This window comes from Myroides injenensis M09-0166 (genome assembly GCF_000246945.1).
GTDB classification, from domain to species: domain Bacteria; phylum Bacteroidota; class Bacteroidia; order Flavobacteriales; family Flavobacteriaceae; genus Flavobacterium; species Flavobacterium injenense.
Genome location: NZ_BAEX01000001.1, coordinates 57672 through 115342, shown reverse-complemented (window position 1 = coordinate 115342; position 57671 = coordinate 57672). Strand labels below are relative to the sequence as shown.

Sequence of the window (57671 nt, the reverse complement as noted above, 5' to 3'; positions counted from 1 at the left end):
TGCCGTCTGTCAACATAGAAACAAAATGACAAACATTCATCAATCGTTCATATAAACTTTCACTCTCCAAGTGATATTTCTCTGGTAATAACTTTAACACCAACGAGTCATAATGTGTTTCTTCCCCGTAATATTTATTATTCACAGCAGTTATAAAACTTTCTAATAGTGTATGAATTACTTTATAACCAATAATCTCTTTCTCTATTACTTCCTTACTTTGATATACATTGTTTATACTAACAGCCAATATATCTTTCATTTGTGCGATATAAGAGCACTTCTCCGTTAAAGCATAAGGAAATTCACCATTGAGTATTTTCTCCTCATTATCAATGAATATACGCGTTACATCTTGAATTAGACTACCAATAGCTAATGCTCTTAAGTAACTAACTCTATCTTCTTTTGACTGTAATTGTGAATAGGTTTGAGGATTAATATTATTCTGTACAATCTTGATTAAAAACTCTAAAGCATGTTCTTCAGGAATCCATCCTAAATTAATTCCATCTTCAAAGTCAATAATTGTATAGCAGATATCATCAGCAGCCTCTACTAAATACGCTAAAGGATGACGGTGGAAAGCAGTCTGTAAACGGTCTTCTTTCATTAATAATCCCAGCTCTGACACTACATCGATAAAAGCTTCTTTATCTCCTTGAAAAAAACCAAACTTCTTATCAGATATATCTCTTGTTGGTTTCTTAGGCAAACTTTCTTTGGGATACTTCATAAAAGCACCTAAAGTTGCATACGAAATGCGCAACCCACCTATTACACCTGGTCGAGATTTTGTCAATACAGAAAACCCATTGGCATTCCCTTCAAAATCAATAAGATCCTGCCATTCTTTATCAGTTAATTCACTTTGATATTGACTTCCTTTTCCTTTGCTAAAGAAATCACCAATAGCTTTTTCTCCAGAATGTCCAAAAGGTGGATTACCAATATCGTGAGCTAAAGATGCTGCAGCTACTATTGCACCAAAATCATTAACAGTATAACCGTATTCTTCTGCTAGATAAGTATATTTATTTAACAATCGTTCTCCCACATTTCGACCAAGAGACCTTCCTACAACAGATACTTCTAAACTATGTGTTAACCGTGTATGTACAAAATCTGTTTTAGACAAAGGGATAACTTGCGTTTTATCTTGTAAACTTCTAAATGGAGAAGAGAATATAATTCTATCATAATCCACTTCAAAACCATTACGAGTTTGACTTTCATCTAATCTATGTCTTATAAATGTATCACCGTGTTTCTTTAACGATAATAGTTTTTCCCATTTCATCATAAGTGAAAAAATTAAATAACTATATGCTTATAGCCCTAAGGCAATTTGACTATTAATAATATTATCCTTTACTGCTCTTTGCACAAGATTCTTTGCTTCTGCATAAGAGATATCATATACACGTTCAAACGTTCTATATTCATCTGGATATGCACTTAAAAGTTTATCGTAAAAAATATCTAAAGCTTCTTTATTTGGTGCTGTGTATTCTAATTGTAATTCAAATCGACGACGTAAAGCTTCATCTATCATATGAATTTGATTAGTTGCAGCCATAAGAATTGACTTTTGTGGAAGATTGTCAATCAATTGAAGAATAGCATTAACAACCCTCTTCATTTCACTATTATCTTTGTTATCATAATCTCTAATTTGACCTAACGAATCAAATTCATCAAAAAATAACACAGCACTTTCATATTGAATTTCTTTAAACAGACTTTCAATATTCTTTGCAGTTTCACCTAGCTTAGAAGATACGATAGTCGCTAGGTTAACTATAATTAGTTTCTTATCTAGATATTTCGCTATTGCTTTAGCAGTCATTGTCTTACCGCATCCTGTCTTACCATATAACAATATCTTATTGCTGACAGGTAATTCATATTTCATTAAAATTTCGCGATACTTGTATTCTCTTAAAAATTGCTCTATTTCGCGCTTGACATTATCATTAAACATAACGTCATCTAACGAAATCTTTGTGCGGTCAATATAGTACAAAGAACTCATAATGGTAAATAAATATTTAGTGTGTTGATAGTTAATTCTTGGTTAGAACCATTTGTGCGAACAACAAATATACTGCTTAATTTAAACAGAAAATAACAGTACAAAAATAAGATATAAACAAACTAAGTATTTACGATAATTACTCATAAACTAAATACTCTAAAGCATCTAAAAACACTAGCTATCAGTATTAAATATTAAAAAAAATGAGAACGAATAGTGATTCTATATAATATCATCTTTCCTTCTTTATCTCTGTAAAAATTAAAATGATTAGATCTTGACTTTTTATCTTTCTTTTCCTTGATTATCAATTCAAATACAGGAAACAATTGCATTCGCCACACATTAGAGTCATTAAAATATATATTAAAATCCGATGGCTCGATCTGTCCATCATCTACATAGCCACCCCAAGTATCCTCATGTATTTGCAGCTCACATTTATCTGCATTATTTTCTCTAGCAATCTCAAATAAACTACTAATACTTTCTTGGTAATTATTTAAAAATTCTTCTTTAGTTATTCTGTTATACCTTCCAATTTCTTTACCTTTTATTTCTATTACTACTTCAAGATGATCTGAAAGGTATTTCTTCCATTTATTACCTTTAGTTGCCGGTAAGAACTGTTTATTTACAAAATATTCAAATGACTTCTCAAGATTAAGAAAACTATAATATTTCCCATTCTTCCCTTTAAAACAATCATAACGACCATCATCAAAAGGTTTATCAGTAATCTTAACACTATACATATCTAACACAACGTTTGGCTCGCTAATGCTGTCTATTAAAATTTCATTTTTAATATTCAATAGTGAAGTTTTACCTCCAGTCCATACCCAATGTTCTTTATTATTTCCTAAGAATTCTTTTTTTGCACCAAGAAGTCCATAAACCATCCCATTATAAACTCTAGACAAATCAGAATAAATAGCGGGTATAGTAATCTCTCCATATTCGTTTAACAATCCTACTAATTTAGTTTCTTTATTAATAAAACGAATGTATCCTTCATTCTCAAAATCAGGACTCCCCACATCATAAAAATAAACTTGATCTCTATCAATTCTTTTATCTCGATCCTTTCTATCTTTTATTAAGTAATAAATTTCATAACCATCTTCTACATCATCCATAATTGTACGAATACGATGTGATGAAAATAAAGATTGCGTAATATCTTTCTTAGTTCCATCTATAAAGGTAATTTCTTGAGCAACACAACTTGTAATATTTATTAATAAAATACCTACTAACACAATAAACTTTCTCATTCTATTTATTTAATATACCATAAAATTAATGGAATCTTCTTTAATATCCATAGATATTAAAGTAAAAATCCCAATACTAAATTTAGTATTGGGATTTTTAAAGATTTACCTTTATGATTTTAAGAACCACACATTTCACAATCATCATCATTCTCTGACGCTAAACGTGATTTTTCAATCATAGTTCTATATTCATCTTGATTAATTTCTTCAACAATTACATTTTGTATCTTTTTTTGATTATCTAGTGTAAACTTAATAGCATCTACAGCTGATTTTGTTCTTAAATAATACATACCAGTTTTTAATCCAGACTTCCAAGCATAAAAATGCATAGATGTTAACTTAGCATAATTAGCTCCTTCCATAAATAAGTTAAGAGATTGTGATTGATCTATAAAATACCCTCTCTCTTTAGCCATATCAATAATATCTTTCATACTCAATTCCCAAACTGTTTTATATAATTCGCGAATATCAGCTGGTATATAATCAATATGTTGAATAGAGCCATTAGCTCTCATTATTTCTTGCTTTAAATCTTCATTCCACAATCCTAATTCAACCAAATCTTTTAATAAATGCTTATTTACAATAATAAACTCTCCTGATAAAACCCTTCTAGTATATATATTAGAAGTATAAGGTTCAAAAGCTTCATTATTTCCTAAAATTTGTGAAGTAGAAGCAGTAGGCATAGGGGCTAATAACAAGGAATTACGAACTCCATGCTCTATCACTTTTCTACGCAATTCATTCCAGTCCCATCTTCCACTTAACTCATCATCATTTATTCCCCACAGATTAAATTGAAACTCTCCTTTTGATATTGGTGAGCCTTCAAAAGTAGAATAAGGCCCTTCTTCTATTGCCAACTCCATAGATGCAGTCACAGCAGCAAAATAAATCGTTTCAAAAATATCTTTATTCAATTTTTTAGCAGCATCATTTGTAAAAGGTAGTCGCAACATAATAAAAGCATCTGCAAGACCTTGAACCCCTAATCCGACAGGACGATGCTTCATATTTGAATTTCTAGCTTCTTCAACAGGGTAATAATTTCTGTCAATTACTCTATTTAAGTTACGCGTAATTCGCTTGGTTACATCATATAAAAACTGGTGATTAAACTCTCCATTTTCTATAAACATAGGTAAAGAAATAGAAGCTAAATTACATACAGCAACTTCATCTGGAGATGTATACTCCATAATCTCAGTACATAAATTAGAAGAGCGAATCACACCAAGATTCTTTTGATTTGACTTAGCATTAGCGGCATCCTTATAAAGCATATAGGGTGTTCCTGTCTCTATCTGTGCTTCTAATATTGCCTCCCAAAGTTCACGTGCTTTGATAGTTCGGCGACCTTTCCCAGCATTTTCATAAGATATATAAAGCTTTTCAAATTCGTCACCATAAACATCACATAATCCAGGACATTCATTAGGGCACATTAATGTCCATTTATCATCAGCTTCAACTCGCTTCATGAAGAGGTCATTTAACCACAAGGCCAAGAACAAATCTCTTGCTCTCATTTCTTCTTTACCATGGTTTTTTCTTAGCTCAATAAACTCAAAAATATCTGCATGCCAAGGCTCTAAATAAATTGCAAAACTTCCTTTTCGCTTTCCTCCTCCTTGATCTACATATCTTGCAGTATCATTAAACACACGTAACATAGGAACAATTCCATTAGACGTTCCATTAGTTCCACGGATATATGATCCAGTTGCTCTTACATTGTGAATAGATAAACCAATACCTCCAGCTGACTGAGATATATTAGCTGTTTGTTTTAATGTGTCATATATTCCTTCTATACTGTCATCTTTCATAGTTAATAAGAAACAAGATGACATCTGTGGTTTTGGAGTACCTGAATTAAATAATGTAGGAGTTGCATGCGTAAAGAATTTCTTAGACATTAGTTCATATGTTTCAATTACTGAGTCAATGTCATCTAAATGAATCCCAACAGCTACACGCATTAGCATATGTTGAGGACGTTCTACTATCTGCCCATTTAATTTTAATAAATAAGAGCGCTCCAGAGTTTTAAAACCAAAATAATCATAATTAAAATCGCGCTGATAAATTATAGTAGAGTCTAATCTCTCAGCATTATCTTTGATAACCTTATACACATCATCAGCTATTAAAGGAGCTTCTTGATTAGTTCTAGGATTAATATAATTATATAAATCATCGACAACTTCTGAAAATACCTTCTTCGTGTTTTTATGTAAATTTGAAACCGCTATTCTTGCCGCTAATAACGCATAGTCAGGGTGTGATACTGTCATAGAGGCTGCAGTTTCTGCCGCTAAATTATCCAATTCGGATGTAGAAACACCATCATATAAGCCTTCAATTACTCGCATCGCTACTTTAACGGGGTCAACTAGCTCATTTAATTCATAACAAAGAATCCTTATTCTATCTGTAATTTTATCAAACATTACAGGTTCTCTTCTACCGTCTCTTTTTACTACGTACATAATATAAAATCTCCTTTCTTATAAATTAAAAATCTGCATCAAAACTTATCTTGTTTCCACCTTCTTCTTTAGAAATTACGCCTGCTTTTTGGTATTCAGAGACTCTCTTTTCAAAAAAGTTAGTCTTCCCTTGTAGCGAAATCATATCCATAAAATCAAAAGGATTTGATACATTATATTCTTTTTCACATCCAAGTTCTACAAGTAGTCGATCAGTTACAAATTCAAGATATTGTGTCATTAAACCAGCATTCATACCTATTAAACTAACAGGCAATGATTCAGTAATAAATTCACGTTCAATATTTAATGCATTAACCAATATTTCTCTAATGCGTTCTTTAGGTACTTTATTAATCAAATGGTGGTTGTGTAGATGAACAGCAAAATCACAGTGCACTCCTTCATCTCTAGATATTAACTCATTTGAAAAAGTTAACCCTGGCATTAGTCCACGTTTTTTCAACCAAAAAATAGAACAAAATGCTCCTGAGAAGAAGATTCCTTCCACAGCTGCAAAGGCAATTAATCTCTCGGCGAATGATTCTGATTCTATCCATTTTAATGCCCAATCAGCCTTTTTCTTTATTGCTGGAAATACATCAATAGCTCTAAATAACTTATCTTTTTCCTCTTCATTTTTTACGTAGGTATCTATAAGAAGTGAATAGGTTTCACTATGAATATTTTCCATCATTATTTGAAACCCATAAAAAAACTTAGCTTCTGGATATTGCACTTCATTAACAAAATTCTCAGCTAAATTCTCATTTACAATGCCATCAGAAGCCGCAAAAAATGCAAGAATATGTTTTATAAAATAACGCTCATCCTCATTTAATTTATTATTCCAATCTGATAAATCCTGATGTAAATCGATTTCTTCAGCTGTCCAAAAACTAGCTTCCATTTTTTTATACCAATCCCAAATATCATGATGTTTAATTGGAAATATAACAAAGCGGTTTTTGTTTTCAGTTAAAATTGGTTCTTGAATAGCCATATTAATTGATTCTAAAAAGGTTAATGATTGAGATAAATTCTTTATCCCTCTTCTACAAATATTGGTCTTTTTTACTCATAAAAAAAGTATAGGCACCCTATACTTATTCACAAACCAAGTAAGTTATTAACACACATTAGGAATCAACAACTTACACAACACATTAAAATACAATCATTTAACAATGAATATAATTAGAGTTTTCATGTACTAACCCAGTGCTTTCAAGGGGTAGAGCAAATTGAAACCCAAAAATTATTAAAGTAAATTTGTCAGTTGTTTTTTACTTGTCGACTATAAGTATTCTTCTATATAAACTTTTAACTTTTCACTAATCCACTTATAACCTAAAGCATTAGGGTGAACTCCATCTCTAGATAACAGTTCCTCCTTTTGCATTTCAAATTCTGAATACAAATTAATAAGCATTACACAATTACTTTTAGCTACTTCCTTAATCTCTGCATTGTACAATCTTACTTTTTCATTTGTTCTTATTTTACCTGCAGGAGATAACTTTCCTTCAATAGCATTAGAAATAGGAAGAATACTTATTAAAAACACTTTATCGCTGGTCTTTTGAGCTATTTTAATAGCTGTATCCAAATTGCTATTAAATTGCTTTGGCGACACAGTAATCTCATCATTTTTTACAGCTAAATCATTTGCACCATAGAATAAAAAAATAAGGTTTTCTTCCTTAGATGTTCTAGCCTTTATTTCTACTTCTATCCTATCCAATAATCCCTTTGTTGTTTCACCTCCTATTCCCAAATTAAAAACGTTAACCTCATTGGCATTTCCGTCATAAAACTTATCATAACAATAGCGCTTTAAAATATCTACCCATCCGCCAAATGTACCATCATATTCCCCGAACGTAATGCTATCACCAAAAAACAAACAATTAGTTGATTTCATACTTTTCAATTTTTATATTTTAGTAAAAGAATAAAAAAAAACGACAACTTACATAAGTTGTCGTTTTATATTTTAGAGTTTTTAAACTATTAAAGTTCTAATGCTCTTTTTGGGTCATTATCCATTAACAATTCTACTGGATTCTCTAAAGCTTCTTTAATAGCTACTAAGAAACCAACTGACTCACGTCCATCAATGATTCTGTGGTCATAAGATAACGCTAAATACATCATTGGGTGAATCACCACTTGACCATCTACAGCGATAGGACGCTCTATAATATTGTGCATACCTAAAATTGCAGATTGTGGAGGGTTAATAATAGGAGTTGATAACATTGATCCAAATACACCACCATTAGTGATTGTAAAAGTACCACCTGTCATTTCATCTACAGTAATTTGCCCATCGCGAGCTCTAAGTGCTAAACGTTTAATCTCAGCTTCGATTCCACGGAAAGATAATAACTCTGCATTTCTAACTACTGGTACCATTAAACCTTTAGGTCCAGATACAGCAATAGAAACGTCACAGAAATCATATTTAATTTGCTCTTGTCCATCAATCATTGAGTTAACGTCTGGATACATTTGAAGCGCACGAGTAACAGCTTTAGTAAAGAAAGACATAAAACCAAGGCTCACACCATGTTTTGCTTTAAATGCCTCTTTATACTCATTTCTTAATTTATTGATATTAGTCAAGTCAACTTCATTAAATGTAGTTAACATAGCTGTAGTATTTTTAGCTTCTACTAAACGCTCAGCTACTTTACGACGTAACATTGACATTTTTTTACGCTCTTCTCTTCTAGGACCTCCTGTTGGTGTACCCATTGAATGTTTAGCGTTTAATGCATCTTCTTTAGTAATTCTACCATCTTTACCTGTACCAGAAACAGTAGCAGGATTAATGTTTTTCTCATCTAAAATTTTCTTAGCTGCAGGTGATGCACTACCTGTTGCATAAGTTGAAGCAGGAGCTGCTGCAACTGGTTCTGCTTTTGGAGCTTCAGCTTTAGGAGCCTCAGCAGCTGGTTTAGCCTCTGTAGAAGCGCCTCCTGCAGGTTTTGCTGCACTCATATCAATTAGACACACTACTTGACCTACTGCTACTGCGTCACCTTCTTCTGCTTTTAAAGTAATGATACCACTTTCTTCTGCAGGTAACTCTAGAGTTGCTTTATCTGAATCTACTTCAGCAATAGCTTGGTCTTTTTCAACGTAATCTCCATCTTTAACTAACCAAGTAGCGATTTCAACCTCTGTAATTGATTCACCTGGCGAAGGAACTTTCATTTCTAAGATGCTCATCTGTATATTCTTTTATTAAATATTGTTGTGTAAAAATACGATTTTTTAATTATAAATTTTTGTCAAAAACTTTAGCGATTGCATATGCATAACGTTTTTTAGAGCGAACAGCACTTCCTGATGCAGGTGCACTATAAGCTTTAGTTCCTGCATAACGCAATGGTTTTTCATCAAAATTCATTAACATATATCCATAAGCTCCCATATTTTTAGGCTCTTCTTGTGCCCATACATAGTCATCTACATTTGGATATTTAGCTATAATCTCACTTATGCGTTCTATCGGTAATGGGAACAATTGTTCGATACGAATAAATGCAATATCATTTCTTCCTAATTCTTCACGTTTCGCTACCAAATCGTAATAGAATTTACCACTACAGAACACTAGAGATTTTACATCTTTAGCCTCTACTCCATGATCGTCGATTACATATTGGAATTCTCCTTCTGTAAAATCACTAATTGGAGAAACAGCAGCTGGAAGTCTTAAAAGACTTTTTGGAGACATATTTATTAATGGCTTTCTGAAGTCAGTCACCATTTGACGTCTTAATAAATGGAAGAAGTTTGCAGGAGTTGTACAGTTAGTTACATACATATTATGCTCTCCACATAACTGTAAATAACGCTCTAAACGAGCTGAAGAGTGTTCTGCTCCTTGGTTTTCATAACCATGAGGCAATAACATTACAATTCCATTTTGACTTGTCCATTTATCTTCCGCAGCAGAAATATATTGATCCATCATGATCTGAGCTCCATTAGAGAAATCTCCAAATTGTGCTTCCCAGATAGTCAATGTATTTGGTGCAGTTAATGCATATCCATACTCAAAACCTAATACAGCATACTCAGCTAATAATGAGTTAAAAATTCTCATTTCACCTTGTTGATCAACCAATTTATTCAATAGAATAATTGATTCTTCAGTATCTTCCGTTTTAACTACAGCATGTCGATGCGAGAAAGTTCCACGCTCTACATCTTGACCAGACATACGAACATCATAACCTTCAGTCAATAACGTCCCATAAGCAAGTAACTCACCCATAGCCCAGTCTAATTGACCTTTCTCAAAAAACATCACACGTCTATCATTGACAAGACGTTTTACCTTACTAATAAAGTTTTTATCTTCTGGTAATTGTGTAATAACTTCAGCAACTTCTGTAAGTTCTTTTAATGGAACTTTTGTATCATAATTTGCTAACATTTCTTCACGACCTGCAAGTTTAAAATCTTTCCAATTCTCTTGCATAAATGTTCTAATCTTAGCAAACTCATTTTTACGTGAAGTTTCTAAATCGACTTCTAAAGCATCTTTATATTGTTGTTCTAACGTTTTTACAAAGTTCTCATCAATCACTTTGTTTTCCAATAATCTCGCATTATAAATATTACGAGCATTTGGATGTTTAGAAATCAATTTATATAATACTGGTTGTGTAAATTTAGGTTCATCACCTTCGTTATGACCATATTTACGGTACCCTACTAAATCAATAAATATATCTGTACCGAATTTCATACGGTAGTCTAATGCAAATAAGAACGCAATAACAGCAGCCTCAGTATCATCCGCATTAACGTGTAATACAGGACATTGAGTTACTTTTGCGATATCAGTAGAATAAGTTGATGAGCGACCATCAGTATAATTAGTAGTAAATCCTACTTGGTTATTTAACACTACGTGAATAGTTCCTTGAGTATTATAACCTCTTAGTTTTGCCATTTGAACAATTTCATAAACAATTCCTTGTCCTGAAATTGCAGCATCACCATGTATTGCAATTGGTAAAACTTTTGAAGGGTCAGTACTATATACTAAATCTTGTTTAGCTCTAGCTATACCTTCGATAACTGCTCCAACAGTTTCTAAGTGTGATGGGTTTGGAGTTAAGTTTACATGAACTTCTTTTCCAGATCTTGTTTTTCTTACTGAACTTAGTCCTAAGTGGTATTTTACGTCACCATCAAAACCTTCTACAGTATCATAATCTTTACCGTCAAACTCAGAAAATATTTCTTGTGCAGGCTTTTTGAAAACGTTTGCTAAAACATTTAATCGACCACGGTGAGCCATTCCTACCACAATTTCTTCAACTCCTTTATTAGCAGCTGAGTCTATTAGGAAATCCATTGCTGGTATTGCAGCTTCAAGACCTTCTAAAGAGAAACGTTTTTGCCCAACATATTTGGTGTTCAGGAAGTTTTCAAAAGAAACAGCTTCAATCAGTTTATGAAGAATTTCTTTTTTCTCCTCGTTGTCAAAAGTAGCTTCAAGTGCTTCATAACGGTTTTGAATCCATTCTACAGCCTTCTCATTAGCTATATATTTGTATTCAATTCCTAAAGTCGAACAATAAACTTTTTCTAATTGTGCGATAATTTGCGATAAAGTTGATGTTGGAAGTTGTATTGTTTTAGCAGCTTCAAAGCTAACATTCATATCAGCTTGAGAAAGACCAAACTTCTCTAAACTCAAATCAGGATGTTCTACTTTTCTGTCTCTTAATGGATTTGTTTTAGTTAACAGATGTCCATAAGTTCTGTATGCGTCAATCAAACGTAAAACGGCAAATTCTTTTTGGATTTGCTCAAATTTACTTGAATCAGTTGCACTAGTCTTATCATTTGCTGGCGTTGCAGTATAAGCTTGTGCTAGTTGCTCTACAGGCCCATCACTATATTCATTTGCAAAGTCGAATCCTTGAAAGAAAGCTCTCCAGCTAGGTTCTACGCTGTCTGGATTCTCTAAATATTGATCATACAACTGAGCAAAAAATGCAGTATGTGCCGCATTTAAAAAGGAATATCTATCCATAATTTCGTCTAAAGACCTTTTGTTTAAATATTATTATTACAAAAATACAACTCTTTATGAGAATACTATAAACTTTTTATTATTTTTATCTCATAATTATTTTACAAAATGGAAATGCAAAGATTTAACATCAACAGATTGTTGTTTTTTTTATCAATATCATTTTTTTTAATAACCTCTAGTTCTATTATTGCACAAGTTTCTAATAATAACACTAAAAATTACGATTTTAATAAGAGTTGGAAAATAGGTGGAGGCTTTGGTCTTGGGTTCGGAAATGGCTATACTGATATTATGCTAGCTCCTAGTATTTTATATCAAGTAAACCCTTATTTTAGTGCAGGTGTTGGACTACAAGGAAGTTACATAAAAAGCAAAGATAGAGGATATTACATCTCATCTGTAAAAGAGTATGATTCATGGTTATATGGAGGAAGTTTAATCTTTTTATCCAATCCTATTCCTCAATTACAACTCTCAGCAGAATTAGAACAGTTACGTGTAAATAATCGTTATACTTATCACGACCAAACCAAACAAAATGACAACTTTTGGAACACCGCTCTTTTTCTAGGATTAGGGTATAGCAGTGGTCCAGTAACAGTAGGAGTTAGATATAATGTTTTGTATAAAGAGAAAGATATGGTCTACGGTAGTGCTTATATGCCTTTTGTTAGAATGTATTTCTAATAAACACTTTTTGAAATTCTCTCTTAAGAATTAAATAGACAATTTGTTGAAGATATTCATCAATATCTTTACTAGTAATAGCTTCTACATCTTTTTCAGCAACATCAATTCTATACAATAGATTTGAAAATTTTGAAACTGTTGTAGAAGCTAATATTTTTCGCAGTTCATTTTCAACCTGCACAACTAGTTCTGTGGCATTTTGAGCTGTAAAAATAATAGATGTATCAACACTTGTTTGAAAATCTTTTTGCACTTGCAAAACTAAATCAACAAACAGCTTTTGATTGTCTAAATGCTGTTCTAAATATTTTACAGTAGTTTGTAACATATTATACCCTTCTATTCATTAGCTCATGACTGAAAGTTCTTAATTGTTCTTTCTTGTCCTCTGCTAAATCCATAGTTTCTAAAATATTTAAGGCAGTTTCTGTATAGTCCTCTATTAATTTTTGAGATTCTTTCGCTGATCCAGTTGAAAGAAATAATTCTTTTACTCTCTTTATTTTTTCAGCTTCATTTACTGTATTGGTAGAAAAAAGACCTTCTAATTCATGTTTCTCACTTTCTTTAGCATTTAGTAATGCTTTCAGGTAAAGAAATGTCTTTTTATTCTCTAATATATCTCCTCCAATAGTTTTTCCAAAGGTAGCCTCATCTCCAAATGCATCTAAATAATCATCTTGTAATTGAAAAGCTATTCCTAAATTCAAACCAAAATCATATATTTTTTCACTATTCTCTTGTGTTGTTCCAGCGACAATAGCCCCCATCTTCAATGCTGCAGCTACTAAAACAGCCGTTTTAAACTTAATCATTTGAATATATTCTGGAATAGTAACATCATTTCTATTCTCAAAACAAATATCCCATTGTTGCCCTTCACAAACTTCAATAGCAGTTTTACTAAACAACTTAGCTAAATCTCTAAAAACAATTGGCTCATAATGTTCAAAATACTGATAAGCCAAAATCAACATTGCATCACCTGATAAAATAGCTGTATTTATGTCCCACTTTTCATGAACAGTTTGATGTCCTCTACGCAAAGGTGCATCATCCATAATATCATCATGCATCAATGAAAAATTGTGAAACAATTCAATTGCAGTTGCAGCATAAATAGCTTTCTTGGGGTCAATCCCAAAAACATCTGCTGCCATAAGTGTAAGTACAGGACGAATTTGTTTTCCCCCTAAGGATAAAATATATGAAATAGGTTCGTAAAGTTCTTTTGGCGTTCCTGATAAAGATATTGAATCAATAAACTCTGAAATTTGTTCTTTGTATTTTACTATTGATTGCATTTTGTTAATTTTTTGCGTAAAAATACGTGTTTTTTTTGAAGTTCACTCTTTAGTTTAGCCTTTTTACCTTTTGACAATATCACTATAATTTACATTTAAACAATATATTCCACGCTAAAGGATATTATTGGTAAAAAACTTCTAATAATATTTACTACTTGACATCTTCTAACACAAGAAAATAGCAATTTAAAAGTAGTAATAACTCCCCTAAATAATCAAGAATTACAATTTAAATAGAGATGATACTTTTTTAGCATCTTCTTTATTTAACTATCAATTGTTGCATAAGATATATTGTAACTCTCCCCTAGCATTAAACAGCAAATCAAACCTCAACTACTAACAAAATAAGATAAAATTACACCTAAATAATGCACAGCACTTTACCGTATATACAAGAAACTGGTTTACAGTTATTCAACATTCTTTTATTACTATAAACGATATGATTTTTTCAACAGCGCTTCAACAGTTCTTCAAGATTCCTTCAACAAATAGCCTTCTATATGGAGCAATCATGGGGAAGTGTTGAAGAAGTGTTGAAGGATTTAGCTAGAGTCCTTATGAATACTGGCTTTAGCAAGCTTTCCGATTTTAGCCAAATAGATTGTATTTGAGTTAACTTACTATAATTTAACCAGATACACTTTTTAGGATTAAAAAAAAGTAAGGCGTTTTTTTATTTTGTTCAGATAGTTAAAATGTTTACAGAAAGTCAAGATGACTTCAATAACTTAAGACTACTATAAACACTAGATAATAACCTAAAATACCGATACCATTTTACCACCACTTAGTTATACATCTTTAAGCAGGAAACTTCTTAACAAGTTAAAGTTTTCTTAATTAAAGGAAACTTTATAAAAACAAAAAGTTTCCATACTATATTTGCTCTGTCAAAATTTAAAAAAATGGAAACACAAATATTAGAGAAAGCAACAGAAATGTTTTTGGAAAAAGGATTCAAAACAATCACAATGGATGATATTGCTTCTGAATTAAGTATCTCAAAAAAAACCATTTATCAACATTATAGCTCAAAACCAGAACTAATTGAAAAAAGTTTGGCATATATCAATGGAAAATTTATCGCTCAACTTGAAACCACATTAGCTAAGAATCAAGAAGCTATTCCTGAATTATTGTCAGCTCATAAAGATATTGACGAAGTATTTGCTATTAATTGCTCTGCATCTCTCTATGAGTTAAATAAATACTATCCAAAATTAGCGCAGAAACAAAAAGTATTTTACAAAAAGAAATATGTCCACATTATCGAAGATAATTTAGAAAAAGGAATCAAAGAAAAAGTATATAGAGCTAATGTTGATGTAGAATATATTGCACGTTTTCACTTAGCATCTTTAATAGCTATAGACGATATGGACTATTTTCCATCTACAGAATTTGAACACCAAGATATCCACGCTATGCATCTAGAATATCATATTAGGAGTATAGCAACTGAAAAAGGACTCAAACAATTTGAACAATTAATTAAAGACAAGTAAGCTTTCAAACAACTATGAATAAATATATACTCACTTTAGCACTCTTGTGTTCTTTTTCATCCTTAAAAGCACAAGAAGAACTATCGTTAAAAAAGGCACTTCGTCATGCTTTAGAATATAAAGCCGAAGCCAAACTAGCGATTTTAGATATTGAGAATAGTTCCTACCAGATTGAAGAAGTACGCTCGAATGCGCTACCTCATCTAAATATAGAAGGAAATATAGTCAATAACCCCTTAATTCAAGAGCTACCTCTTACATTGGGTGGGCAGACACAAATGATTCCAGTTAATTTAAAATGGAATTCTCAAGCTACAGCTACAGTTACACAAATGTTATTTAACCAAGCTGTTTTTATGGGATTAAAAGCTGCACGCACTGCAAAAGATTTTTACATCATTAATAAAGACTTAACTGATGAACAAATCATAGAGAAAGTAGCTACTGCTTACTACCAAGTATTTCAGTCAAAAGAAATGCTAAAAGCACTTGAAACTACTGTAGAAAGTACCAGTAGAATAAAAAACATTATAGAAGAACTACACAAAAACGGATTAGCTACTCAAATAGATTTGGATAGAACAAATGTTGCATTAAGTAATCTAAAGGCACAGAAACAACAGGTTTTAAATGCAATAGAATTACAAGAAAATGCACTTAAGTTTTTGATAGGAATGGATTTGAATCAACATATCACTTTATCACAAGACTCTTTTGACATTGATGAAACAAAAATACTTGCTGATAGTAATGTTGACAATAGAACAGAATTACATCTATTAGAAAAACAGAAAGATTTGTTGCATTACAAAAAGAAAGCAAGTTTAGCTGATTATTATCCTTCACTTGCAGCCTTTGGTTCTTTTGGATATCAAGGTTTAGGTGACAAATTCACTTGGGGAGGAAAACCGTCTGATGGCGTATTTTGGACGAATAACGCAATGGTAGGTGTTAGTTTAAAAATTCCCGTTTTCAACGGTTTTGAAGTAAGAAGTAAAGTACGCCAAGTGAACATTGAATTAAAAAAAGTGGATGTTGAAATTGAAAACACAAAACAAGCATTAGCATTAGATTTTACAAATGCTATTACTTCTTTAGAGAATGCTTTAATTACTATTAATATCCAAAAAGATAATGTGGCATTAGCTAAAAATATTCTAAGCAATATTCAAAATAATTATAAACATGGACTTGCTTCATTAACGGATTTATTGAATGCAGAAAATGCCTATACTGAGGCTGAAAATAATTATACCACTGCGCAATTAGATTATAAACTAGCAGAAGTACAAGTAATAAAAGCACAAGGAGAATTAAAGAAATTGTTAGATTAATTAAAACAATCGATTACTATCATGAAAAAAATAATAACATCACTAGTACTAATCGTATTAATCGGAGGTACTGTCTTTATACTTACAAATAATAAATCCAAAAACGATAAGGAAACAGCAATTGTCTCTCAAAAGAGTACATCTGTATCTGTTCGAGCAGAAAAAGCTGTCATAAAAAAAATTGATGCAAGTTATAAAGCCAATGGTAACTTTGTACCTGAAAATGAAGTAACCCTATCTGCTGAGACACCTGGAAGAGTAATCAAACTTTTAGTAGACGAAGGTAGCAAAGTTACGAAAGGGCAAACCTTAGCAATTATAAACCCTGATCAAATCAATGTTCAATTACAAAATGCAGAAGCTGCATTAGCAACAGCAACAGCAGATGCAGCAAGATTTGAAAGTGCTTACAAAACCGGTGGGGTAACTCAACAGCAATTAGATCAAGTTCGTTTAATGCTAAAAAATGCCGAGGCAAACGTTAAATCGGCAAGACTAACAGCTAATGATGCTAACATAAAAGCACCAATTAATGGTATCATCAATAAAAAATATATTGAACAAGGTGCTTTTGTAGGACCTGGTGCTCCCCTATTTGATTTAGTAAACGTTAGTAAACTAAAATTACGTGTAAACGTTGATGAAAGTCACGTGGCTAACTTGGCAGAAGGCGACATTATCAAAGTAAAAGCAAGTGTACTTCCCAATGATTCTTTTTCAGGAAAAATAACTTTTATTGCCCCAAAAGCAGATGCTGCCTTAAATTATCCAGTTGACTTATTGATAGAAAATAATCAAAACTCAAAATTAAGAGCTGGGATGTATGGTTCTGCTTATTTCAATTCAGAAAACGACCAAGATACTCCGGTATTAATTGTACCAAGAAATGCTTTTGTGGGTAGTGTAAGTTCTAATTTAATCTATATAATTGAAAATGATGTAGCTATTGCTAAAAATGTAGTATCTGGAAGAAACTTCGGCGATTTTGTAGAAATTCTAGATGGACTTAAAGAAGGAGATACAGTAATCACTTCAGGACAAATTAACCTTACAGATAATACACCTGTATCAATCATTAAATAATGTCTAACATAGGACTTTTCACATGAAAATAGCAGAAATATCAATAAAACGCCCAAGCATAATCATAGTAATGTTTATTGCTTTATTATTGGGAGGGCTATTCAGTTATAAAAACTTGAGTTACGAGCTTATCCCTAAATTCGAGGTGAACGTAATTACAGTTGCCACAGTATATCCAGGTGCTTCTCCATCAGAAATTGAAAATACAGTTACAAAAAAAATAGAAGATGCAGTAGCATCGCTAGAGAATGTCAAAAAAGTAGAAGCTATGTCTTTCGAAAGCTTATCTACTATTATGATCTACTTAACTTCTGAAGCAGATGTCGATCTGTCGTTAAATGATGCTCAAAGAAAAATAAATGCAATATTAAAGGATTTACCAAAAGACGTAGATCCACCTTCTTTGCAAAAATATTCTTTAAGTGATTTACCTATCTTAACATTAAGTATTACAAGCAGCTTAAATGAAAAAGAAGCTTATGACTTACTTGACAAAAAGATTCAACCTATTTTCTCTCGTATCAATGGAGTTGCTAAAGTTGAACTAATAGGTGGAGAAGAGAGAGAAATACAAGTTTCACTTGATCCCAAAAAATTAGAAGCGTATGGGCTTAATGTACCTATGGTACAACAAATGGTTCTTGCTTCCAATTTAGACTTCCCTACTGGTAACGTAAAATCACAGGATAAACAAACTCTAATACGTCTAGCAGGGAAATATAAAGATGTAGAAGAAATGCGAAATCTAGTGATCGCTTCTCAAAATGGAATTGATATTAGACTAAAAGACGTAGCTGATGTACAAGATGGCATTAAAGAAATTGAAAAAATTGCAAGATTAAATCAACAGTCTACCATCTTAATGCAAATTATAAAACAGTCAGATGCAAACGCTGTAACTATTAGTGAACTTACAAGAGAGACAATTAAAGAAGTTGAAAGTAACTATAGTGATGTTAATCTAAAAATAAACATTGCAAATGACACTTCTGAGTTTACATTAGAAGCTGCTAATGGAGTTATGTTTGACTTATTCTTAGCTATTGTATTAGTAGCCTTTGTAATGCTATTTTTCTTACACAGCTTCAGGAATGCACTTATAGTAATGGTAGCAATTCCATTATCATTAATAGCTACCTTTATTGGTCTATATCTTTTTGGCTATTCATTAAACTTATTAAGTTTACTTGCTTTATCCTTAGTAGTGGGAATATTAGTAGATGATGCGATTGTTGTAATTGAGAATATTCACCGCCATATGGAAATGGGCAAGAATAAAGTTCGTGCATCTTATGACGGAGCTAAAGAAATTGGCTTCACCGTGACAGCAATTACATTAGTAATTATCGTAGTATTCTTACCGATTGCAATGTCTTCTGGATTGGTACCTAATATTATCAAACAATTCTGTGTCACTGTTATTATAGCAACAATGTTGTCACTGCTTGTATCTTTTACAATTGTACCATGGTTATTCTCTAGATATGGAAAAATAGAATTTATAAAACGTTCTTCTATTTTTGGAAAAATAATATTCGGATTTGAAAAAGGTTTAAATGCTTTTACCCATACTATTTCTGATTTATTAGTTTGGGCATTAAATTCTACAAAAAACTCTATTATCGTAATGGTAATTGTTGCCATCACATTCTTTACTTCTATTGCTTTAGTGCCAATAGGGTTCATTGGTTTTGAATTTTTGCCAAAAACAGATAAAGGTGAATTCTTAATTCAATTGGAATTAGAGAAGGATGCTTCGTTAGAACAGACAAATAAGATAACACAAACCGTAGAAGAATACATTCGACAAAAACCTGAAGTAGTAGATATGATTACTACAGTAGGACAATCGTCAGAAGGATATGGTGGAATACAAGCCACAAAATACAAATCTGAAATACAAGTTATTCTTACTGATAAAAAGGAAAGAGATGAAAGTTCGTTTATATATGCAGCCAAACTAAAAAATGAACTAGCCCCTATAGTAGTTGGTGCTAAAGTAAAAACTGTTCCTGTCGGATTAATAGGTGCAGAAGAGGCTCCAATATCACTTACTATTACGGGACCAGTTCTTGATGACGCTATGGATTTCGCTCTACAAGCAAAAGAAATTCTAGAAAAGACTCCAGGTGCAATGGAGGTCAAACTGACAACTGAAACAGGAAGTCCAGAAATAAATGTACAAATCAATCGTGATAAGATGGCTGCATTAGGGCTAGATATGTACACAGTAGGGATGACAATGCAGACAGCATTTAATGGTAATACAGACGGTAAGTTTAGAGCAGGAGAATATGAATATGATATCAATATTCGTTTTCAAGATTATGCAAGAAGCACTATTGACGACGTGAAAGATATTTCCTTCGCAAATAATAAAGGGCAAAATATCAAATTATATCAATTCGCAGACATTAACTATAGTTCTGGACCATCGGTTTTAGAACGTAGAGACAAAAGTCCATCAGTAACTATTAAATCTCAATCAATTGGTCGTTCGCCTGGACAAATTGCAGATGAATGGGTAGCTCAATTTGACAACCTGACTATTAAACCAGGTGTAAAATATCAATGGTCAGGGACTATGGAAGATCAACAAGAAGGATTTGGAACATTGGGTATTGCTTTACTAGCAGCTATTATATTAGTATATTTGGTTATGGTTGCCTTATATGATAGTTTCACGAAACCATTCATCGTGATATTCTCTGTACCCCTTTCTTTTATTGGAGCTTTATTAGCCTTGGCAATAGCCAACATCTCTTTAAATATCTTTACGATACTAGGTGTTATTATGCTAATTGGATTAGTGTGTAAGAATGCTATTTTGCTAGTTGACTTTGCGAATCATCGCGTACAAGCTGGGGACAGTGTACATGATGCACTAATTGCAGCAAATCATGCGCGTCTACGTCCTATTTTAATGACGACGATTGCGATGGTAATAGGTATGGTACCTATTGCACTTGCAAATGGAGCTGGTGCTGAAATGAACAATGGTTTAGCTGTGGTAATTATAGGGGGATTACTTTCTTCCTTATTGCTAACTTTAGTTATTGTACCAATAATCTATTCAATATTTGACAAAATAGGTAACAAATTTGGAAAGAAAAAAGATGTTGATTACCAAAGTTTAATGACAGCAGATTATGATGTAAATGAAAACTTTGTAGACGAATATGTATCAGAAAATCTAAATCATAATAAATAGTTTAAATTCGTTATTTAACCATCATTATGTTTAGTAAGGGGACTGTTTTTAGTATTTAAAAATAGTCCCCTTTTCTTTATTTAACAATCCCCTTATGTAACAATAGAAGTACACATAATTAGGATAGTATTAATATAAATTCTAGTCGTATTCTTATATTTTTACTTTATTATTAACCATTGCTTTTTGTAATAGTATAAGTAGCTATTACTATTCATATCAAACTCATTAACTGTGTCTAAAGATTACATCCAAATTTATTCCTTAACTGATATAATTAAAAGATATCAACACAAGCTAACTGACAATAGATTAGCTATTTTTGATATTGGACCTCGACAAAATCAATATTTCATATTAAATCGACCATATCAGTTTACTACCTTTGGTCTGATTATAGTAACAGGTGGTGAATGTGAGATTACTATAAACTTAGAACCGCAAGTTGTCAAAAAAGACGATATGCTTGTTATTCTTTCATCTCAATTTTTTGAAATAAAACAATTTACTGATGATTTCGCGGTCAAAGCTATATTCATAGATGCAGACTTATTCTTAGAAGCGGGATTCCATATAAAATCACATAACTTATTAAACTTTCTTTCTTCTCAGTATCCAAAAGTAATTACATTACAGAAAAAAATTAGAATAGAAGTTACTACTATACTCAAGAGATTAAATCATTTAATATATAGCAAAGAACACCTTTTTGCAAAGCCTTTAATATTACATTATTTCTCAATCTTAATGTATGAACTCGGTAATTACTATACTAAATCACAAGCTCAATCTATCGGTAAACGCCAGCGAAAAGAAGAGATTGCCAAGAATTTCCTATTCCTAGTTTCCTCAAATTTCAAGAAACAAAGAAGTGTACAATTTTATGCTGACACTATGTTTATAAGTAGAAAGCACTTAACTAAGATTGTTACAGATACATTTCAAAAAACACCAAAGCAAATTATTAGTGAATCAATCATTCTCGAAGCTAAAGTATTACTAAAAAATCCTGCAATTACAATCTCTGAAATAATCTCTATTTTAAATTTCCCAGATGCTTCTATGTTTAGTAAATTCTTTAAAAACCATACTAATATGTCCCCTACAGAATTTAAAAACTTACACTAATACAATATCACAATGCGTCTTTTTTACAAGTTTAGCCGTTTAATTACCTAACTACTATACGCTATTTTTTATAAACTTTGTGTACCAAATAACGACAACAAAAATAAATAAACTATCATTTTCTTTTTGATAGCTTTAAACTCAACTCAATGTACACAGATAAACAACTATATGCGCAAATAACGGCTATTGGAGGATATGTCCCTGACAATAGACGTACTAATGCTGATCTTGAAAAGATATCAGACACTACAGATGATTGGATCATTAAACGTACAGGAATAAAAGAACGCAGAATATTAGAAGACGGTAAAGCGACTTCCGATATGGCAGTTTTAGCGTTAGAGAATCTAATTAGTACTTACAATAAAAAACTAGAAGATATAGATGCACTCATCATTGCTACTTCTAGTCCAGATATGCCTATGCCCTCTACTGCGAATATTATTTGTGGTAAATTAAACTTAGATAATGTCTGGGCATTTGATATCAATGCAGCATGCTCAGGCTTTCTATATGCCTTAGAAATGGGAGCTACATTAGTAGAAAGTAAAAAATATAAAAATGTAGTAGTAATAGGTGCAGATAAAATAAGTGCCTACGTAGATGTTCTTGATAGAAGTACTAATATATTATTTGGAGATGGTGCTGGTGCAATATGGTTAGAACCTCATCCTACACAAGGGATAATAGATGCTCTACTACTTAGCAATGGAAAAGGACAAGAATATTTAAACATAGAGGGTGGAGGTTCTCTATATCCTTTTAATATTGGCAATAATCAGCCAAAACAGTATCTAAAGCAAGACGGAAAAGTTGTCTTTAAAAATGCTGTTCGATCCATGTCTGAGGCTTGTTTATCAATCTTAGAACGAAATAATATAAACATAGATAATGTTAATTGGTTAGTTCCTCACCAAGCTAATAAACGCATTATTGATGCAGTAGGAAAAGAAATTGGGATAGCAGAAGAAAAAGCTTTAAATAATATTGCTTATTATGGCAACACTATTGCAGCAACAATACCATTGTGTTTATGGGAAAATAAAGATAGAATTAAAAAAGATGATCTATTATTATTAACGGCTTTCGGAGCAGGATTTTCCTGGGGAGCAAGTTTATTAAAATGGACATTATAAAAAAGTAAAAAAGCTTTTATCTGATTGATAAAAGCTTTTTTATATACAATTCTTGTATTCAATATAATAATCTATATTAATTCTATAGGAAATTCTATTCCATTTTTCATCAAATAAGCCACAAGCTCTTTGTGCTTCATTTCAATTTCATTTGAACATTCACAAGCAATTGGACATACTGAAAACGGAGAGATTTCAAGAATCTTAGCAATCTCATTTAAAACGTCTGTTTTTAATTTTGTTTTACCACTTTCTATATCTGAATATGCCTTCTGTGAAATTCCTAATTTCAGAGCAACGTACTCTTGAGAAAAGCCTAAGCTCTTTCTTCTATCTTTGATTCTATATATATCCATACTTTTCCCATTTTACTATAAAATATACAAAACAATTTTTATAACTATTTGTGTTACAAAAGTACTACATTTATCTTAATCTATAACTAATTCCAAAAACAATCTACAATTATTGTAAATATTTCATTACTAATCAATTTTATTAATCGCATTTTAACAACACTTCAATCATTTAGATATGTTAATTGAGAATAATAATCAAATACTAATAATGCCCTTATATTACTAAAAAAGAAAACATTTAAGCGATAAAGTTCCAACCTATAAAAGTGTCCATTTTTGAAAAAAAGGTGTACGATAATGAACACTTTAAATATTCAAATAAAAAATAATACTCTACAAATCAAACATATACAAATCTATTCTTCATTGGCACACAAATAGAAATATAGTTATTAGATAAAAACAATAACTAATGAAAACAATACTAACTTTAACTGCTTCCCTTCTATCTTTAACTATTTTGTTTGCACAAAATAAAATTAAGGGCTCTGTACATCTTACTAATGATAATCCAATCGAAATTGCAGAAATTTATTTATTGGATGCAAATGGTAACTTATCCTATCAAACAATTACTGATGAACAAGGAAATTTTGAATTAAATGACATTACAACTAATCACTATTCATTTCAGCTCTATAGTTTCGGTACAAAACATATTGACAAAGGTTTAGATGTTGATAAGGATATAGATATGGGGATTATCAAAATCGAGAATACCACTGCATTAGATGAAATTGTAGTCAATGCACAGCAAAAAGTTTATGAACGAAAAATAGATAGAACTATTTTTAATATTGAAAATACTGTTCATGCTACAAATAATGATGCTACTGATTTACTAAAACTTACTCCTGGCTTAAAAGTGGATAGTGAAAATATCTCTATGATAGGAAAAAGTAATATGCGCGTAATGATAAACGAAAGGATGGTTCAGTTATCTGGTGAAGCATTATTAAATTACTTAAAAACACTTCCTTCTGAAAATATTAAAAAAATAGAAGTTATTACTACTCCCCCTGCAAAATATGAAGCAGAAGGTAATAGTGGACTTATCAACATAGTGCTAAAAGAAGCAAAAGAAAATGCTTGGAGTAATCAAATTAGCTCTGGTATTAAAGCTAGTGATAAAGCAACTTGGAGACTTAGCGAAGTTTTTAACTACAATAAAAACAAAGTATCTATTAATGCTGGCATAAATGGGACAACTGGATATAGTCAAGTATTTGAACACTCTACTTTAAACTATCCTAATGAAACTTGGGAAGGTACAAACAGAAGAACTAGAAACAGAGAAGGCTTCTCTGGCAATTTTCAAATTGATTATAAACTAACAGATAATGCAACTATAGGAGGACAATACTTTGGAGGAAAAAGTACCCCAGGAGAAACAGATCGCAGTGAATACGATGTTAATAACTTTGTAGATAACTACCTTAAATACATTAAAACTACTGGAAAAAACACAGATAATGTTAACAATCATACTGCAAATATTCACTATATTCAAAAGTTTGATACAGTGGGTACTAAATTAAATATAGACCTAGATTACTTTGTATTTAATAGCGATAGAACACGTGTTTTCAACACATCTCAACAATATGTTGATAACATTGTTAACAATCCTTATAAAGCTAAGTCTTTAGGAGATCAAAACATTGAGAATTACAGTGTAAATATTGATATGGAACAACCGCTAAAATGGTTTAAACTTTCTTATGGTGCTAAAGCAAGTTTTGTAAAGACAACTAACAAAACAAATTTCTTTGATTTATCATCTGGAAGTCCAGTAGAAGATGCAAAACAAAAAGACAACTTTGAGTATAAAGAAAACACACAAGCTTTTTATGTAAATGGTTCTAAAGAATTTAATGATAAATGGCAAGCTCAAGTAGGACTAAGATTAGAAACTACTCAGACAACAGGTATTTCTAATACGTATGCAACCAAAAATACAAAAGACTATACTAAAGTATTTCCTACTGTATATGTGACCTACAATAAAAACGATGATAATACTTTCTCTATGAGTTATAACAAAAGAATTAGCAGACCTGGTTTTTGGGAATTAAATCCTTTCCGTTGGTATATTAATGAGTTTAATTACGTAGAAGGTAACCCAGAAATACAACCTGCTTATACAGATAACATCGAATTTACACATACTTATAAAAGTAAGTTGACAACGACAATTAGCTATAGCAAAACAAAAAACATTTATTCACAATACTCATTAATCAACCCAGAAACGAACACTCAAGTACATTTAAGAGATAATATATTTGACAGCTCAAACTTTAATGCGAGTATTAGCTATGTATTTAATACTTTCTCATGGTTGCAGTCACAAACCTCTCTTTATACATTCTATAGTGATTACAAATTAATTAAGGATCTTCCTCTACCAACTAAAAGTAGCTGGGGTACTTATTTCACAACAAATAATACCATTCAATTAAATAGTGAAAAAACAGTACAAGCACAAGTTGACTTCTGGATACAACCACCTTTTAAATCAAATATGTACGATGTGGAAACAGGATATGGTCTAAACTTAGGATTAAAATATGCATTACTTGACAAAAAACTTAATATGTCTTTATATGTAAATGACATATTAAATACATCATCACAAGACTTTAAAACCTCATCTAATGGAGTAAAACAATCTTACAACGTTTACTATGACAACAGATATGTAAACTTTGGGCTTAGCTACGTATTCGGAAATTCAAAAATAAAGGTAAAAGAGCATCAAGGCGGAAATAAAGAAGAACAAAACAGAAAATAAATAGAACAGAATAATACGTATAGTTTTATAGAAAACTATACGTATTTCCTACATATCCTATATTGTGAATAAGTATGTTGATAACAGTTTGTAACTATTTGATAAAATTAGCTACTAATACTATTAGTTATCAACATTTACAATTAAAACAAAGCAACATAACACATTGAATTTAAATACTTTTACAAGTAACAACTATTTTAAAACTAAAAAAACTAACAACATAAACCACCTTATCAACAATATAAAATCTAATGTTTATAACTATACTAACTATAGTTAATAACTAATAAAAATAACTATGAAAACAACACTTTACACCTTTCTTTTATTCTTATGTTGCATCACTATAAATGCACAACATAAGATAGAAGGAAGAATACTTGAAAAAAACGACACACCTATTGACTATGCAGAAATACAACTTCTTCAAGGTGAAGATAAGTTAGTATCACAAGTCTTTACGAATACAGATGGAATCTTTAAAATAGAGAATACCCCTAGTGGAAACTATACTTTAAAAGTAATTTACCTTGGACAAATATTAAACCAACAGAAAGTAGCACTCTCTAATAATATTGATTTAAAAGATATTATAGTGGCTAATGATCAAAAGTTAGATGAAATTGTATTGCAAGCAGAGAAAAAACTTGTCGAAAGAAAAGTGGACCGCCTAGTGTATAATACTGCCAATAGTATTGCTTCTCAAGGAATGGATGCTATAGAGGCTTTATCTAATACGCCAATGGTAAAAGTAGTGGATGACAAAATTAGTATAGTAGGAAAAAACAATGTATCTATTATGGTAGATGATAGACCACTCTATCTATCAGGAGATGCACTTACTAATTATTTAAAAACATTGCGCTCAGATGATATAGAAAAGATTGAAGTAATTACTTCTCCACCTGCAAAATACGAAGCCTCTGGTAATAGTGGAATCATAAACATAGTAATGAAAACAAATAAAGCCATGGGAGTTTATGGAACAGTAAGTGGCTCTTATTCTTATAATAATAAAATTAGTTACGGTACTAATGGAAGTATTAACTACCAAAACAAAAAATGGAACATCATGCTTAAAGCTAATAAATATGATGGCAAATATCAAAGTGAGAATAGGTTTACTTATATGGATTCAAAAAGTGGCTATAGTAGTGAATCTACAAATACTGGAACTTATAAAAACACAGGCGCAAATCTTACTACTAACTATCAAATTAATGAGAAGTCATTGATAGGAATGTCTTATAACTTTACGAGAGCAACAGGAGATAATGATAATATGAATAGCACAGCATATTCAAGCTATCCTTTTGCACAAATTGACTCTTTAATTTCATCCACAAATATTGGAGATAATAGTAATAATTACCATACCGCAAATCTATTTTATGATTTAAAGCTAGATACCTTGGGAAGTAAATTATCAATCGGTGCTAATTATTTCTCTACCGCTCCTGAGAAGACAACAACTATAAAAGATTACAATGCTGTAAGTACTGTAAAGAACCAACTTTATTTTACCAATGAATTAGACTACAGCGTATGGAGTGCAAATACAGACTTAGCGTATAAATTGTCATGGGCAGATATTGAAGTAGGAACAAAATATACTTATTATGATAACAAGTCTACTGTAGATTATTTTAATTTCAAAAATTCAGAATATCACTTCGATAACACTAAGAGTAATCGATTCAATTATCAAGAAGATAACTATGCAGGATATTTTAGCATTAGTAAACAATTAAGTGAGAAGTGGCAAGTAAAAGGAGGGCTTCGTTATGAATATACTGAGGCTAAAGGAAATCTATTAGATACAAACGAGAAGTTTACAAAGTCTTATGGTAAATGGTTTCCTACCGCATACGTTTCGTTTGATCCAAATGATACACATTCATTTAGCTTTAATTACTCTAAGCGAATCAACAGACCTAGTTCTAATATTCTAAATCCTTTTAGATACTATACAAATGTCTATTCCTATGATAGTGGAAATCCTGAACTAAATCCAGCAATAACTAATAATTACGAATTAAGCTATGTATATGACAGTGCTTTATCTTTTACGTTAAGTTACTCGCATTTATCAGATTCCTTTGATCAGTTATCAATCTATGAAAGTGGCATAATGTCTAGTAAATATTATAATATGCTTAATACAGATTACTATGGTATAGATGTTTCTTACAGTAATAAAGTATTCTCATGGTGGGAAACAAATACAGGTGCAGATTTTTATTATACTACTTCCTATTATAACACTTCTGATGCACCACAAATACCTCAGAACGGTAGTACTTTAAGTTATTATTCTATGAATACATTTAATATTAATAGTGCAAAAACACTCAAATTATTATTAAACTGGAATCATACATTACCTAATAAAGAAGACAATACGAAATACAATAAATATCAAACACTAACATCGGGTATTAAATTAAACTTGTTAGATAGTAAATTAAGTATAAACACGACTATATACGATATATTTAATACAGGTAAAGCAAGTGGAACGATGTATTATCACAATAACACGCAAACCTTTTCAAATAAGTGGAATTCTAGAAGATTTAATCTAAGCGTATCCTATAATTTTGGAAATACTAAAAATAAAAAAGAAATCATAGAAGCCAATTTTGAAGATAAGAACAGAAGCAATTAGTTAGTTAGTTTTGTATTAATCCCTTTGTGTATAACTACCAAAGGGATTTTTCTATATCCATACATTCTCTTCTTTTACATATTCATTTTCCAATTGATTAGAAAGGGAAAGCATTCTACTTCTAAGTAATTCCTTACGACCTTCGAGCGTTCTCGTAAAAATAATGCGATGAGGTCCTACTACTTCACCCCATCTTTTCGCAAAATACTCTACCATTTTCTTATTACTACCTAAGCAAGCTGGCACAGCATGATAATCATGTTGACTATTGGCATAAGCTAAAAATGATTGACGTTCAATAACATATCGAGGGTTGTCAATTGGAGAAAGCAACTCTCTCATACAGTCAACAAATAAGTTCCCTTCTATTACCGTTACACCTTGTAAAACACAATAAATATCTCCCTTAGGATATACTTTAGCTATAATCTTCACCTTATCCTTAGGAGTTTTAATAAAATCAAATGCGCATAAACTATCCACTAATGCAATGGCTATATTTTTAACATCTGAACTTATATCAACATATTTTTTTGCTAACTTTCTATTCTTTCTATACTGTCCTATAAACTTATAGAACATAGTAAGCATTACAATATTTGCCCCCCATAATAATATTCCTCTTAGATTCACACCTCCCCATAAAACCGCTTTAAAGAATAGCGTAGCAATCTGATTACCTACAATCGTAAATAAAGCTAAAGCTATTGAATATCTAGAATACCTAATTGTCTTTTTAGTATAGAACTCTTCTTGTTCTTTATGGGTTGTACTATCGTTAGTAGGAATATAGGGAACAGTAATGGTATGTACTAAATTAACTCCTTTCTTGATAGCACTTTCCCAACGTTCTTTCATTTGTGAGCGCTGGCGAGCAATGTGAAAGAAATAATTATTCTGGTCCTTGATTTCTTCTTCCGATTTTAATGTAGTAGGTAATCCTAACCTACCTGTTCCATTACTGATAATCACATCCTCAATAGCATCGTGATTAGAAATACCCACAAACCCCTTAAATCTACGCGACAATACAGTCCTATCATTTCCCCCATCTTCTACATAGGGATCCAAACATACAAGATGCCAGATATTAGCCGTTTTATAAGGATTCCCTCTCTGTGAGCGAATAGCACGACCTCTCATCTGATTAGATGAAACAAAAGAACCGACAACACTCGCTAGGATTAAACTATTAATTGACGGAGCATCCCATCCTTCTCCCAATAATGATTTTGTACCTATCAATACTTCAATATATCCCTCTTCAAATAAACGTGTAATGACATAGATTATATCTTTTTTTGAAGCATCATTTACTTTTACTTCTAAGTAGGAATTATCATATTGTAAAGGGCTAAAAACAGCCTCAACAGCATTTCTAGCAATAAACAGTTCTATAAACCTCTTCTTAGCATTGACGGGAATAAAAACAATAGAACCTGTAAGTACACCCATTTTAATCTTTTCTTGAGCATATCGTCTCAAATGCTCAAAAATAGGTATAACACCTAGTTTACTAATGACACTATCGTTTACATCTTTTTGTACATGATACTCTTTTCGAATATAATCTGATAAAATCACCATGCGCAAATCATCTCCTAAAACTCGATGCTCAAAATTGACTATATCTAATACACTACCTAACTTATTAATACTAGATGTCAGAAAAGCACTTTCTTTATTCGAACTTGTAAAACATATTTGGCGATGTTCCATTGCGCCATATCTTCTCAATCGATGGATTAGCTTTTCTATTTTTTCATCATAAGTTTCTTGGCTATCTTCTTCCTCTTCCTCATTTGAAACAATAGAAGATTCTTCATCTTCATTTTCGAGCTCATATTCACTAAGCATTTCTTGTTCTTCAACAATAACATTTTCCTCCTCAGTAACAATAAAAGTTCTCGCTTTAAAACAATAAAAATTCAATAGCTTTTCCATCCACAAATAATTCATAGGTGGAATTACGGCATCAATATTACCCACTACCTCTAGGAGTAAATTATCAACCTTGCCTCTGTAATCGTTGATGAGGACAATACATGAAATATAAACTTCTAAATTTTCATAAATCCACTCCAGATAAGATAGGGGCTCACTAATGAAAGGCAATTGTTCCACATCTTTCACCAGCTCCTCATCTTTGCGTAACTTCTGAAAAATAATATTCACCTTCTCGCGCATTTCCAATATTGTACCTCTCTCCTCTGCTGCAGGCATATTAAAATAAATGAAGTCCTGATGTGGGCAAAGATCACCCTCCGCTACAAGTTCAGGTACAAAAATCTCATCATCTATAGGACCATTTAGAGAAATATAGCGCCCCCACTCAAACCCACTTACATCGTAAGGAGGTGTAGCTGTTAATCCAACTATTACTGGTTTTAAATTCTCTTCTAAGTAATCAAGAGATTTCCACCATTCCTTTTTTAGATGATGTGCTTCATCAACGATAATAGTCTTTACATTTAACTTTTTTAAAGCATTGACTATTGAATTTGCATTTCGATTAGAAACCGTTTTACTCGTCTTCTTAGTCTCTTGCTCTTCTTCTCCTGCCTCCTCTTCCTCTGCCTTTAAGTTATTGAAAGCAGCATGAAGCCCTTGATAGGTAGAAACTGTCAAAAATTTAGGCGTATACAAATCCTTAGATATCCACTCTGGCACATTATCAACTTGTAAAAACAATTCGCAAAAACGTTCTACCCATTGATCCCTAACTGCTAAAGTAGGTGCCAGAATTAGAGTAGGTTTATTTAACCTCAACATAACTTCTAGCCCCAACACTGTCTTTCCAGAGCCTGGAGGAGCGACAATATGTAATTTATTATCACCTAGATGTTTTTTTAACTCGTCTAATACACGCTGTTGATAAGTACGCCAAGAATATTTAAAAACTATTTTATCAGGAAACTCCTTCATTAATTTCTATTTTAAAAGAAAAGAGACAAAACCATAAATACAATTTACTCCATGTCACTTAATTACTATACAAAACTACATTTAAAAAATTCTCATAATAAGCCTTACTTACTTTTCTTCCTCTTTTTTCTTAAAATTTCTACTCTTTTCCCATTTCTTCTTTTTATTTCTATTTTTTTCCTATCATAAAAAACAGAATATTTTAATAAATAGCCTATTGGACTCAACTAATAATTATTATTTATAAAAAAAGTAAGACTCTATTTTTATAAAAATGAAGGTAATATCATTATAAAAAGCTAGATGTAATGCACTATCTGATTTAGAATTAGCTTCTAAAAATAACTATACTAATCATAAGATAGTGGATAATGATACTGCCTTGATCTCTATTTGATACCACAATGATGCCGCTATTTTTATAGGTTTTACCGGTATCACTGCGGCATCATCTACCAAAGAGCATTACTATTACAGTAAATTTTCTGCTTAACACTTTGATTTTAATATTCATAAATGCAGACAAAACACAAGCCCTTTTATTATCTAAATAGTAATGAATCCATCTAGAATATAGTAAAAGAGTACCTATTACTTTATTGAATTATTTTAATCCAATATAACGCCACTGACTTATTATATTTTCTAAACTAAAAGAATACCCTCAAGGTCGCTATGAGATTATAGTTCCCCGCCTACTACTATAGTTTTCGCTAATTACTTACTCAATAGCAAGGACTATAAAGTTTAATATCTAGATGACTTTTGAGGTTGTCATTTTATAATTAGGCAAGGGTATAAAACAAAACAAGTAGGAAATTAAAGATAACTTCCCACTTGCTGCTTTCAAGAATAACAAATAATTGTTACTATAACTCGGCATTTCTGCCGACTATTTCATTAGTAGTAGATAATTGTTTTAAATTATCTAATGTTACATATGCAATTTGCGTTAATGCCTCATCAGTAAAAAAGGCTTGATGGGCAGTTACTAACACATTTGGAAATGAAGTTAATAACTGTAATCTTTCATCTTCAAGAATTGTTCCAGATAAATCACGGAAAAACACATTCTCTTCTTGCTCATACACATCAATTCCTAAAGCTCCAATCTTTTTATCTCTTAGACCCTGTATAGCTGCGCGCGTGTCAATTAATTTACCTCTACTGGTATTAATTAACATTACCCCATCTTTCATTTTTGCTATATTCACTCCGTTGATAATATGCATTGTTTCTGGAGTTAATGGGCAGTGTAGCGAAATAATATCAGACTTCTCTAGGATTTCATCTACATCTACATATTTAATTCCCTCTTTGATAAGCTCTTCATTAGGGTATAAGTCATAAGCTAATACTTCTGTTCCTAAAGCTTTCATCATTCTACAAAAAACAGCACCGATATTACCTGTCCCGATTACACCTGTCGTTTTCTTATAGATATTGGTACCTAATAGTCCATTTAGTGAGAAGTTTTGCTCTCTTACACGGTTATAGGCTTTATGAATTTTTCTGTTTAAAGTAAACAACATTGCTAAAGTATGTTCTGCAACAGCTTCTGGTGAATAAGCAGGTACTCTACAAACTTTAATACCATGAGCATGTGCAGCATCTAAATCAACATTATTAAACCCTGCACAACGCAAGGCAATATATTTTATGTTTTTCTCAGCGAGCTTTTCAATTACTGTAGCATCTACTATGTCATTCACAAAAACACAAACCGTATCAGTACCTTTAGTAATAAGATTTACTGTATGCTCTTCTAAAGAAGTATCAAAGTACTCTAATTCGAAATTAAAATCCTTATTACACTTATCGAAGAAAGTAATATCATAAGGTTGTGCCGAAAAAAATGCAATTTTCATAATGAAACTGTTTTATCTATTAATTTTATATAAATACATTTTTGTATTTGCAAAATATTCATACTTACACTAGCGATTACTCCTTATTTTGCTTAATAAAGTTAGGTATAATTATCCATATATTCTACTTAAATCGCACTATTTGCCTTTTATAATTTTGCAGACAAATCAAAATGCAAAAACAGATTACATAACTGTCTGAGACTATAATATTTTCGCTAGTTTACACACTATTTCCAATAATTTTTCATTATTTTGTAACTTTTCTAATAATCAATTTTAATAGGCTATTTCAATAGACAACAATGATCGCAAAAATTCAACTTAAACTTAATAATGACGTCCTTCTTACTGTAATAAAAATGGTTCAACAAACAGATGATTATCTAGTTGAAAACGTTACAGATGCCTTATTAATTAGTGTAAAAGAAGACCTGATAAACAAGTTGGAAGACAAGGCAAAAAATATACAAAAACAAGTTTCAATTCTTGATCATAATAAAAAGCACTCAATGGTTTTAAAATACCATGAGGCTTATACTCTATATAAGTTGTTAGATGCTGTAGAAGCAAAGCAACTTTTCAACGATAGCCCTCATATTAAAAAAATTAAAAGATTAATCAACGAGCTACATAACAAAGTAGACATATTTGCGAAAGAAGGCGATTTTATTGATACTGAAGAAGAAATTATTGAAGATCATAATTCTGAAATAAATAGTCCTATACAAGTAGAGCCTATTCTTTTCTCATTTGATTTCGAGCAAGACAATACTTCTATTGATGAGATAGAAACTACTGAACAATTAGAGCTCAATGCTGTTGAGGTAGATAACGCACAAGATATTGTGCCAACAGAAACTACTGAACAACTTGACTTCAATGCTATTGAGGTGGATAATGCACAAGATATTATACCAGCAGAAACTACTGAACAACTTGACTTCAATGCTGTTGAGATAGATAATGCACAAGATATTATACTAGCAGAAACTACTGAACAATTAGAGTTTAATGCTGTTGAGGTAGACAACGCACAAGATATTGAGCCAACAGAAGCTACTGAACAACTAGAGTTCAATGCTATTGAGTTAGATAACGCACAAGATATTGAGCCAACAGAAACTACTGAACAATTAGAGTTCAATGCTATTGAAGTAGATAACGCACAAGATATTGAGCCAACAGAAGCTACTGAACAACTGGAGTTCAATGCTATTGAAGTAGATAACGCACAAGATATTGAGCTAACCGAAGCTACTGAACAACTTGACTTCAATGCTATTGAGGTAGATAACGCGCAAGATATTGAGCCAACAGAAACTACTGAACAATTAGAGTTCAATGCTGTTGAGGTAGATAATACATCACAATTTAACTCTGTGAGTCAACCAAATTTCAGTGAGTATTTTGCTATTCAGAAACAAGGATTAAGCAATGTAGAAACTATTCCTACTCCTTCAAATAATATTAATGAAAGTGAGAGCGAATTAGCCACTACAATATCTAATATAAAAGAAGGCATAGAACAAGCAGAAAGAGAAACTGCAAAAGACGTTATGCAGATTGAGATATTTGATGTACTCGATCTTGACAACAAACCTCTAGAAAAAGACACTAAAACTAAAGCTGACAAGAAAAAAGAGAAGAAAGAAAAAAAATCTGATTCTCAAGAAGGTCAAATAAGCTTATTCTAATAATACAAATCCATTCTAAAATAGAGTGGATTTTTTTATTTTGGAAATAGCTATAATAAATAGCAATAATCGGATTTTTAAATTGATAGCATTTCTATTACTTTGTATATCAAATATTAATTGTCATGGACAAACAAGCAGCTATTAATTATAAAAGAATTTCAGAAGCTATTGACTTCATTCAACAAAACTTTAAGACACAGCCTTCTTTAGAAGATATAGCGGCTAGTATTCATCTAAGCCCTGCACATTTTCAAAGATTGTTTAGCGAATGGGCAGGTACTACACCAAAAAAATTCTTACAATATATCAGTGTGCAATATGCTAAACAGTTATTAGCGGATCGACAAGCTACATTATTTGATACTGCAATAGAAACAGGATTATCGAGTACTAGTAGACTTCATGACTTATTTATAAATATTGAAGGGATGACTCCTGCAGAGTATAAAAACGGCGGGAAAAATCTAGTGATCAATTATAGCTATGACAACTCCCAATTTGGGGCTATATTAATTGCATCTACTGATAAAGGTGTCTGCTATATGGCATTTATAGAAGAAGGAATGGCCGCCTTTGATGCATTAGTTATGAAATTCCCTAATGCAACTTTTAAGCAAGAGAGAGATTTGCATCAACAAAATGCTTTGGCTATTTTTCAAAGAGATTGGACAGAATTAAGGAACATCAAACTTCATCTAAAAGGAACTGATTTTCAATTAAAGGTATGGGAAACTTTATTAAAGATTCCATTAGGTAATCTATCTACCTATGGCAAAATTGCAGACCTAATAGGAAACCCTAAAGCCTCACGAGCTGTCGGTACAGCTATCGGCAGTAATCCTATTGCTTATTTAATTCCTTGCCATCGTGTAATACAGACCTCTGGACACTTTGGAGGTTATATGTGGGGACCTGTAAGAAAGACAGCAATAATAGGTTGGGAAACAGCACTTACTAATGATACTGACCTATTCGAGAATAATTTCTAATATAATAATTGAAAAAATGAATCTATTTGACTTAGAAGCAGACGCTACGCAAAACCTCCTTCCTTATCAAGGGTGCGTAAATTATTATGGTAAAATTATTTCTTTTGATTTAGCAAACCATTATCTCAATCAATTACTTCAAGGAATAGAATGGAAGAATGATGAGGCAATTATATTTGGAAAAAGAATAATTACCAAACGAAAAGTTGCTTGGTACGGTGATCAGCCTTTTTCCTATACCTACTCAAATACAACCAAATTTGCCCTGCCATGGACAAAGGAATTACTTGAACTCAAACAATTAATTGAGAAACAAACTGGCGAAACATTTAATTCTTGCCTCCTAAATCTTTATCACAGCGGCGATGAGGGAATGGCGTGGCATAGCGATGGAGAAAAAGATCTAAAGAGAAACGGTGCTATTGCCTCTGTAAGCTTTGGCGCTGAACGCAAATTTGCCTTTAAACACAAAGATTCAAAAGAAAAAGTAGAATTACTATTAGAACACGGAAGTCTGCTAATAATGAAAGATGAAACGCAAACTTATTGGCTACATCGCCTTCCTCCAACAAAAAAAACACAAATGCCTAGAGTTAACCTTACATTTAGAACTATTGTTTCAAATAAATAAACCTCTACTTAGTCTATCGCTAATAATTCATTTAACTCTTTGACAAAGTTTGAGTTTTCATTCCTCTTATCAAACGATGTTGCATAATGATAAGCACGCGCTTTAAAGTGCTGATAAAGCTCTTCTAAATCGTAGATACCTTTTTCGTTATAATACGGTAAATATGAAGGAAAGTTAAAATGACGCTGCCCTTTTTCTTGTAATAAGCACGTAGCATACTTGACAAAGAAGAAACTATAAAAATCTTCTGCCTCGTGCTCATAGACGCAGATTTCTTCAAAGTAATCCCAACACTTCTCATCACCATATTTATACAATAAATACATATATAGAATTCGCGCTCTTATATGAGTTATACAATCATCCTCATCATAACTTATAATATGGTTTGTCGCTAAATCAAAGTATTCTTGAAAGCGTTCATCCTTTACTTTATAAAACTCAAAAGCAAAAAGTACATAGGCTTCAAAAGCTGTATTTACGTATTCAAACCGATTGTGAAATAAGTCCTGAGCTACAACATACGCTTCATCATATTTTTTACATGCTAATAAATTGTTAGCCTTTAAAGCGGTTTCGAATAATAAATTATTACTCATCTCATCCAAGCTACATTGTTCCATCTTAGCAATAATATCACTAGCCTTTTTATACTCTCGTAAATGTTGGTACCAAATCCCCATTATTTGATAATACCCTCTACTACTGTAGCCATTATTCAATAAACGTTGATGAAAATCTTCACCTATATGCATGAATTGTTCTTTAGATATAGAGTAAGAGCCATACGAAATAGCAAACATCCACTTATATTCATACATAAAGTCATTCTCATCAAAATAACCTTTATTAGCGTCATTAATGTCAAGTATCCAACTAAAAGCAGGATAGCTTAATACTGAGCGCGAAGTAAAATTCTCTGTGTTAATCAACAAAAGTCTAAGATCAAATCCCCAATCAATATCATTGTGTATATCAGCAATCTGAATTGCTTTTTTAATCAATTGTAAACGATCAGCAACCTTAAGAGTGTCTTCTATCTCTAATATAACTTTTTGAATATCTAAAACGTAACTCATTGAAAACCTTCTACTATTTATTATTGAATACATGTATAGAACTACCTCTATAATAAAAAAACATCATGTATATTACTCAACAAAGTTAGATAGTTTAATTCTATTGTTCTACCTATCATTGATAAACTTTTTATTACAAAAAAAAAACGAGCACTTAAAGTACTCGTTTAGTTTCTATCTTTTATTGAAGCATTTTATCTACTTCTTCTTTAAAGTTTTTATTTCCATTACGCTTATCGAATCGATCTGCATAATCATAGGCTGTTTCTTTAAAGTAATTATAAAGCTCGTTTAAATCATATATACCATCTTCTTTATAATATGGTAATTGAGAAGACAAGTGCAATTCTTTCGTCCCTCCTTGTTTCATAACAGGCGCTAAATAACGTGCAAAATTATAAATATGTAAGTCCTCTGCTCCTATCTGCCATTCTGAAATACGTTCAAAAAATGTCCATAACTCAGGATGATTTACTTTGTGCATATAAGCAACTAATTGTGACATAGAATACCCCACTGAACTATCATATTGATCATGTGCATGATATTCTTCTAATGCTTTGTCAAAGTAGATAGAAGCGCGCTCATCTCCATACTCTTGTAGTTTATATGCAAAACAACAAAAAGTTTGGAAAGGCATTGAGTAGCAAGTAAGCTTCTTATTAATTAGATCTTGAGCTTTTATTAAAGACTCATCTATATAACCTTGATCTAGTAAAGTTTCAACCTTTGTGTCTAACTCACAAGCAGGGCAATTAGTCATATCATCTATAATTTCAGCATCCGCCAAATCAATATATTCTTGCGCTAATTTAAAATCTCTTAAATGTAAAGCTAAACCAGTCATTACATTGTAATAAGCTCTAAGACTAAAACCATTCTTAACTAATCGCTTCTTTAAATCTTCACCTATCTCTAACACCTGCTCCATAGGAATAGAAGCATTGCGGTAAGCTGAGCAAAACATCCATTTATATTCCCATAAAAACTCAGACTCATCAAAGTAATCTTCGTTTGAATCACTCGCGTTTAGGATCCACGTAAAAGCTGGGAAACTTTCTTCACATTTAGAAGTATTTCGCTCTTGTCTAATTAGGTCAAGCCTTAAATCAAATCCCCAATCAATATCATTGTGTTGATCAGCAAGTTGTATTGCTTCTTTAATTGCAATTACTTTGTCACTAAACTTTTGAATTTCTTCAACTTTCAGTAGTATCTTTTGGATTTCTAAATTGTAATTCATAGTTATTTTATTGATCTAATTTCTTTATTTAACGAAATAAACTCCTGTGAACAAAAAGTTGAGCCATTTCTCTTATCAAATTGTTGTGCTAATGTTGTAGCTAGATTTGCGTAATAATCAGCCAAGACATTTAAATCATATTGATTATCCATCGCATAAAAAGTTAGCTTAGGAGAAAGACTTAATTCTTTTACTCCCCCTTGCTTGCATATTATAGCCATATGACGACTAAGCATAAATTGTAAATCATCTTCTGCATTGATTTCCCAATCAGCTATACGCTCATAAGTCGACCACAACAACTCATCTTCTAATAAGTACATCGTATACATTAAACGAGTCATACTATAAAGCATCGAACTATTTATTTCGCGTAATCCATCCATTGCTGATTTTGCTTTGTCAAGATAAATAATAGCTCTCGGATCTTTTGCTCTAGCCATGCAGTAAGCCATTGCACAATAAGTTTCAAAGGGTAGAGCAAATGCACTTAACTTTTTAAGTTCCATCTGTTCCATCAAGTTTATCGCCTCATCAAATTTCTGCATAAGCACTAAATTCTCAATGCGATAATCATATTCCATTGCTTCTACATTTTCTTCGTCAAAAGGCTCTTTCATTGCAAGTTGAATATATTCTACTCCTTTGTCGAAATCACCTAAATTCTGCGCAAACTCAGCCATCGTAAAATAATAACCTCGCTTGGAGAGTTCATTGCGATCTAATCGCTGATACAAATCATCCGCAATAGCATTGATCTGATCTAATGTCATGAGAGAATTACTATAAGCAGAACACAACATCCATTCGTACTCTAATAAAAAATCTGCTTCTTCAAACTGTTCTGGATATTGATCACAAATATTTAATATCCATGCAAAGGCAGGAATACTCTCTATACATGCAGAGGTAGAACGCTCTTCATGAATCAAGTCATATCGCAAATCAACTCCCCATTCTAAATCTCCGTTTCGATCAGCTATCTGAATGGCTTGTTTATAAATATTAATAATGTAGTTTACATTATTAATATGCTCTTCTATCTCTAATAGTAATTTTTGAATTTCTAAACGATACATGCAGTACTAGAATTTAGGTAAAAAACTAGACATACCAAGTATCATAAATTGGTATAAGGCTTCGTTAAAGGTATCCATCTCGCGTTTGTTAATGGTATATCCTCCTAACATTAACGCTTGTACATATAATACATTAATTAATGCTTCGAAAAGTTCTTGATCATCAATAACTAATAACTTTTCAACCAAATCATTCTGTTGATTAAAGCACAATATTGGCATTACTTCTTCCCCTTTTTTGAAATGCTGTAAAGTGGAAGCAAATGGATTAGATGACTGTGATAAACTTTGTATATTTTTACTCGAAAGTGCATCTTCATTAGCAATATATATTGCTGTTGTATCTTTAGGTTCAAAACGCTTCACCTCTGCCTTACAATAATGCTTTTTTAAAACAATATTTGCTTTTTGCACAAACTTTTCAATACGGTCATCTGATACTACTGCTGCTTCAAACTCTTGTAATATATCATTTGGTGCTATTTTCTCAATTGATAAATCAGTATGTAAATGCTTTAGCTTATCAATTAAATCTGTTTCATAACTATAAGCGGCATTTATTACTAATTTCTTTTGTGAACCAGCAATACGTCTTATCTGTCTGAAATCATCCAATGAAGGTGTGTAATATATTTTTTCATTATTACTTCTAATCTCTCCAAAAGATAGGGTTCCTTGATTAGTTTCAAATGGCAAATAGTCTTCAAACAACGACATAATTTCATTATCTGAAGCTGCTAAAGCCTTTATAAACATATGATGAATACTAATAATGCGCTCTAGTATATCTGGATTAGTAACTGAAAGCGTCTTTAGATAATCTTTAAAGCATTCGCTTAACTCTTTCTTTGTCTCTTGTAACACAGCATTATTCATAAGAGATTCACGAGAAGCAGTTGGCTGTAAAGCATTAGCATTTATAATACAACGTACAAAAGATGTCCATTCAGGTAATAGATTAGTCGCCTGATCACACAAATACATACGCTTTAAAAATATTTTATGCTCTTTCGTTGCAGTCGTATTAACCTTATTAGGAATAATAAAAGCAACTCCTTTCAGTTCTCCAGCATCAGAATGTAAACGGAACACGTCTAAGAAACGTGTTTTAAACATTTCTTTTCCGTACGCTAGTAATTCCTCTTTCGTACTATTTGGATCTAACCATACAGGGTTACCATCCAATAATTGCTCAGTAGTTCCATTCTCAATTAAGTTTACTTCAATTGGCAATGCACTACCATAAAATAATATATTCTGTTTAACTTCCTCTTTCTTAAAAAGAGTTTTCCATGCTTTCTTAGCATCCAATATAACTTTTGTACCAACTTCTGGTAACAAATCAATCATTTCGACATCATATGTTCCATCCGCTCTACCAGTCCAACGAACAGATTCCTCCTTATACAATGATCTTGTTTCTACAACAATGGCTTCACTAACTACCAAGCAGGAAAGTAATCCAATACCAAACTTCCCAATAAGATCTTTATCTGCTAATTCACCTCGTTTAGAACTCTGACCAATTACTGATAAAAATTGATGAACATCATCTTGCGTTAATCCTACTCCATTATCTTGAAATACAATGCGTTCACCTTCAAAAGTAACATCAATACGCCCTTTGAAGTGTTCGTCAATTCCCTTTCTAACTGTTACGGCATCCATACCGTTTTGTAAAAGTTCCCTGATAAAAACTGTTGGCGAGCTATAAATATGCTCTGACAACAGTTCTATCATTCCCTTCATATTTACCTGAAACTGATATTGTTTCTGATTCTCCATTATCTTCTTCTTTTTCGAGGTCCACCCACTATTTTTTGAGCATCCTCATTGCCATTTTCTGCTGCTTTTTGATACCATTCCATCGCTAGGTCATCACTCTGAGCCACACCTTCACCTTTTAAATAACAATTTGCTAATTCATATTGTGCATAATCATATCCTTGATCAGCCGCTTGGATTAAATAACTAACTCCATATTCTGGATCAGGTTCTGTCCCATCTCCTTTAACAAGCATTACTCCAACATAACTAGCTGCATCTAAATTACCTCTATCCGCTACTTGTTTTAAATAATGAAATGCTTCTACTTTATCTTTTTCTGTTCCTATTCCAAAATAATATGCTTGACCTAATCGATAAATAGCACCATCATATCCTCTTTCTGCAGCAATTTTATAATAATTAAATGCTTTATTTTCATCTTTATCAACTCCAATTCCGAACTGATAACAAATACCAATGCCCTCGGAAATATAATCTCTTTCTTCTGCTAGTTTATAATACTCATAGGCACTATCATATCCTGCACCTTCTTCATAGCCATATAAAAAGTAATCTCCTAAAGTTAGCATTGCTAATGGAGAACCATTCTCTACTCCTTTTTCCAACCATTTACGTCCTTCTACAGCATCTGGATCAACAAAGTATCCAAAACTATAATAGCATCCTACTTTATACTGTGCGTAACCTATACCCGCTTCTGCAGCTGCTAACATATATTGATAAGCTAGCTCAGGATTAGACTCTTGTCCACAAGTTCCCTCTTCATAAGCTAGTCCTAAATCAACATTTGCATCAATAAATCCTAGTTCTAAAGATTGCTTAAACAAATCAAAAGCTTTCACCTCATCTTTTTCTCCAGCAATACCATAACGATAAAAACGTCCTAAATGATAAATCGCTTCAGGCACTTGAGCTTCTGCAGCTATTTCAAAATATTTTTTAGCCTTTTCTACATCTGGTTCACCGGTATAACCTTCTTCATATAACAATCCTAAACGCATAGCTGCATAAGAATAACCATTCTCTAAAGCAGCTAAATACAATTCTTCAGCTTTAGAAATATCTTGGTCAACTCCCTCTCCATTAAAGTACATCATTGCAAGTTCAACTCTTGAATAATCAGAATTAAACTGCTCAATTGCTCTTTGATAATACTCGATTGCTTTAGCAGTATCAATCTCTCCTACATATCCATATCTGTGATAACGACCAGCATATTCTATTGCTGATAAATTATTACGAGAAGCTGCTAATTCAAATAAGTACAATGCCTTTTCATAGTCAGACTCTGCTTCAAACTCACCATTTTGATAACCTAAACCTAAACGATATGGTGCATAATCATTTCCTAACTCCATTGCACGCTCAAGAATTAACTTACCTTCTTCAACATTGCGCTCTACTCCTTCAAAATCTAAAAGTAAAAATCCTTTCTCTGCCATAGCACGATCATAATTCTCTGCTATCGCTCTATCTAGGCATTCTATTCCCTTAGCAATATCTAAGTAGTCTTTATGATATAAATAAAGCATAGCAAGCTCTAACAGCGCTTCTGGTGAATTGTACTTACTAGCTTTTTCTAAATAGTCAATTGCCATATCAAACTGTGGCTCACTACCATCATTAGGATACAGATAAGTATAGCCTAATATAAATCCACTGTAAACAACACCATCATTAAATGCTTCTAATAAATATTCACGTCCTTGTTCACGCGTATAGCCTAAACTTTCAAAGCGACCATTACTGCACATCATTCCTAGTAGATAAGCACAATATCCACTACCATTCTTTATTCCTTCAAGTAATGTTTCAGCAGCTTTTTCATTATTATCCTCACGTAAATAATAGTCTGCTAATACATATAGTCCACGCTTTTGTCTATGTAGTAAATCATTAAATTTTTCAATAACTGCCCATCCTTCTTCTGCTGACTCACATGCTCTAAATTCAATATTCAATAAAAATAAAGATGCTGTATGTAAATCAGTTGTGTTCTTCACTTGTTCTAATAACTGAAGTCCTTCCTCCTTATTTATCTCAAAACCGTGATTGCCATAATACATACTGTGCCCAACAAAACATTGACACAAATCATCTCCTAGTTCATAACCTTTTCTGATTAATTGTCGACACTCCTCTTCATTCTTATATCCAAAACGCCCTGTTATGTATAAATCATATTGATATGCATAAGCTCTTACAAGTCCATTTGATAAAAACAAATTATTTAATGCTTTTACATCTTCAAACCACAATGCATAATCTGCATCGCTAAGCTGCATACCACTTTTAACACAATTACTATCTTCATTTAATTTGTGATATAATCTCAATGCAAGTTCTCTTTCCTTCTCTATTCCACTTTGCTCAGCTAGCTTACATACAGCAAGTGCTTTATACCACATTTGCGGTTCTTTGAATTCCTTTAATGATAATAGTTCCTCAGCATATACCTCAAGCAACTTTACATTATTAGCAATTTCATTTTCGTAATTTAGGTATTGTGTATTAAGTGTCCCCATAACTTTTCTCTATTAGCAATTTTTTCCAGCTTTATAAATTCTGTAATACTAACAAATGTAGGAAAATGTCAAGAATAATAATTGTGTAGAAACACAAAGTTATGGTAGAAATCAATGGTGCGATTTCAATAAATCAATAAGAATTCGATTTTTTAATATATTAAAACATTGTCATTGTCCACCAATATTCATAGTCCATCATAAAATTGACTATTTTATTAAATACTCAACAATTAGTATATTATTGCATATTTAATTGTTATTGATAGAATAACTAACAAAAGAAAAGGATAAGTCTTTATTTTATTTCCTTTAAGTAAGCCTGGTTTGCTCTAGAAGCTGCTATATAAGAAGCTGCAAAACCTAACACTAAAATTGAAATAAATACCACGATTACGTTACTTAATCTAAATTCTACAGGATAAGGCATCCCTTCGCGTATCATAATAAGATGAAAATAGGACTGTAAATTAACAACGATAACACCAAGCACTATACCAATAACCGCTCCTAAAACGCTCATAATAATGCCCTGAAACATAAAAACTCGTTTTACATCTCTATACCCCATTCCTAAATTAACGAGAGTATGCATGTTATTTTGTTTTTCCAGAATAATCATAATTAAGGCTCCTACTAAAGTGAATAGCGCCATAATAACTACTAAAACAAAAATTAAATAAACAACAAGATTCTCTGTATTCAGCATACGATACAGCCCATCATTTAATTGTTGTCGATTTTTAATAATACTATCTTCTCCAAAAATACTTTTTAGAGTGTTTATAGCCTTGCGTTCTGAAACACCCGGCTCAAGCTTAAATTCTAAATGAGTTACCTCTTTATTTGGAATACTTAATAGCTCTCTAGCAACATCGATGTCAGCAAATACATACTTACTATCAATATCTTCATTTTCGAGAACGTACACCCCTACAGGTATAGTATTCTTTTTAATAAATGCATCTTCAGGGTTATCTATTACTCCCTCGCCAGGTTTCATAGCTACGGCAATCAGAGGATTCTCGAAATCGAATAAACCCATCGAAAGCAAATAAGATATTCCCACCCCTACTACTACTTCATTGGTGTCGGGCTCTAACCAATTACCATACTCAAGTTTATCTTGAAAATCACTTACATTGCTATAGTCTGAATCTATACCTTTAATCGTAGCAACAACCTGTTTCTCCTTAAAAGTAAAAAGCAAGCGATCCTCGACAATCTTGGCAAACCCCTTAAATAAATTAGAGTCGCGTACGTCTAGCACCTGCTGATCACTGACAACGAAACTCTTCCCCTTTGAGCTAGACAAAGTAAGTTCTGCATCTAGATCATTTACAAATGATAAACTAAATGTACGTAAACCACTAAAAACAGACAAAACGACAAACATGGCCATTGCACTAACTAAGACACCTATTGAGGCAACTCTAGTTATGATGTTAATGGCCTTACTTTTACTTTTACTAAAAGCATATCGTTTCGCTATGTAAAAAGGAAAATTCAATTATTTCTTCTTTCTTTTTTCTAATAAATCACGTTGTACTATTGGATTCTCATCCCCTTTAAGTGCTTTATCAATCTGATCAATATACTCAAGGCTATCATCAATATAAAAAGCTAAATCTGGCACCTTTCTTAATTGATGTCTTACTCTTTGAGCTAAGTCATGTTTAATCAATGGCGCATTTGATTGAATAGCCTTTAGCAATTCAGGTCCTTTTTCTGAAGGAAAAACACTTAAATATACTTTAGCTATTGATAAATCACTTGTTACACCTACTTTAGAAACGGAAATAATCAAATTCGTTATTCCATTCTTGCGCACTTCCCCTTGCAAAATATCAACGATATCATTTTGCAAAAGAGCGCCCATCTTTTTCTGTCTATTTGTTTCCATGGTGCAAAAATACAATTTTTTGAATAGCAAACTTTTTTATATTTGTGTATAACCACCAAAAAAATGTAATGAAAAAAATTGAACATATAGGAATTGCTGTAAAAGATATAAATGAATCAAATAACTTATTCGAAAAATTACTTAACACTCCTCCCTATAAAGAAGAAATAGTAGAAAGCGAAGGGGTAAAGACATCTTTCTTTATGAATGGACCAAACAAAATAGAGCTATTACAAGCCATCAATGCTGATAGCCCAATTGCTAAATTTATAGATAAGAAAGGAGAAGGTATCCATCATATCGCTTTTGAAGTAGAAAATATTTTGATAGAAATCGAAAGATTAAAAAAAGAAGGTTTTACCGTTTTGAATGAAACACCTAAAAAAGGTGCTGATAATAAACTAGTTGCTTTTTTACATCCAAAATCAACTAATGGAGTATTAATAGAATTGTGCCAAGAAATAAAGTAAATCGAAAAAATACTTGCATAAATCAATTAAACGCTGTAATATTGCACCCGTTAAACATGTTTTAACACTGGTCTAATAGCTCAGTTGGTTAGAGCACCTGACTCATAATCAGGTGGTCCCTGGTTCGAGCCCAGGTTAGACCACAACGAATTTTTAAGCTCAAAAAGAGCGGTCCTATAACTCAGTTGGTTAGAGTAACTGACTCATAATCAGTAAGTCCCTGGTTCGAGCCCAGGTGGGACCACTAAAATTTCAGAGAAGCATCTATTGTAAAATAGGTGCTTTTTTTTGCCCTTTTTTCACCTTTTTTTTCATCAGTACAACAAAAGTACAACAATTTGTTTTACCCTATAAAGATAGTAAAGTTTTCATTTTCTTGCAGTTAGTTATATTTTTAGTACTTTTATTACTAACCAACAACAAGACACTATGAATACTATTATTGAAACTCCGTTTTTTTTCTTTCACCAGAAGCTTGAAAAGCTAAAATCTGTAACTCTTTCCAAGAAGTTCACTTACATAATTGCCGCATTATTACCAATAATATCCCTGGTAACATCTACTTTTCAATTACCATATTTTTATAGTATATCTAAATGGTATATCCTTTTGCCTTTAACAGCATTGATTTGCTCTATATTATTATTAAGTGCTGCAATTAATTTTCACAAAGGGCAGAACATATTTTTAATCAGTCATCTAAGTTTGATATATAAAGAATCTTTTAAATCATTTAAAAATTCTAAAGAGTATCTACTAATATCTCCTTCTAAAAAAACAATTACAATTAATATCACTACTCACTCTAAAAAGAAACAGGAGCAAAAGAATGACAATGTATTTGTTTTTAGCACAACACATCAGGCTATCATTAAAGAAACATTGTATGAATTAAAGAAAGAAATTATTAATGATGACACAACAATTGAAGATTTTAAAAGAGTTATAGAATCTTGTATTAGTAAAAAAACAGAGAATCCTGATTCTTCTATTAAGTTAGAACTTCAGTCTCAACATTGTGCCATGTTCTTAGAAGCTTTCTTTATACCATTTGTACATTTATTTACTTTACACAAAACCACACTAAAAGAAAGTTGTCGCTACTTTAAATATGCAACTGTAGAAGATTATTCAGCTATAAACTATGATTCAATAAATAAAAAGGGCAGAAAGTTAATTACAAATGCTCATAAAGAAACTTATGCTAAAATCTTAGAAAATGTAAAAAGTCAGTTATCTAAAAAACTGTCCTAAGACTAAAATTAAATGTCAGTTAACTGACAAACAACCATTTCAAATAGCTTCATTACAATAGTTTAGCGTCATAATTCAAAAAACATTTATTATGACAACGCTAAAAATCATTCAAGAGCTTAACGAGATCAAGCTAATGATTACTAAAGGTAATCAGTTTCAAAAAGAAATCTTTACCATTAAAGATTTGATGGCTTATACTGGCTTTTCAGACAGTACTATTCATAAGTTAACTTCTAAAAACTTAATCCCTCATCACAAACCTACCAATGGCACCTTATTCTTTGACCGCCTTGAGATAGTTGAGTGGATTAAACAATATAGAGTCTTTACCGACCAAGAAGTTCTATCACAATTTTCAAAACAGTTAAAAAAATAAAAGCATTGATAGCCCTACTATCAATGCTTAAATAACTATTTCTATAACAAAAGAAAACAGTAGTAAATATAACTACTTCTTTCTGAAAATTTTTTGATATGAATACAACTGCAACAGAATATATTCGAATAGGAACAGAGTACTATGCGATAAGAAAGAAGAACGTCAACGGCAAAGAAATCATTGTTGAACGTAAACTGTGGAGAAAGTCTGAAATCATCACTGACTTTGGAAAGGATATCATCAAAGAGTTACCTAAATTCTTTGGTTATAAATGTGAACCTAATCACATTCATTACACTCATTTTATAGGAGATTACTTTAATTCCTACTCTCCTATTCTATATAACATTGACACTACTTCTGTACTTTCATTAAATTCACTTAAAGAACAGATACCTATTACTTATTATTTTCTACAACACATCTTTGGAAATCAATATTTACTTGCAATAGATTATTTTAAAATTCTATTATTATATCCAGAACAAATATTGCCAATTATAGTGCTTGTATCTAGGAATCGTGAAACAGGAAAAACCACATTTTTAAATTGGATAAAAGAAATCTTTGATAAAAATGCTGTTTTTGTAAAGGCAAATGCATTTACAGAAAAATTCAATAGTGAGATGGATAGTAAACTTCTCTTATTAATAGAAGAAGTAAAATCTGAGAACAAAGATATTGTTGAAGCAATCAAATACATTTCAACGGCTATGTATCAATCAATTGAATACAAAGGCCAAGAAAAAGTTGAGCAGAAGTCTTTTCTTAAGATTATCATGACAAGTAATCACGAGCATAACTTTCTAAAGATAGATAAAGAAGAAACAAGGTTTTGGGTTATTAAAGTCCCTCTGATTAGAAAGAGATCTACTGAATTTTTCACCAAACTCATTAAGGAGATTCCTATTTTCTTAAACTATCTCTATAGAGTTCCTTTCACGACTGAAAAGAAAACCCGAATGTGGTTTACTCCAGAGACTCTACACACAGAAGCCTTACATAAACTAAAACACGATGTAGATCTTCAAAACAAAAACCTGGTACTTGATATACTTGATATTATTTTCAATGAATTTGATATGGATCAAATAGACACCACTCCTTCTGATATTAATGCTCTTCTGAATTATTATAACAGAGGTCATAATATCACAATGAGAGAGATACAAACAATACTTGAAAACATAGCTTTAGTTAGATCAACTAACTCAAATAATTATGAACGAGTCAAGATAGAGGATAATACTTTAAAACGGACTATTCACAAGGGTAAATATTACAGGATTTCAAAAGAAACACTTTTAAATCAGATGACAGATGAAATAAATCAGTAATAAACTATTTACCAATAACTTAAATATTAATAAATCATAAACTGCTTGTCATCTACGATTCATCTGCGCTCATCTAAAGAAAGTAATTCACTATTAGTACAATTATGATCAGATGCTCAGATGACAACTAAATGACACACAGATATCACTTTAAATACTGTAAATCAACAACATACAACTAAACAACCCAAATTATGAATATTCAAGAAGCAAAAAACATATCGATTATTTCTATTTTAGATAGCCTTGGTATAAAACCAACTAAAATCAATGATAAACAAGCCTGGTACCATTCTCCTTTTAGAGCAGAAAACACCCCTTCGTTTAGTGTTAGTGTAACTAAAAATGTATTCTATGACTTTGGTGATAGTACATATAAAGGAAATGTAATTGACTTTGTAATGCTATATTACAAATGTGATATAAAAGAAGCTCTAAAAATCTTAGCAAACAATTCTTTTTCTGTTCACCAGCAACTTTTTAATCCGCAGGTTAATCAAGATGAGAAAGATTATGAGATTACAGCAATTAAACCTCTGAGAAATAAATACCTTATATATTACATCAAGCAAAGAGGCTTATGCATTAAAACAACTCAAAAGTATTGTAAGGAAATACATTATATTCTAAAAGATAAAGCTTATTATGCAATAGGCTTTCAAAATGAACTTGATGGAGTAGAACTCAGAAACAAATATGTTCAAATGTGCTTTGGCTCCAAGTATCCTACCTATATAAATAATGATTCATCTACCGTATTTTTATTTGAAGCCTTTATCGACTTTTTATCCTTTATAACTCTTAAACCTAATTTAGAACATAGGTTTGATTACATCATTTTAAACTCCGTTAATACTTTAGAAAGTACCCTTATTCAATCCTCGAACAAGTTTTTATATAAAACCTTAGACGATTCAGAAACATTTGAATCTAAATATAAAACCATAGTTGCTTGTTTTGACAATGATACTGCTGGAGATAAAGCAACTGAGAAATTAATTGCAGCATTTCCATTAATTACAAAAGATGCAAGAGCTAAATATAAAGATTACAAGGATGTCAATGATTATTTACTGAGTATTAACCGCGATAAACTGACGTGAGAATCATCGAGATGTGTCTTTGTCCTTACAAATTGAAAATTTGAACCGGAACAAAGACCACTCGTTTTTCTCCCGAAGGTCGCAAAATTGGTAAGACGATGAAAAGAGAACACAAGATAGAATTTAGAGTTACCCTTACTGAATCTCTGCTTATAAAAAACAAAGCAAAGAAAATTGGTTGTAGCGTTTCTGAATATTTACGAAATACTGCCCTGGGATATTCTGTAAGTTATAAACTAACTCAAGATGAAATTGAAACTTACAAACTACTAAACAAATTTGCTGATAACTTTAGAAGAATAGGTAACCTTTTTAAACTTGGAGATACCACTAAGGTAAAAGAATCCACCATTGAAACAGCAAACTTAATTAGAGCTCACCTTGAAAAACTAAAGTAATATGATAGCTAAAGCAAAAACATGTATTGGAGGAGCAGCACTTTTTAATTATGTAATTAATCCAAGTAAAGGCTATGAACTTGCTAGAAACAATCTTTCGGGGGAAACTCCGAAAGATATGTATCAAACCATGCAGATTCTACAAAATCAAAACACTCGCTGTAAAAACAATACAATCTCCGTTGTTATATCTCCTACTATTGAAGATAGTAGAAAAATGACAGACCAAGATTTAGAAAATCTCGTGAAAGATTTTCTAGTTGGTTTAAAATTAGATCCCAAAGGCGCGCAATACATCGCTTACTTACATACTGAAAAAGAGCACAAACACATTCACATTTTGATTAACCGTATTGATGAGAATGGAAAAGCACTAAAAGATAACTATATCGGATTTCAAGCACAAAGTATCGCTCACGAAATAGCCCTAAAATACAATTGGACTTCAATAAGACAAGAAAATCTAAATAGAAAAGAGCATTTAAAAACTAATCAGAAACAGACAGCTGAAACAATAAAAAAAGCTCATTATTTTGTTTTAAAAGAGCGTCCTAAAAACTTAGATCAGTACATCAATATGATGCTAGCACATCAAATAGAAGTAAAACCAACTGTAAACAAACAAGGTAATATTCAAGGATATAGATTTATTCATTTACCAACCAACACGAACCTAAAAGCAAGTGAGGTTGATCGGAATTTAAAACTGAATGAACTCTTTGAAAATAACATACCAAAACCAAATAATGATTTATTTCATACTGTACTATATAAAGACCAAGACAAACAAATCTGTTTTGAAAATTGGAATACAAATACAGTTAGTCTATTTAGTTTTTTAAACGCTTATGGAAATTACTATGAGGATTATATGCCTGATATAACTAAAAAGAAAAAACGAAAACAAACACAAACACAAACATTAAATCTTTAACTATGGCAAAGAAACAACCTACACTCACAGAACTCACTGAGTTACTATTTCAGCAGGTAGTTCACTTGCAAGAAAAACTCAAGCAAAATATTACTCTGCAAACTCAGCTTTCAAACAGGATAAATAATATTGAAGTAAAAGTAAATGTGTCTGAATTACACAAAATTGAGTCAAATAATAGACAAAGATTACAAGATGATTTCACTGCATTTCAGTCCACACTTTATGATACTAAAGAAGACCTTTTAAAAGTATATAGGGCTATTAGTCATAAGAAGATGTTCTACATCATAGCCCTTAATATTTTTCTTTTACTCACAAGTGGTTTATCAATTTACGTTGCGATTAAAAAATCAATTCATTACTCTGATTATAATCAGTTAATAGAAAATAATAAGAAATCGAATCTTGAATTAATGTATCTGAATCAGTTCTTTAAAGAGAACCCAAAGAACTTTGAGGTGTATAAAAAGTGGAAAATCACTTCTGAAAATAACACAAAAAAGTCTTTATAGTACATTGATTTTTAGTTTTATTTTTTATTAATAATTACACAAAGTTAGGCAATGCCTCGCGGTTCGCTAGCAAGAAAACCCCCATAAATGCTTGACTAAAGTCTTCGCTTTATTGCGCCCGTTTCTTGCGCTTGCTAAGCCATTACCAACTGTGGCTCCATAATTAATTTAAAAATTTAATATTATGGAAACTACAGTTTTAAACAAAGATTGGCTTATCGCTTCAGAAGTAGAATTAATTTACAAATCAAAAGTAAAGGCTTCACAGAGACCTCAAATTACATCTTCTTATAGTGCATATCAAATAGCATTAAAGGCTTGGGATGGTAATAAGATTGAATTGTTAGAACAGTTTAAAGTTCTTATGCTTTCTAACAATAATAAAGTACTTGGAGTATTAGAAGCTTCAACGGGAGGAATAACCGCAACAATAGTAGATTTAAGAATTATTTTCTCAGCTCTACTAAAGGCTAATGCTACAGCTTTTATAATTATTCACAATCATCCATCTGGAAAGTTAGATCCAAGTGATGCTGATAGACAAATTACAAGAAAAATAAAAGAAGCAAGTAAGATACTTGATATTACTCTTTTAGATCACTTAATTATAACCGAGGAGAGTTACTACTCCTTTGTAGACGAAGGCACCTTATAGGTGTCTTTGTTTTTTAAAGCTGTAAAATCATCTTTAGTTCTTACAAAATATTTATACTCAAAGTTTTGTATTTGCTGTATAGTCAACTTGGTAGTATATTTACAAATCAAATATTTGGTTAGAACAAGAACAATTAAGTATCTCATAATGCAACATATAAAAAAAACCTTCAACTTCTATTGTGATGAGAGTACTCATCTAGAGAATGATCAACATCCATATATGATTATTGGCTATGTAAGTACCCCTTATCACAATCTAAAAATGCACAATGAAAATATACGAGAGTTAAAACTAAAACATTTTTTAAAGGGAGAGTTAAAATGGAGTGCTTTATCAAAATCACAATATCCTTTTTATAATGAACTAATCGACTATTTCTTTAGCAATAGTTCTTTAGAATTTAGAGCAATTATTGTAGATAAAAGGCACATGAACCACAAAGCCTTTAATCAATCGCATGCTGATTTCTATGATAAAATGTATTATCAGTTGTTGAATAAAAAAATTCATCCAGAGCATACATATAATATCTACATGGATATAAAGGACACTTATTCATATCTAAAAGCGAAGAGCCTTAAAGCATATCTACAACGAGACTATTCTAACATAAGAAACTTACAAGTAATAAAGTCTTATGAAAGTGAGTTAATGCAGCTAGCCGATGTTTTGATTGGTGCACTAAACTATAAACTAAGAGGCTTAAATAAAGTAACTGCTAAAAATAATATTATTGAAAAGATAGAAAAATATTGTGATAGACCACTAACACAACGTACTCCAAAAAATGAGAATAAGTTTAATCTATTTTACATTGATTTAGACCATGGCGCTTAATTTATTAAAAATATACAATACCCATTTAGAACTATCGCATTTTACTGAAGCACAACGCACAAATTCATTGCGTGGGATTTTTGATAGAGATATTGCTAATAATGAAAGATTTCAATTCAGAACAAAAATTATTCGTCCTCTAAAGAAAGAAGGAGAGATTGATATGGAAACATTATTTTCTCATCTGACAAAAAAATCTAAGGAGGTTACTGATGAAAACGGAGTAAAAATAAAAGCACGAAATATTTTTGACAATGATCGCTCAAAAAGATTACATTGGATTTGGCACCATATCCAAGAAATAAAAGAAAACCTTCATGTTTTTTCATGTGAAGAAAGAAAAGGCGGCAAAAATGTAATACATACTTATATTTTCGATGCTGAAGAAAACTATGTGATAGTATTAGAGCCACAGCGTTCAAAACAAGATTATTATTTACTTTCTGCTTATTATTTAAATGAAGAATGGGCTAGAAAAAGTATGAGAAAGAAATGGAAGAAAAGATTACAAGAAGTCTATTAAACCGCAAAATCCGGTATACATCTGGGTATATCGGATTTCGAAATTCTTTTCTCCTATTATGGTAGAATGAACACTGCAAAGATACATATTTTTCCCATAAAAAAAAAATACGTGATTCAGTTTGATAAAAATAAACGCCACTTAAACTATGATTATTAATTTTATGATTAGGAAAAATATGGAGTTCAATATAGCTTTACGTTAATATAAAAATAAGGATTCAGTCTTAATTGAGAAAAATAGCATTAAGGCTTATTATAATCCAATATGCTTTTTGTATGAATAGTGTATTTATATGCATAATAACTGATACTTACATTTTAATACTTAATAAGCTCTTAGATAACTCTAAAAGCTTACACCCTAACTAATTTCATTAAAGGCTCAAAAGAATACATTGCAGCTCTACGTCCTGATGATTCTTCTCTTAAAATTAAATAGCCATTATCAACTAATTTTTTAATCATTAGTACTGCTGTTGCATACGGGATCTTTGTTGTACTAACAAATTTATTATTTCTAAATACTGGATAAGTAAATATAAAATCAAGTATCTCTATATTCCATTTTGAAGATAGTAACTCAGAGAATTCAGTTTTTGTAGTTTCGTACAAACTCTTTATACTCTCAGCTATTTCTAAATTTTTAATCGCTTGATTTTCTACTGCTTTTAAGAAAAAAAGAATCCATTCATTCCAATCCTTTGTTTTGGAAACATTACGCATTTGTTCTATATATTCATCTATATTTTCTTCAAAATATCCACTAATATAAAAATGAGGTTCTGAAAGAATTTTTTCTCTCCATAAGTTCAGCGTAATTAACATTCTTCCAATTCTTCCATTTCCATCTTTAAAAGGATGCAATGCTTCAAACTCCAAATGCATAATAGCAGTTTTAATTAACGGAGGAAAATCACTATTTTCTAGAAACTTAAAAAGCTGCTCTAATCCATCAACTAGATTTTCAGGCCTAATAGGAATAAACTAAATTTCTCTTTTTAACCTATCTGCCAAATAATTTTGTTCTTTCTTAAATTCACCAGGAGATTTATTTGCTCCTCTACCTAAATATAACAACTGTTGATGCATTTGCTTAAGAAAGCTTAATGAAAAATCATAGCCACTTTCAAGTGCACTTTGAGCATTTTTCAAAGCACGTTGGTATAAGATAGTTTCTATTACATCGGTTTTAGCAGTAGTGATATCCTCACCTTCATGATCAGCCTCATATTGAAGTATCTCATCCATTGTGCTAATTATCCCTTCCATTCTAGAAGATATTACCGCCTCCTGATTTCTTAAAAGAGCTAATAAATTTTCTGCCTTATGTAAGTCCTTTAACATCTGATCAAAGCGGGCCAATACATCAGTAGTTCTTACCAATTCATGAATAAAAAGGTCATAATTAATACTATTGGGAGGAAAAACACCATAATGATAATCTACCGCTTTCTCTAAATTATAATCCATATACTTTTATTTTTGATTAAATAAAAAACTGATTTTAAATAATTTACGCTTTAAAATAGAGTTCTACAAACATAGTTAAAATAAATTCTCAAATGCCTGATCAAGCTCATCTCTATTAAAATCCTCTACATAAGCTTCAGTAGTTTTAATAGATTGGTGTCCAAAAGCCTGTTTAAGCATATATAAGTTCACCCCTTTTTTTAATGATAGAGTAGCGAAAGTATGACGAGCTGTATAAAAGGTAATCTTTGTTTTAATCCCGCATTCCTTTGCAATGATATTTAATTGCTTATTATAATAATCCCTAACACTACTTTTTCGTGCTCTTAGTTCTTCTTTAGTATATAAGCTTAAATCTTTATCCAAGATTGAAAAGATGTAATCTGTATCAAATGGCCTATAGATTCTGAAATAGTTTAAGATAGTATCCAAGTCTTTATTCTCTGGTATCTTTACATTAATAGCCACGCCTGTTTTATTTCGGATATAACTAAAACGATTAGAGTTTATATCATCCCATTTTAATTCAGCGATATCAGTAAAGTTCATTCCTCGACAAAAGAAACTAAATAAATAAGTATACAACACCTTAGCTCCTTCAGTATTTTCTGAAAAGTCATAATCAAGTAGCAGCTGTAACTCTTCTTTTGTCAGTGCTTTTTTTATCTTGGTAGATTTCAACTTAGAAATCACATAGTCTCTAAATGGATAATTCTCCAAAGATGCTATTTTTGATTTAATAGCAGAATTATAAATAGCACGTATATTACGCATATATATACCTATTCCTCCATTTGTACAGCCTCTTGATCTTAAGTCTGCTTCAAAGGCTACTAAAAAAGAATAATCAATTTGTGTAAACTCATATTTGATCACCCCAGGCTTAAAACGTTTTAAAGCCTTTAATGAATCATTATATGAACTTGCTGAACTAACTTGACC

At 31.5% G+C, this 57671-nt stretch carries 46 protein-coding genes and 2 tRNA genes (2 of these 48 cut by a window edge); 25 read left to right on the top strand and 23 right to left on the bottom strand.

Features of this window, described 5'->3' with window-relative positions:
- From dgt to RH98_RS00470, 8 genes are all read right to left on the bottom strand, one after another.
- A protein-coding gene (dgt, locus tag RH98_RS00505) for a dGTP triphosphohydrolase (RefSeq protein WP_010249309.1) crosses the window boundary here: on the bottom strand, positions 1 to 1300 show its 5' portion. 38 nt of this gene lie to the left of the window's left edge; 1300 of the gene's 1338 nt are visible here — the first part of the coding sequence; it begins with the start codon at positions 1298 to 1300; its stop codon lies beyond the left edge, outside the window.
- 30 nt (positions 1301 to 1330) lie between these two features.
- Positions 1331 to 2035 (bottom strand): AAA family ATPase, encoded by a 705-nt coding sequence (locus RH98_RS00500; protein ID WP_010249308.1) that lies wholly within the window; start codon positions 2033 to 2035, stop codon positions 1331 to 1333.
- A 197-nt stretch (positions 2036 to 2232) separates the two neighbouring features.
- Entirely contained in the window at positions 2233 to 3315 is a 1083-nt protein-coding gene (locus RH98_RS00495; protein WP_010249307.1) for a hypothetical protein, read from the bottom strand.
- 119 nt (positions 3316 to 3434) lie between these two features.
- Positions 3435 to 5819, bottom strand: a complete 2385-nt coding sequence (locus RH98_RS00490; protein WP_010249306.1) for a ribonucleoside-diphosphate reductase subunit alpha — start codon at positions 5817 to 5819, stop codon at positions 3435 to 3437.
- 25 nt (positions 5820 to 5844) lie between these two features.
- Positions 5845 to 6822, bottom strand: a complete 978-nt coding sequence (locus RH98_RS00485; RefSeq protein WP_010249305.1) for a ribonucleotide-diphosphate reductase subunit beta — start codon at positions 6820 to 6822, stop codon at positions 5845 to 5847.
- Between the two features lie 294 nt (positions 6823 to 7116).
- Positions 7117 to 7743: an SGNH/GDSL hydrolase family protein gene (locus tag RH98_RS00480; protein ID WP_010249304.1), complete on the bottom strand. Its 627-nt coding sequence runs from the start codon at positions 7741 to 7743 to the stop codon at positions 7117 to 7119.
- An 89-nt stretch (positions 7744 to 7832) separates the two neighbouring features.
- Positions 7833 to 9056 (bottom strand): 2-oxoglutarate dehydrogenase complex dihydrolipoyllysine-residue succinyltransferase, encoded by a 1224-nt coding sequence (gene odhB, locus RH98_RS00475; RefSeq protein WP_010249296.1) that lies wholly within the window; start codon positions 9054 to 9056, stop codon positions 7833 to 7835.
- A gap of 49 nt (positions 9057 to 9105) precedes the next feature.
- The gene (locus tag RH98_RS00470; RefSeq protein WP_010249283.1) at positions 9106 to 11886 is read right to left on the bottom strand and encodes a 2-oxoglutarate dehydrogenase E1 component; all 2781 of its coding nucleotides are present in this window, start codon (positions 11884 to 11886) and stop codon (positions 9106 to 9108) included.
- A 114-nt stretch (positions 11887 to 12000) separates the two neighbouring features.
- Here RH98_RS00470 and RH98_RS00465 point away from each other — a divergent pair, with 114 nt between their 5' ends.
- Entirely contained in the window at positions 12001 to 12576 is a 576-nt protein-coding gene (locus RH98_RS00465) for a hypothetical protein (RefSeq protein WP_010249280.1), read from the top strand.
- Here the strand turns inward: RH98_RS00465 and RH98_RS00460 are convergent.
- The gene (locus RH98_RS00460) at positions 12560 to 12907 is read right to left on the bottom strand and encodes a hypothetical protein (RefSeq protein ID WP_010249278.1); all 348 of its coding nucleotides are present in this window, start codon (positions 12905 to 12907) and stop codon (positions 12560 to 12562) included. The genes RH98_RS00465 and RH98_RS00460 overlap by 17 nt on opposite strands.
- Position 12908: 1 nt before the next feature.
- On the bottom strand, positions 12909 to 13883 hold the full coding sequence (locus tag RH98_RS00455; RefSeq protein WP_010249276.1) for a polyprenyl synthetase family protein: 975 nt from the start codon (positions 13881 to 13883) through the stop codon (positions 12909 to 12911).
- A gap of 914 nt (positions 13884 to 14797) precedes the next feature.
- Here RH98_RS00455 and RH98_RS00450 point away from each other — a divergent pair.
- The 6 genes from RH98_RS00450 (at position 14798) to RH98_RS00425 (ending at position 23292) form a co-directional block, all read left to right on the top strand.
- Positions 14798 to 15397 (top strand): TetR/AcrR family transcriptional regulator, encoded by a 600-nt coding sequence (locus RH98_RS00450; RefSeq protein WP_010249274.1) that lies wholly within the window; start codon positions 14798 to 14800, stop codon positions 15395 to 15397.
- A 14-nt stretch (positions 15398 to 15411) separates the two neighbouring features.
- Positions 15412 to 16731, top strand: a complete 1320-nt coding sequence (locus tag RH98_RS00445) for a TolC family protein (protein WP_010249272.1) — start codon at positions 15412 to 15414, stop codon at positions 16729 to 16731.
- A gap of 21 nt (positions 16732 to 16752) precedes the next feature.
- Positions 16753 to 17814: an efflux RND transporter periplasmic adaptor subunit gene (locus tag RH98_RS00440; protein WP_010249270.1), complete on the top strand. Its 1062-nt coding sequence runs from the start codon at positions 16753 to 16755 to the stop codon at positions 17812 to 17814.
- Positions 17815 to 17836: 22 nt separating this feature from the next.
- The gene (locus RH98_RS00435) at positions 17837 to 21025 is read left to right on the top strand and encodes an efflux RND transporter permease subunit (RefSeq protein ID WP_026038644.1); all 3189 of its coding nucleotides are present in this window, start codon (positions 17837 to 17839) and stop codon (positions 21023 to 21025) included.
- Between the two features lie 234 nt (positions 21026 to 21259).
- Positions 21260 to 22153 carry a helix-turn-helix domain-containing protein gene (locus RH98_RS00430; protein WP_010249267.1) on the top strand — a complete coding sequence of 298 codons (894 nt, stop codon included), beginning with the start codon at positions 21260 to 21262 and terminating at the stop codon, positions 22151 to 22153.
- Positions 22154 to 22302: 149 nt separating this feature from the next.
- Positions 22303 to 23292: a beta-ketoacyl-ACP synthase III gene (locus RH98_RS00425; RefSeq protein ID WP_010249265.1), complete on the top strand. Its 990-nt coding sequence runs from the start codon at positions 22303 to 22305 to the stop codon at positions 23290 to 23292.
- Between the two features lie 71 nt (positions 23293 to 23363).
- On the opposite strand, the gene RH98_RS00420 is transcribed toward RH98_RS00425, so the two are convergent.
- Positions 23364 to 23648: a helix-turn-helix domain-containing protein gene (locus RH98_RS00420; protein ID WP_010249263.1), complete on the bottom strand. Its 285-nt coding sequence runs from the start codon at positions 23646 to 23648 to the stop codon at positions 23364 to 23366.
- A gap of 415 nt (positions 23649 to 24063) precedes the next feature.
- Here RH98_RS00420 and RH98_RS00415 point away from each other — a divergent pair, with 415 nt between their 5' ends.
- Both RH98_RS00415 and RH98_RS00410 read left to right on the top strand, forming a co-directional pair.
- Positions 24064 to 26445, top strand: a complete 2382-nt coding sequence (locus RH98_RS00415; protein ID WP_010249261.1) for a TonB-dependent receptor domain-containing protein — start codon at positions 24064 to 24066, stop codon at positions 26443 to 26445.
- A gap of 301 nt (positions 26446 to 26746) precedes the next feature.
- Positions 26747 to 29116 (top strand): TonB-dependent receptor, encoded by a 2370-nt coding sequence (locus RH98_RS00410; RefSeq protein ID WP_010249260.1) that lies wholly within the window; start codon positions 26747 to 26749, stop codon positions 29114 to 29116.
- Between the two features lie 51 nt (positions 29117 to 29167).
- On the opposite strand, the gene RH98_RS00405 is transcribed toward RH98_RS00410, so the two are convergent.
- Entirely contained in the window at positions 29168 to 32041 is a 2874-nt protein-coding gene (locus RH98_RS00405) for a DEAD/DEAH box helicase family protein (protein WP_010249259.1), read from the bottom strand.
- A gap of 869 nt (positions 32042 to 32910) precedes the next feature.
- Complete coding sequence (locus RH98_RS00400; RefSeq protein ID WP_010249258.1) at positions 32911 to 33909, bottom strand: 2-hydroxyacid dehydrogenase; 999 nt, start codon at positions 33907 to 33909, stop codon at positions 32911 to 32913.
- A 305-nt stretch (positions 33910 to 34214) separates the two neighbouring features.
- Between RH98_RS00400 and RH98_RS15945 the strand changes: the two genes are divergently transcribed.
- From RH98_RS15945 to RH98_RS00385, 3 genes are all read left to right on the top strand, one after another.
- Positions 34215 to 35606 (top strand): hypothetical protein, encoded by a 1392-nt coding sequence (locus RH98_RS15945; protein ID WP_026038643.1) that lies wholly within the window; start codon positions 34215 to 34217, stop codon positions 35604 to 35606.
- A 125-nt stretch (positions 35607 to 35731) separates the two neighbouring features.
- On the top strand, positions 35732 to 36598 hold the full coding sequence (locus RH98_RS00390; protein WP_010249256.1) for a methylated-DNA--[protein]-cysteine S-methyltransferase: 867 nt from the start codon (positions 35732 to 35734) through the stop codon (positions 36596 to 36598).
- Between the two features lie 16 nt (positions 36599 to 36614).
- Positions 36615 to 37229 (top strand): alpha-ketoglutarate-dependent dioxygenase AlkB family protein, encoded by a 615-nt coding sequence (locus RH98_RS00385; RefSeq protein ID WP_026038642.1) that lies wholly within the window; start codon positions 36615 to 36617, stop codon positions 37227 to 37229.
- A gap of 8 nt (positions 37230 to 37237) precedes the next feature.
- Here RH98_RS00385 and RH98_RS00380 read toward each other — a convergent pair whose 3' ends face one another.
- The 7 genes from RH98_RS00380 to rbfA form a co-directional block, all read right to left on the bottom strand.
- Complete coding sequence (locus RH98_RS00380; protein WP_010249254.1) at positions 37238 to 38308, bottom strand: hypothetical protein; 1071 nt, start codon at positions 38306 to 38308, stop codon at positions 37238 to 37240.
- A 181-nt stretch (positions 38309 to 38489) separates the two neighbouring features.
- A complete protein-coding gene (locus tag RH98_RS00375; RefSeq protein WP_010249252.1) occupies positions 38490 to 39551 on the bottom strand; it encodes a hypothetical protein in 1062 nt (353 codons plus the stop codon).
- Between the two features lie 2 nt (positions 39552 to 39553).
- A complete protein-coding gene (locus tag RH98_RS00370; protein ID WP_010249250.1) occupies positions 39554 to 40630 on the bottom strand; it encodes a hypothetical protein in 1077 nt (358 codons plus the stop codon).
- Between the two features lie 6 nt (positions 40631 to 40636).
- Positions 40637 to 42415, bottom strand: coding sequence for an HSP90 family protein (locus RH98_RS00365; protein ID WP_010249249.1), 1779 nt, complete (start codon positions 42413 to 42415; stop codon positions 40637 to 40639).
- Positions 42415 to 44943 (bottom strand): tetratricopeptide repeat protein, encoded by a 2529-nt coding sequence (locus tag RH98_RS00360; RefSeq protein ID WP_010249247.1) that lies wholly within the window; start codon positions 44941 to 44943, stop codon positions 42415 to 42417. The genes RH98_RS00365 and RH98_RS00360 overlap by 1 nt, the downstream gene beginning before the upstream one ends.
- Before the next feature lie 298 nt (positions 44944 to 45241).
- Complete coding sequence (locus tag RH98_RS00355; protein ID WP_010249245.1) at positions 45242 to 46453, bottom strand: ABC transporter permease; 1212 nt, start codon at positions 46451 to 46453, stop codon at positions 45242 to 45244.
- On the bottom strand, positions 46454 to 46846 hold the full coding sequence (gene rbfA / locus RH98_RS00350) for a 30S ribosome-binding factor RbfA (protein ID WP_010249243.1): 393 nt from the start codon (positions 46844 to 46846) through the stop codon (positions 46454 to 46456).
- A 68-nt stretch (positions 46847 to 46914) separates the two neighbouring features.
- Between rbfA and mce the strand changes: the two genes are divergently transcribed.
- The 13 genes from mce to RH98_RS00285 all read left to right on the top strand — a co-directional run bounded on the left by mce (position 46915) and on the right by RH98_RS00285 (position 55257).
- Positions 46915 to 47316, top strand: a complete 402-nt coding sequence (mce, locus tag RH98_RS00345) for a methylmalonyl-CoA epimerase (protein ID WP_010249241.1) — start codon at positions 46915 to 46917, stop codon at positions 47314 to 47316.
- A 69-nt stretch (positions 47317 to 47385) separates the two neighbouring features.
- Positions 47386 to 47459, top strand: a tRNA-Ile gene (locus tag RH98_RS00340).
- Between the two features lie 27 nt (positions 47460 to 47486).
- Positions 47487 to 47560, top strand: a tRNA-Ile gene (locus RH98_RS00335).
- A 185-nt stretch (positions 47561 to 47745) separates the two neighbouring features.
- Positions 47746 to 48570, top strand: coding sequence for a hypothetical protein (locus tag RH98_RS00330; RefSeq protein ID WP_010249239.1), 825 nt, complete (start codon positions 47746 to 47748; stop codon positions 48568 to 48570).
- A gap of 91 nt (positions 48571 to 48661) precedes the next feature.
- A complete protein-coding gene (locus RH98_RS00325; RefSeq protein ID WP_006260546.1) occupies positions 48662 to 48949 on the top strand; it encodes a helix-turn-helix transcriptional regulator in 288 nt (95 codons plus the stop codon).
- Between the two features lie 98 nt (positions 48950 to 49047).
- Positions 49048 to 50289, top strand: a complete 1242-nt coding sequence (locus tag RH98_RS00320) for a primase-helicase family protein (RefSeq protein WP_010249229.1) — start codon at positions 49048 to 49050, stop codon at positions 50287 to 50289.
- A gap of 194 nt (positions 50290 to 50483) precedes the next feature.
- The gene (locus RH98_RS00315; protein WP_010249227.1) at positions 50484 to 51392 is read left to right on the top strand and encodes a DUF8464 domain-containing protein; all 909 of its coding nucleotides are present in this window, start codon (positions 50484 to 50486) and stop codon (positions 51390 to 51392) included.
- A gap of 98 nt (positions 51393 to 51490) precedes the next feature.
- Positions 51491 to 51790, top strand: a complete 300-nt coding sequence (locus RH98_RS00310) for a plasmid mobilization protein (protein WP_010249224.1) — start codon at positions 51491 to 51493, stop codon at positions 51788 to 51790.
- Position 51791: 1 nt separating this feature from the next.
- Positions 51792 to 52724: a relaxase/mobilization nuclease domain-containing protein gene (locus RH98_RS00305; protein WP_010249222.1), complete on the top strand. Its 933-nt coding sequence runs from the start codon at positions 51792 to 51794 to the stop codon at positions 52722 to 52724.
- A 2-nt stretch (positions 52725 to 52726) separates the two neighbouring features.
- Positions 52727 to 53239, top strand: a complete 513-nt coding sequence (locus tag RH98_RS00300; RefSeq protein WP_010249220.1) for a hypothetical protein — start codon at positions 52727 to 52729, stop codon at positions 53237 to 53239.
- A gap of 184 nt (positions 53240 to 53423) precedes the next feature.
- Positions 53424 to 53894, top strand: a complete 471-nt coding sequence (locus tag RH98_RS00295) for a JAB domain-containing protein (RefSeq protein ID WP_010249217.1) — start codon at positions 53424 to 53426, stop codon at positions 53892 to 53894.
- Positions 53895 to 54041: 147 nt separating this feature from the next.
- The gene (locus RH98_RS00290; protein ID WP_010249214.1) at positions 54042 to 54734 is read left to right on the top strand and encodes a DUF3800 domain-containing protein; all 693 of its coding nucleotides are present in this window, start codon (positions 54042 to 54044) and stop codon (positions 54732 to 54734) included.
- Positions 54724 to 55257, top strand: coding sequence for a hypothetical protein (locus tag RH98_RS00285; protein ID WP_010249212.1), 534 nt, complete (start codon positions 54724 to 54726; stop codon positions 55255 to 55257). The genes RH98_RS00290 and RH98_RS00285 overlap by 11 nt, the downstream gene beginning before the upstream one ends.
- Positions 55258 to 55613: 356 nt before the next feature.
- Here the strand turns inward: RH98_RS00285 and RH98_RS15940 are convergent, their stop codons facing one another.
- The 3 genes from RH98_RS15940 to RH98_RS00275 form a co-directional block, all read right to left on the bottom strand.
- Positions 55614 to 56234, bottom strand: coding sequence for a Fic family protein (locus tag RH98_RS15940; RefSeq protein ID WP_237717490.1), 621 nt, complete (start codon positions 56232 to 56234; stop codon positions 55614 to 55616).
- A 9-nt stretch (positions 56235 to 56243) separates the two neighbouring features.
- Entirely contained in the window at positions 56244 to 56729 is a 486-nt protein-coding gene (locus RH98_RS15935) for a Fic/DOC family N-terminal domain-containing protein (protein ID WP_237717487.1), read from the bottom strand.
- 75 nt (positions 56730 to 56804) lie between these two features.
- On the bottom strand, positions 56805 to 57671 hold the 3' portion of the coding sequence (locus tag RH98_RS00275) for a site-specific integrase (protein ID WP_010249210.1). The gene runs 360 nt beyond the window's last position; 867 of the gene's 1227 nt are visible here — the last part of the coding sequence; its start codon lies off the right edge, out of view; it ends in the stop codon at positions 56805 to 56807.

Bases quoted from the DNA above. Each gene is read 5' to 3' on its own strand.
- RH98_RS00285 (WP_010249212.1), top strand. From the start codon at position 54,724: ATGGCGCTTAATTTATTAAAAATATACAATACCCATTTAGAACTATCG.
- RH98_RS00480 (WP_010249304.1), bottom strand. From the start codon at position 7,743: ATGAAATCAACTAATTGTTTGTTTTTTGGTGATAGCATTACGTTCGGG.
- RH98_RS00305 (WP_010249222.1), top strand. From the start codon at position 51,792: ATGATAGCTAAAGCAAAAACATGTATTGGAGGAGCAGCACTTTTTAAT.
- RH98_RS00315 (WP_010249227.1), top strand. From the start codon at position 50,484: ATGAATATTCAAGAAGCAAAAAACATATCGATTATTTCTATTTTAGAT.
- RH98_RS00320 (WP_010249229.1), top strand. From the start codon at position 49,048: ATGAATACAACTGCAACAGAATATATTCGAATAGGAACAGAGTACTAT.
- RH98_RS00380 (WP_010249254.1), bottom strand. From the start codon at position 38,308: ATGAGTTACGTTTTAGATATTCAAAAAGTTATATTAGAGATAGAAGAC.
- RH98_RS00385 (WP_026038642.1), top strand. From the start codon at position 36,615: ATGAATCTATTTGACTTAGAAGCAGACGCTACGCAAAACCTCCTTCCT.
- RH98_RS15935 (WP_237717487.1), bottom strand. From the start codon at position 56,729: ATGGATTATAATTTAGAGAAAGCGGTAGATTATCATTATGGTGTTTTT.
- RH98_RS00440 (WP_010249270.1), top strand. From the start codon at position 16,753: ATGAAAAAAATAATAACATCACTAGTACTAATCGTATTAATCGGAGGT.
- RH98_RS00490 (WP_010249306.1), bottom strand. From the start codon at position 5,819: ATGTACGTAGTAAAAAGAGACGGTAGAAGAGAACCTGTAATGTTTGAT.
- RH98_RS00465 (WP_010249280.1), top strand. From the start codon at position 12,001: ATGCAAAGATTTAACATCAACAGATTGTTGTTTTTTTTATCAATATCA.
- RH98_RS00390 (WP_010249256.1), top strand. From the start codon at position 35,732: ATGGACAAACAAGCAGCTATTAATTATAAAAGAATTTCAGAAGCTATT.
- RH98_RS00325 (WP_006260546.1), top strand. From the start codon at position 48,662: ATGACAACGCTAAAAATCATTCAAGAGCTTAACGAGATCAAGCTAATG.
- RH98_RS00420 (WP_010249263.1), bottom strand. From the start codon at position 23,648: ATGGATATATATAGAATCAAAGATAGAAGAAAGAGCTTAGGCTTTTCT.
- RH98_RS00455 (WP_010249276.1), bottom strand. From the start codon at position 13,883: ATGCAATCAATAGTAAAATACAAAGAACAAATTTCAGAGTTTATTGAT.
- RH98_RS00445 (WP_010249272.1), top strand. From the start codon at position 15,412: ATGAATAAATATATACTCACTTTAGCACTCTTGTGTTCTTTTTCATCC.
- RH98_RS00370 (WP_010249250.1), bottom strand. From the start codon at position 40,630: ATGTATCGTTTAGAAATTCAAAAATTACTATTAGAGATAGAAGAGCAT.
- RH98_RS00410 (WP_010249260.1), top strand. From the start codon at position 26,747: ATGAAAACAACACTTTACACCTTTCTTTTATTCTTATGTTGCATCACT.
- RH98_RS00300 (WP_010249220.1), top strand. From the start codon at position 52,727: ATGGCAAAGAAACAACCTACACTCACAGAACTCACTGAGTTACTATTT.
- RH98_RS00310 (WP_010249224.1), top strand. From the start codon at position 51,491: ATGAAAAGAGAACACAAGATAGAATTTAGAGTTACCCTTACTGAATCT.
- RH98_RS00435 (WP_026038644.1), top strand. From the start codon at position 17,837: ATGAAAATAGCAGAAATATCAATAAAACGCCCAAGCATAATCATAGTA.
- RH98_RS00415 (WP_010249261.1), top strand. From the start codon at position 24,064: ATGAAAACAATACTAACTTTAACTGCTTCCCTTCTATCTTTAACTATT.
- RH98_RS00400 (WP_010249258.1), bottom strand. From the start codon at position 33,909: ATGAAAATTGCATTTTTTTCGGCACAACCTTATGATATTACTTTCTTC.
- odhB (WP_010249296.1), bottom strand. From the start codon at position 9,056: ATGAGCATCTTAGAAATGAAAGTTCCTTCGCCAGGTGAATCAATTACA.
- RH98_RS15945 (WP_026038643.1), top strand. From the start codon at position 34,215: ATGATCGCAAAAATTCAACTTAAACTTAATAATGACGTCCTTCTTACT.
- RH98_RS00290 (WP_010249214.1), top strand. From the start codon at position 54,042: ATGCAACATATAAAAAAAACCTTCAACTTCTATTGTGATGAGAGTACT.
- RH98_RS00470 (WP_010249283.1), bottom strand. From the start codon at position 11,886: ATGGATAGATATTCCTTTTTAAATGCGGCACATACTGCATTTTTTGCT.
- RH98_RS00360 (WP_010249247.1), bottom strand. From the start codon at position 44,943: ATGGGGACACTTAATACACAATACCTAAATTACGAAAATGAAATTGCT.
- RH98_RS00495 (WP_010249307.1), bottom strand. From the start codon at position 3,315: ATGAGAAAGTTTATTGTGTTAGTAGGTATTTTATTAATAAATATTACA.
- mce (WP_010249241.1), top strand. From the start codon at position 46,915: ATGAAAAAAATTGAACATATAGGAATTGCTGTAAAAGATATAAATGAA.
- rbfA (WP_010249243.1), bottom strand. From the start codon at position 46,846: ATGGAAACAAATAGACAGAAAAAGATGGGCGCTCTTTTGCAAAATGAT.
- RH98_RS00485 (WP_010249305.1), bottom strand. From the start codon at position 6,822: ATGGCTATTCAAGAACCAATTTTAACTGAAAACAAAAACCGCTTTGTT.
- RH98_RS00450 (WP_010249274.1), top strand. From the start codon at position 14,798: ATGGAAACACAAATATTAGAGAAAGCAACAGAAATGTTTTTGGAAAAA.
- RH98_RS00425 (WP_010249265.1), top strand. From the start codon at position 22,303: ATGTACACAGATAAACAACTATATGCGCAAATAACGGCTATTGGAGGA.
- RH98_RS00500 (WP_010249308.1), bottom strand. From the start codon at position 2,035: ATGAGTTCTTTGTACTATATTGACCGCACAAAGATTTCGTTAGATGAC.
- RH98_RS00365 (WP_010249249.1), bottom strand. From the start codon at position 42,415: ATGGAGAATCAGAAACAATATCAGTTTCAGGTAAATATGAAGGGAATG.
- RH98_RS00330 (WP_010249239.1), top strand. From the start codon at position 47,746: ATGAATACTATTATTGAAACTCCGTTTTTTTTCTTTCACCAGAAGCTT.
- RH98_RS00375 (WP_010249252.1), bottom strand. From the start codon at position 39,551: ATGAATTACAATTTAGAAATCCAAAAGATACTACTGAAAGTTGAAGAA.
- RH98_RS00460 (WP_010249278.1), bottom strand. From the start codon at position 12,907: ATGTTACAAACTACTGTAAAATATTTAGAACAGCATTTAGACAATCAA.
- RH98_RS00295 (WP_010249217.1), top strand. From the start codon at position 53,424: ATGGAAACTACAGTTTTAAACAAAGATTGGCTTATCGCTTCAGAAGTA.
- RH98_RS00405 (WP_010249259.1), bottom strand. From the start codon at position 32,041: ATGAAGGAGTTTCCTGATAAAATAGTTTTTAAATATTCTTGGCGTACT.